This is a genomic window from Dyadobacter luticola (genome assembly GCF_005860805.1).
In the GTDB taxonomy this organism is placed as follows: domain Bacteria; phylum Bacteroidota; class Bacteroidia; order Cytophagales; family Spirosomataceae; genus Dyadobacter; species Dyadobacter luticola.
Genome location: NZ_VCEJ01000005.1, coordinates 692,059 through 749,729, shown reverse-complemented (window position 1 = coordinate 749,729; position 57,671 = coordinate 692,059). Strand labels below are relative to the sequence as shown.

The following is a 57,671-nucleotide window of genomic DNA, read 5'->3' as shown; positions in this document are numbered from 1 at the left end:
GAAATAGTTAGCATAAAATTTAACAATTCCGCTCTCAACTATCTTTGCCTCATATTCTGACAACCACTATGCCAGGCACCTATGATTTCGAGGATCTCGTTTTAAAACTGTCGACACCGTTTTACGTCATTCTCATTGGTCTTGAAATATTTCTTACCTACACGCACCACCATTCCGAATCTTCGACGCGCCGCACCTATTCTTTCCGCGACAGTCTGAATAATGCCATGCTGATGCTGCTCAACGGTGGTATCGATCTGCTTTTCCGCGCTGTGTACGTCGCTGCGCTGATCTGGTTTTACAACCAGGCCCCGGTTGCGCCGATCGCCAATCCGTATATTTACTGGTTCGTGCTTTTTTTGCTGGAAGACCTGGCATTTTACACGCTGCATTATGTGGACCATCATTGCCGGCTTTTCTGGGCAGTGCACGTGACGCATCATTCTTCTGAGCATTTCAATTTGACTACCGGTTTCCGGTCCTCCGTTTTTCAGCCGCTTTACCGGTTTGTTTACTTCATCCCTCTGGCCCTCGCCGGCTTCGACCCTGCGGATATCATTGTAATGTATTCTATCACACAGATTTACGGCATCATTGTCCACACCGAACATATCAACAAGCTGGGCTGGCTCGAATACATTTTTGTGACACCATCGCACCACCGCGTACACCACGCCAGCAACGTGCAGTATCTCGATAAAAACATGGGTATGTGCCTGATTATCTGGGACCGTATTTTCGGCACTTTCCAGGAAGAACTTCCCTCGGTACCCCCGGTTTACGGCCTCACAAAACCGATTGACAATAGTAACATTGTCCACACCGTCTTCCACGAATGGCAGGAAATCGGCAAGGATTTTCGGCAGCCGGTTGATCTAGAAACGAAAGTGAAGTATTTGTTAAAGGCACCGGGCTGGTCGCCGGACGGATCAAGGAAGACGAGTAAGGATTTGCAAAGGGAGGTAGAGGGTTAAGCATACATCAGCTTCCCCTTCGCCCGCGGGATATCCCTTCCTAATTCCTTTGCAGTTTCAATCCATTGATCAATGACAATTTGCGCATTGGCTAGGGCTTCGCTTTGTGTCAGACCGTCAGCCATACACCCGGAAAGCTCCGGTACTTCGACTACAAATCTGGCGTCTTCCTCACTCCAATAAATGATTAGTTCGTATTTGCTATTCATAATTCACAAGCTTGTATTTCAGAACAATTGAGCGTACCTGTTTAACCTGATAGGGCTTTGCTTTGTTGCCATCCGGCTGAATATTTACAATTTCCAAAACATTTTCCATATAAAAAATTCGATGACTGCCGCCTGTCGTCTTTTCCGTAAAGCCCAGTTTCAGTAAGATTAAACGAAGGTCCTCAAAGCTAAAATTGTTATCAGCCGATCCCGACAGTAGTTTTAAAATTAATTTATCAAACTTCCCCATTTTTTCTTTATCAAATCAGACCCCAAAGACCTTCTGCAAATAAACCAAATCAATTTTATGCGCTGCCACCGCATTCATGGTATTGGGCGAAGCTTTTTCGAGACATTGTTCCAAAACCAGATGTGGCTTCACGCTGATATCCTTAAGGTTTTTGGCTAGCCTAACGTAATCAATGTCGCCTTCGCTGAATGTTTCCTGCCAGATTCCGCCTTTTGACTGACGGATATGCAGCTCGACGATTCTTTTGCCGTAAAGTTTTATAATGTCGAAAAGGGCGATTTGGGAATTTCCGGAACCGCGGTATACCCAATGTACGTCCAGGCAAAGCGAGACATTTTTGGGATCGGTGGCGAGGAGCATGTGGTGAAATTCGCGGGCGGCGGCGCGGAGTTCTACATCGTGGGTGTGGTAAGCCAGCGTCATGCCTTTTGACTTTAATGCACTGCCCAGCTTATCCATATTTTGGGCCTGCTCCGAAAGCTCGGCGTCGGATTTATTCAGGTCGCTGCCCCATTTGATCGGGTTGGGATTGGTAACGATGATTTTCGTAGCGGCTGGTTTCAATGCATCCGCAATCGCCAGCACAGATTCGATGGATTTATCAGCCTCGTCAGATTTATGCAGCGAAGTATTCACATACACCGAAGGCATTAATAAATTATATTTTTTAAGATAAGGCAGCAGCTTCGTTACTTCTCCGGCATTGTTGAATGCTGGTTCATAAGCCTTTAAGCCCGTCGAAGCATACTCCGAAAGCGATACATCCGGGTTAGCACCCCAGTCCCGACCCTCCCGCGCAAAAAACGTAATCCAGGAATATTGGTTGCAGGAAACCGGCATCGCGGCGGCCTTACTCTGCGTCCACGCCGGCTCGGCCAGTAGTGCGGCCCCGGCCGAAACGGCGATGGTGTTGAGAAACTGGCGGCGGTTTGTGGACATGACGGGGTCAGATTTAGGTGAATGTTCATCGGATTAAAGATCAAAATACCGGAATATTACCCGGCTTCAATCGCGATGCGTGGTTACCTTTGTGACATTAAAGGATAAATCCCTTTCTCCATGCACCAGACAGTCCAGCTCACATTAGCGCCCGAGATCGCGCTCGATGACGACAATTTTCGTCAGCATATCATCAAAAAATTACGTCTCCGTGACGGAGATATTCCTGTAATTCGTAAAACCCGCCAATCCATCGACGCACGGAGCAGGCAGGTGAAAGTCAATGTTCAGGCAGAAGTTTATGTCAACGAACTGCCGCCTTCACTGATCGGATCCAAAATTACCTACCCGGATGTAAGCAAAAAACCTGGTGCGATCATTATCGGCTGCGGCCCGGCAGGAATGTTCGCGGCACTGAGGCTGATTGAGTTAGGTATAAAGCCCGTGATTTTTGAGCGAGGAAAAGACGTCCGCGCCCGCCGCCGCGACCTGGCTGCGATCAATAAAGAGCATTTAGTGAATCCTGAGTCAAATTATTGCTTTGGCGAAGGCGGCGCGGGTACTTACTCGGATGGAAAATTATATACGCGCTCCAACAAGCGCGGTGACATTCGCCGTGTACTGGAAATTTTCGTGAGCCACGGCGCAAGCGAGCAAATACTCATCGACACGCACCCGCACATTGGTACCAACAAATTGCCGGTAGTGGTTTCTGAAATGCGGGAAAGCATTCTCAAAGCTGGCGGAGAAATTCATTTCGATAGCAAAGTAACCGACCTCATCATTGCCGACGGACAGATAAAAGGCGTAGTTACAAACAATGCGCAGGAACATTTGGGCATCGGCGTCATACTCGCAACCGGACATTCGGCGCGAGATATTTATGAATTGCTACACGCCAAAAACATTCTGATTGAAAGCAAATCCTTTGCGATGGGCGTCCGGATTGAGCATCCGCAAAATACGATTGATAAAATTCAGTATCACTGTGAAACCGATCGCGGCGCCTACTTACCGGCGGCTTCGTATTCTTTGGTGACCCAAACCCGTTACGAGGGTGTCCAGCGGGGCGTTTTTTCATTTTGTATGTGTCCCGGCGGGTTTATTGTTCCGGCTGCTACGGCTTCGGGAGAGGTGGTCGTAAATGGGATGTCGCCATCGCGGCGGGATTCGGCTTATGCTAATTCTGGGATGGTTGTTTCCATTGAAAATGAGGATTTAGAGCCTTACAAAGATTTTGGTCCGATGGCAGGTTTGCAGTTCCAGAAAGAAATGGAGCAAGCCGCCTGCCGCCTCGCCGGATCGACCCAAACTGCACCCGCGCAGCTTGCAACCGATTTTGTAAAAAACAAAATGTCGCGTGAACTGCGCGATACATCCTACCAGCCCGGCCTGCAATCGGTAGACTTGTACGAGGTGCTGCCTCCCAACATTGCATTTCCCTTAAAAGAAGCATTACTCGATTTTGGCAAAAAAATGCGCGGCTACCTCTCCCCCGACGCCCAGCTGATCGGCGTCGAAAGCCGCACCTCCTCCCCGATCCGCATCCCCCGCGAACGCGAAACTTGCGAACATCCCAAAATCAAAGGCCTTTTCCCCTGCGGCGAAGGCGCCGGGTACGCAGGAGGCATCATGTCAGCGGCCATGGATGGCGAAAGGTGCGCGGAGCAGTTGGTTAGGCTACATGCATTTGCTTTGAAACAATAAGTTCTATTAAAATCGGGCAATTGTTATATTTGTAAAATTCCCTTTGGGATTTGCACCATAAATTCACACACTATGCCTGAAATATTCCGAATGTTTGGAATGAAGTTTTTCTTTTACAGCCTTGAACACCCGCCTGTTCACATTCATGTACGAAATGCGGATGGTACCGCGAAATTTGAAATAAATCCGGTTCGTTTAATTGAAAGTCATGGCATGAAAACAAAAGATCTGGTTCTGGCTGAGGCGCTTGTTGAAGAGAATAAAGAATTGATCAGTACGAAGTGGATTGAGTTCCATGGAAAATGATGGGCGATTTTTTCAAATGTTATTATGAAAATCAGAGATGTTTGGTTCGATGAGGCCAATATTTACATTGTGACCGATACAGGCCATACAATAGGAAACCCTCTGGAATGGTTTAAGCGGTTGCAAACAGCTACACCGGATCAGCGGAAAGAGTATGAAATCGGGCCCAATGGCGAAAGTGTGCATTGGGAAGCAATCGACGAAGACCTTAGCCTTGAAAGCTTCTTTGACTTTAAAAGAGAATTACATTACGCGAAGATTTAATAAATGTGCAACTCAAAAGACCCAGTTTGATCTTCAAATTACTCAATGGCCACACTAGAATCTTTCTCCTCTTTTACTGAACAACTTACTAAAAAACTCAAATATCCGCTTCCCGGTGAGACGGCACACCGGATTATGCAGGCTTCTTCCAAGCTTCGCCTGACGTTTAAACCCAATGCGCGTACCCGAAAAAGTGCCGTGCTGGTTTTATTTTATCCCCATAAAAACGAAATCTATTTTCCGCTGATTTTGCGGCCGGCCTATGATGGCGTACATTCCGGGCAGGTGGCGTTTCCGGGTGGCCGGTATGAGCTGACGGATGAAAATCTGGTACGCACCGCACTCCGTGAGGCGCAGGAGGAAATTGGTCTCCGCCTGAATGATGTTAAAATCCTCGGTATCCTCACCGAGCTGTATATACCTGCCAGCAACTTTCATGTTTTGCCCGTGATCGCAGCCATGCCTTACCGGCCTGATTATTATCCCGACCCGCGAGAAGTGGAGGACATTTTCGAGATCAAACTCGAAGAAATTTCAGATGTAAACATTATCGGTTCCAGTGACATTCAAGTGCGTGGCGAACAGGTACATGCGCCGCACTATATGGTACAGGGGTACAAAATCTGGGGCGCGACGGCCATGATGATCAGCGAACTCCTGACCGTTCTGAACGCGCCGGTAGCCGATTCGGAAAACTGAATTTTATCGCTTTAATTGCTATATTAGCAGTTAATTCAAACGCATCTTTCGATCATTTTCGCCCTGCTCCGTTGCTTACGACGGACCAGTTCTTCCGCGAAAGCCCGTGAGACAGACGCCTTATTTTTACTGAATACTTAAACCCTGGTTCCTCCTGCATTTATGGACGAAAACGGAGCTGCGCCTGAAGCAGAAGATAGCGGATTGCATGAAAAATTGCCCATTTCGGGCTTATACGAAAACTGGTTTCTTGATTATGCTTCTTATGTAATTCTGGAACGTGCTGTTCCCGCTATTGAAGACGGTTTCAAGCCGGTGCAGCGGCGTATCATGCACGCGCTCAACGAGATGGACGACGGGCGCTTCAACAAAGTAGCTAATGTCGTGGGGTCGTCCATGCAATATCACCCGCACGGGGATGCTTCGATTTACGACGCGATCGTCAACATTGGACAGAAAGAATTGCTTTTTGATACCCAGGGCAACTGGGGGGATATCCGTACCGGCGACAGTGCGGCGGCTGCGCGTTATATCGAGGTAAGATTATCCCGGTTTTCCAGGGAAATTGCTTTTAATGATGATACCACCGAGTGGCAGCTTTCGTACGATGGCCGCAAGCGTGAGCCGGTAACATTGCCGGTGAAGTTCCCGCTGCTGCTGTCATTGGGCGTAGAAGGTATTGCGGTGGGCTTGTCTACCAAGATTTTACCGCACAACTTTTGCGAGCTGATCGAAAGCTCCATCAACATTCTTCAAGGGAAACCCGTCACGTTATATCCCGATTTTCTCACTGGCGGACATGTCGATGTTTCCAATTATAGCGATGGACAGCGCGGAGGCAAGGTGCGGGTGCGGGCCAAGATCGAGGAAGAAGACAAAAAGATGCTGGTTATCAGGGATATTCCTTTTGGAACTACCACCACATCTTTGATGGAATCCATCGTGAAGGCCAATGATGTGGGCAAGATTAAGGTGAAAAAAGTGGTAGATAATACGGCTGCCGAGGTGGAAATCCAGGTTCATCTGGCGCCGGGGGTTTCTCCCGACATTACGATGGACGCCCTCTATGCATTTACCGAATGTGAGGTTTCCATTTCTCCAAACGCCTGCATCATTATCGCCGATAAGCCTCACTTTGTGGGGGTTACGGAGATTTTGAAATACAATACCCAGCAGACGGTGCATTTACTGAACCGCGAACTGGAAATCAAGAGGCTTGCGCTACTTGAAAAGATTCTTTACGGTTCTCTTGAAAAAATATTCATTGAAAACCGCATTTACCGTGACATTGAGGAATGTGAAACTTTCGAGGCGGTGATCAGGACTATTGATAAAGGACTTGAACCGTATAAGGCGCAGTTTTACAGGGAAATAAATGATGATGACATTGTTGCGCTGACCGAGATCCGGATCAAGCGTATCTCCAAATATGATGGTTTCAAGGCCGACGAGTTGATGCGGAAGTGGCAGGAAGATCTGGCCGAAACCGATGACAATCTGGCCAACATTACCCGATTCGCGATTGATTATTACAAAGATCTTTTAAAAAAATACGGCAAAGGAAGAGAGAGAAGGACTGAAATCCGTGCATTTAACCAGATTGCAGCGAACGTGGTGGCGGCGAACAATCAGAAACTGTACGTTAACCGCGCCGAAGGATTTGTGGGTTATGGTTTGAAAAAAGACGAGTATGTGATGGACTGCTCGGACATTGATGATGTGATTGTTTTTAAAAGTGATGGTAAATGTCTGGTTACCAAGGTTCAGGAAAAGGTTTTTGTTGGAAAGGATATTATTCACGTTTCTGTTTTTCTAAAAAATGATGAGCGTAAGGTGTACAACCTGGTTTACTTGGATGGAAAAACGGGGGTATCCTACATCAAAAGGTGCCAGATCACGGCGGTGACGCGGGACAGGGAATATGACCTCACCCAGGGCACGCCAAAGTCTAAAATAACATATTTTACGGCAAATGATAATGGTGAGGCTGAGATCATTACGGTAAACCTGACGGCTCAAAGCAAAGCAAAAGTCAAACAATTTGATTTCAATTTTGCGGAGCTATTAATAAAAAACCGCAGCGCGATGGGCAACATTCTGACGAAATATCCTGTCAGAAAAATTACACTAAAACAGGCGGGACGCTCAACATTGGGTGGCGTGGATATGTGGTTCGACCCGACGATCGGGCGGCTAAACCGGGACGAGCGGGGCGAATACCTCGGCAATTTTGGCCCGAGCGACAGCATTCTGGTGATTTACAAAGACGGCAGCTATGAGCTGACGAATTTCGATTTAACCAACCATTATGTGCCGAATGAGGTGCTGCTGGTCAAGAAATTCGAGCCTACCTTACCGATCACGGCGGTATATTTCGACGGCGCGCAGAAACAGCATTTTATCAAGCGTTTCAACATTGAGACTTCTTCGCTGGATAAGAAATTCGTATTTATCAGCGACGCTAAAAATAGTAAGCTGGTGTTGGCCAGCACTGACAAGCGCCCCAGACTGGAAATTATTTTCCCGAAAACAGCCCAAAAAGAGCAAACCACAGTAGAGTATATTATCGATGAAATGATCGAAATCCGCGGCTGGCGGGCGATGGGCAGCAAGTTACCGAACGATAAATTCAAAGATATGCACTGGCTGCCGCCACTGCCTGATAACGTGGAAGTTGCCGGCGCAGAAGTTCAGACTGAATCAGTTGTGGACGAGGCAGATACGGACGAGGCTGACATAGAAAACTCGGCAGAGCCGACGCCGGAAACGGAAGTTCCTGAAACAGAAGAGGCTACTGAAACCGATGAACCTGCGCAAACCGACGGAGAAGACGAGGAACAGAAAAATGTTTCAAAATCGAAAAAAGACGGCAAAAAAGGACCTGATTCGAAAAGTCAGCTCGGTCTTTTTGAATGATGGATTGTCAATTAGAAGGCAAGAACCGGTACAGTGGTGAAAAAATTGATCAAAATCATATTGGCCTTACTCTTTGTCTGCATGGTTTTTATCCTGCTTTGCAACCTCTGGGTGGTTTACTGTACGCGCCAATACAACTATTTTTCCATCGGAAGCCTCCCTTCCAATGATGTCGCGCTGGTGCTCGGAACCAGCAGAAATTCAGAAAAAGGTAAGGAAAACCTTTTTTTTAAGTATCGGATGGAAGCTACGGCCCGACTTTTCAAGGAAGGTAAGATCAAATACATTATATTGAGTGGGAACAATGATTCGCAGTATTACAATGAGCCGCTGGACATGCAGCGCGCATTGCTGAACCTGGGGATTCCCGAGAATGTGATGACGCTCGATTACGCGGGTTTCAGGACTTTTGATTCGATTATCCGGTGTAAGGAGGTATTCAACCAGGATAATTTTACGATTATTTCACAGAATTTTCATAACGCAAGAGCATTATATATTGCTCATAATGAGGGAATAGAGGCGATTTCGTTTGCCGCGCAGGATGTTCCCGATGGCTATTCTATCCGGACTTTGATCCGGGAATACCTGGCCCGCCCCAAGGCGGTCCTCGACGTGCATATCCTGCGGCCGGCGGCGGATGTTACTTCCAATAGGGAGATCAGAAAAAATGAGAAAAAGAAATGAGGAAAAATTTATCTGGAAATTGCCGCTCAAAAAATCCGGGGAATCCCTGATAAGACTTTACATATTATTATTTGCATTCATTTGGTCTGTTACGGCCTCTGCACAAACCACTTACATCATTAAAGGGCGCGTTACCGACGCCAGCACCGGCGACCCGATCCCCTTCGCCAACATAGGTATCCCGGCCACCACATTCGGTACCACCACCAACTTCGACGGTTTTTATCAGCTCAGTTTTTCCCCGCCCGCCGATTCTATCCAGGTTACTTACGTCGGTTATGACGGCCGAAGCAAGAAAATTGCACCCGACCAGGCTGAGCAAAACATTGACATTCAGCTTACTCCGGGTACCACTCAGCTCCGGGAAGTGAAAATATTTGCCGGGGAAAATCCAGCCTGGGCTATTCTCCGGAAAATCGTCGCGCGGAAGGATTTGAACAATCCGGAAAACCTGAATGCCTACGAATACGAAAGTTATAACAAGATCCAGATCGACATTGACAACCTTTCGGAGAAGGTCAGAAACCGGAAAGCGATCAAAAAAATGACGCACGTGGTCGATAAATACGATGCGGTGAAAGGTGAGGACGGCGAGACGATCATCCCGATTTTTATTTCTGAATCTGTCTCAAATGTGTATTTCAGGCAGGATCCGAAGAAGAAAAAGGAGGTAATCAACAAAACAAAAATCTCAGGCGTGGGGCTGACCGATGGCAGTTTGGTTTCGCAGGTGATCGGTTCTTCTTTTCAGCAATACAATTTTTATAACAACTGGCTGAACATTCTTTCCAAAGATTTCGCCTCCCCTATCTCTGCGAGCTGGAAGCTTTACTACGATTTCTTCCTGGCCGACAGTGCTTTTAATGGTGTCAATTACGACTATCACATTGATTTTGAGCCAAGACAAAAACAGGATCTGGCCTTCACCGGATCATTCTGGGTGGACGGGACAACTTTTGCGCTGACACAAATCGATGTGAGCGTGGACCGGAAAGCAAACCTGAATTTTATAGAAAAACTAAAAATCCAGCAGTCTTACGAGTTATTTGAAGATGATAAAACCTGGGTACCGCTGAAAACCAGGGTGTTGATCGACGTGGATGAGCCTACGCCACAGACGGCCGGGATGTTGCTCAAATTTTACTCGTCCAACTCGAAATTCAAGCTCAACGCACCTTACGACAACAAGTTTTACGATGCGGCCATCGAGCTTAAAGAGGATTATAAAGATTCCGACTCCACATTCTGGATTAAAAGCCGGCCCGAATCTCTGAGCCCGACCGAGAAACTGACATTTGAACTAATCGATTCTCTGAAAGTCCTGCCCGTGGTGAAGACTTATACGGAAATCCTGAATGTGTTTGTGAACGGTTATAAAAAGATCGATAAGTGGAACATTGACATCGGGCCCTATTTGTATTTGTATGCCAATAATAAGGTCGAGGGAAACCGTTTCCGGCTGGGCTTCAGAACCGATCCGGGTTTTAGCCGGAAATGGATTTTCAGCGGATACGGCGCCTACGGTACCCGCGACCGTGCTTTTAAATACGGCGCCGGCATGGACTACATTATCGACCGGAAACCCTGGACGATTGCGGGCGTTTCGTATTCCAAAGACCTGGAAAGGTTGGGCGTCACGGCGGAGACCATCGGACCGAGCACAATTTTCGGCGCATTTTCCCGGTTTGGCGCATTCCGCAGGCCATATTGGCAGGAAGACATTTCGGCCTATATCAAGCGCGAAGTGGTAAAAGGTTTTACCGGCAGCGTCCAGATCCGTCACCGCACGTTCCGGCCGCTTTTTCCTTTTTCTTACCGCACCATTCCCGAAGCTGGCAACGAGTCGCCGACGAAAAGTGCCTTTGACATTACAGAGATCAACCTGGAAACGCGGCTCGCGAATAAGGAAACATTTTTACAAAATGACAATGAGCGGATCAGTATGGGAAATGGCAATTCGCCTATTTTCACACTGCGTTATACATTGGGTATCAGGAATCTATTCGGCGGGGATTTTAATTATAACAAATTTTCCTTCAACATCCGGCACAGCTTCCGGGCCGGGGTGATCGGCCGCACTTACTACAATCTGACGCTGGGTTACATTCCGTCCACATTACCTTATCCGCTGCTTTACACGCCGCTGGGCAACGAGTCGCTGTTTTATGTGGACAATGCTTATAACTTGATGCGGTACTTCGAATTCATCAGCGATAGGTACATTGCGCTGCGGATGGAGCACAATTTTGAGGGTTTACTGCTCAACCGGATTCCGGCGATTAAGAAATTAAAATTGAGAATGCTGGCTACTGGGCGTGTTTTTTACGGAAGTACCAGCGACGCCAATGTTTCGCTGACGACCACAACGGACGAATCGGGAAATGAAATCCAGACATTCAGCAAACTGAAAGACCGGCCGTACGTGGAGCTGGGTTATGGGATCGACAACATTTTCAAGTCGGGCCGCATTGACTTTATTCACCGGCTTACCTATCTCAAAAACCCGAATGTTACGCCATTTGCGGTGAAGATTTCCTTCTGGTTTAATTTGTAAAATCCGTCAGATCACCCGAAGATCTTTTGCAGCGTAGGTAAGGTGCACTTGCTGACCAATTTCCAGATCGTGGCGGCTACGGTAAAAAGAAATCCGGCCGCTGGCATTCACGCAGCGGATTTCCCAGTGATTTCCATGAAAACGGATCGCCTCGACTTTTCCTTGCCACTTACTTTTTTCTGGGTGCCGGGTAGGTTTTATTTTTTCTGGCCTGATAAAACAGCTTTTCTTCTCCTGCCCTACTTCGATCCAGTTAATATCGCCCGTCAGTTCTGCCACATAACTATCAACTGGCTGATTGTAAATTTCCTGCGGCGTACCCACCTGAATAATTTTTCCATTTCTTAAAACCGCTATCCGGTCGGACCAAGCCAGTGCATCGGCCGATTCGTGGGTGACAAAGATGCAGCTCATTTTTTGCTGCTTGCGAAGTGCTTCTATCGCATCGCCTAGTACGCGGCGGTTGTGGTTGTCGAGGTGGGCGAAAGGTTCGTCGAGTAGTAACACGTCCGGCTGCTCAGCCAATGCTTTTGCGATGGCGGTGCGCTGTTTCTCACCGCCCGAGAGCAGTTTAGCTTTTTGTTTTTTAACATAATGCAGACCGGCCGTTTCCAGCAGTTCAGCTACTTTTTCAAGGCGGTAATCCGCGTCGTAAAACCGCAGCGAGTAGGCAATGTTCTCCTCCACCGTCTGATTTGGAAAAAGCTCATACTCCTGATGTATCAGCCTGATCGCATCGTGGCCCGGCATCAGCTCGCCGCTGACAGGTTTCAATTTTTGCTCTTTAAAAAAAACATCACCTTGATCCGCATCCAGGAAACGTCCCAGAATGCGAAGCAGGGTGCTTTTCCCCGACCCGCTCTCGCCCAGAATACCCAGCCACTCCCCCTCACGAAGCTGTAAATCAACGTCGTGAAGAACGGTATTGGCTCCAAAAGATTTGGATAAGGTACTGACGCGCAGTGTCGTTTTGGGAGATGCCATCAGGATGCCCAGGTAACCTTGTTTTCGATTGGCGTACGTTTGCTGGCAGGCAGCTCTGCGCCATCGTGGTAACCCATGAAAAAGAGCCCAAGACATTTTTGCGCTTCTGGCAAATCCAGAAATGCGCCCAATTCTTTCAATACGCCCGGGCTGCTCCAATACGAGCCGATGCCGTAGGCAGAAGCTGTAAGCCATATATTTTGCACTGCGCAAGCTGTCGCCGCGACTTCCTCCCACTCAGGCAGTTTTTCAGGATGCAGCTCAACATTGATAATGATAACGCAGTTTGATTTCATCACTTTTTCCCCAGCGGCGTCGTAACGGGCCTGGGAAAATGCTTCGGGCGCGGTTTGCGAGCGGTATCTTTCAGAGAAGAAACTGGCCAGTCTTTTCAGGCTTTCACCTTTGAAAACCATGAACCGCCAGGGTTCGGTCATTTTGTGTGTGGGTGCGTAATTGGCGTTTTCCAGGATCTGGCGGATCACCTCGTCCGGGATATCTTTTTGAATGTAGTTCTGCGGGAAAATGCTGCGTCTGTCGCGGATAATACTGTTTATTGCTTCAATCGATTGTTCCATTATTGATCTGTGAATTTGTAAAAAGGCAAAGCTAGCAATCATAACCGAAAATTACCGGCTTCCTGCACGGGTTTGCCGCTAAACCATTATTTTAAGCCCGGCGTTTTCAAAATCAACTAAATTCAGCCGAAATTCTACCATCCCAACCTGACATCTATGCTTGTTACTACAACACCCAACATTGAAGGTAAAAAGATCATCAAGTACATTGGATTGGTCAACGGCGAGGCGATCATCGGCGCAAACATTATCAAAGATTTCCTTTCAACTGTCCGGGATGTGGTAGGAGGCCGCTCGGGCGCTTACGAGCAGGCGCTTCGGGAAGCAAAGGCAATTGCGATCCGCGAAATGATGGATCAGGCCCAGCGGCTGGGCGCCAATGCCGTAATTGGTGTTGATATTGACCTGGAAACCATCGGCAGCAGCAGCTCCATGCTGATGGTCAGTGCAAACGGTACCGCCGTCTGCTACGAATAACACTTACCAAAAGGCACAAAAAAATGGCCTACCGCATTACAGTAGGCCATTCCACGTAAACCCTCCTCTATCAGTGTTCGTCAAAAATGTTATTGGGTTTCTGACAGGGCGTCAGTCCCAAAGCAACAATTTGCTTGACTGAATACTAATAACTAAAATTCTGTGCCAAATTATCAAAGAATGTTCAAGACAACAATTTATATCAAAGTTTTTTCACATTTTTGTAGCAAAATTACTACGTTTCGGCGTATTTCGATGAGAAAGAAGCGGAGCCTAACTACATGAATCATCAATTCTTATCGATTTGGTGTTACGAAAGTCAGCAAATCCGGGAATTCGTTCCCCAATTACCCCCACACATACGGCTTTAAACAGCCTCCCGCGTCATTTCAATGTGTGCTATGTCGTCTTCCGGATACACTTCACTGGATTGAAGAAAACCAAAGGACTCATAAAATCTTTTCAGATAAAGCTGCGCCCCGATCCGGATAGTGCTTTTTCCGTACAGCACTTCCAGTTTTTCAATAGATACATGCAGAAGCTCAATGCCTAGCCCCTGTCCTCTTCCTTTTGTAGAAACGACAATCCTGCCGATAGACGGAAATTCATAGGAAATACCTGGCGGGACAATGCGCGCGTAAGCCAGCAGCTCGCCGTTTTTGTACCCCGACAAATGGTGGCATTTCTGGTCTTTATTATCCGCATCCAGAAAACAGCACCTTTGTTCCAGCACAAAAACCTCCGAGCGCAGGCGCAGCTGCTGATATAATTCTTTGGTAGAAAGTTCTTCAAACGTCTGGAAACGCCATTCTAGTAGCTGTGCCATTTTATAGATGTTACTGGAAAATTAATTTTTGCCTGATTTTGATCGTCTTTTATAAATTTGCGGCACGGTTTGGAAACCGCAAAGCATTAAAACAAAAATCTTAACAACTAACATATAAGTATGGGCAGGGCTTATGAATATAGGAAGGCCAGGATGTTTAAGCGCTGGGATAAAATGGCCAAGACATTTACCAGGATCGGAAAGGACATTGTACTGGCTGTAAAAAGCGGAACGGCTGATCCGAACACCAACTCCCGGCTCCGGGTACTTCTTCAGACAGCCAGGGCTGCGAACATGCCCAAGGATACCATCGAAAGGGCGATCAAAAGGGCTACTTCAAAAGATCAGGAAGATTATAAGGAAATGGTGTACGAAGGCTACGGCCCACACGGCGTGGCTATTTTGGTTGAAAGTACCACCGATAACCCGACCCGCACGGTGGCCAATGTCAGAAGTTATTTCAACAAGCTGGGCGGAAGTCTGGGCACGATGGGTATGCTGGATTTCATTTTTGAAAGGAAATGTATTTTCAAAGTAAAAAATAACGGCAAAGACCTGGAAGAGCTGGAATTTGAACTGATCGACGTAGGCGGCGAAGAAGTTTTTCTCGACGAAGAAGCCAACCTGATCAACATTTACGGCGACTTTGCAGCTTTTGGAAACCTGCAACATTACTTTGAGGAAAACGGATTTGAAATCGTGGAAGCTGATTTTGAGCGCATCCCGAATGATACCAAGACATTAAGTGAAGAGGAAGCCGCGGAAGTTGAAAAGCTGATCGAGAAAATTGAGGACGACGACGATGTACAGCGTGTGTTCCATAATATGGGCTAGAAGATAAAGACGATCTCGTGCTGTTTTTTCATGAAATCGAATTTACTTCCTGCTTCTTTTCCTAACAAAGATGCTCCCACCGGAGATGAAGATGAGACCGCCAAAAGGGTCTCATTTTCTATTTTAAGTGTCCCCAGACTGACTGCGATGAAAAACCAGCCGGCTGTGGTATACAACAAAGAACCCACCGCCACCCGCGACAATGTTTCATTGACATTGATCCTTTCCAGCACTAGCCGCTCCTGCCGGGTTTGCTCAAACTGCCGCGCATGCATATTTCTATCCAGCTGGCCCATCGACCGCGAAGTTTCATACTTATCGCCCATCGAGCTTTTCCCCTGTTCATTGGCCGATTCCTGCGCAGCTTCCATCGCGTCCCAGGAATTGCGCATACGTTCGTCCAAAATGGCTTTAAGCTGACCGATAACAATGTTCTTATCCATAAAAAAAGGGTTACCGAAAGCAACCCTACTAACAAAGTGTAGCGGTAAAATTACGCGCAGATTGGCATTAAACTAAATCTTCGTGATTTTCTTTCTGATCAACTGACCATTACTCAGCCGGACCCGAATCAGATATTCGCCTTCTTTCAGAGAAGAAATCTCAATCTGACTGGCTTTTGATTTCTGCAGAACTTGCTGGCCGCTGAGGTCAAGCAATGTAATTTCTTCGACAGTCGAGCCGTCATCTGTTGTTATTTCCAAATGGTGCTCAGCCGGGTTAGGGTAAACGAAATCATTTGAATTGGTATCACTTCGCAAGGCAATGATCCGCGACGTGGTGGTTTTCCCGTCATAATCGACTTGTTTGAGCCTGTAATAGGTAATCCCTAGGTTTGGAGCTTCATCCATGTAGATATAGTCGACGTTTTCATTACTATCGCCCCTACCTTTCGAAGTCCCAATTGCATCAAAATGAATGGCGTCTGTGCTTTTTTCAATTTCAAAATAGTCATTATTTTCTTCCACGGAAGTTACCCATCGCAACTCCGTCTTTTTATTCTCTATACTTTTCCCATAAAAGCTCACCAGCGTAACCGGCAAAGGCGGGCTGGGCAGAGGGGGCGGTGTGGCCATCAGTGATTTCGCATTTTGCGTAAAGTTTGTTGCCGGATCCAGAATGGCATCGCGCCACAATTCAGCGGCTTTCTGCTGGCCCTGCTCATTGAAATGCAATCCGTCATACCTTCCCGAATTATCGATCAGGTTAAGATTTCCTCCGCGAAAAACATCCGGGACCGTAGCAATCAGCGACTCCTGACCGCTTGTAATCGACTGGTTGATACCATTATTATAGCAATCAAGTGCAATCATCCAGGCGAGCTGCTGATAGTTAGACTCCTGCCTGGTTTTCTCAATCACTTTCAAATTCCGGAATTTAAAACCGTCGCCATCCGTATCCTGGTCATTTACGCCGTGCAGCGAAAGGATCGATCTTAAACCGGTTTGCGGAACATACTTCGATAATGTATTTCTAATGTTCACATAAGGCATTCTAATACTATAATTTATGAATCCGTGATCGAAAGGACGCCCACTTTTTCAACCGTGACCGACGACCCTACCTGCTGGCCGTTTTTCAAGCCCCTCACTTCCAGATCGTAGCGCCCGCCGGAGGCCGAAAGTGAGCCGGAAAACACATTGCCGCTCACTGCCCCGACAATATCCGTCCAGCTGACTGCTACGCCCGGCTCACCCGCCCGGGTTTTCAAGCGCGCCTGGATTTTGCCGATGTTGGATAAATAAGTACCAGTGATGAAAAGCGTAGCATTTCCTGAGGTGTTTCGTTGGTAAACCATCCTGGTGGGCGGAAATTTTATTTCGATCTGGCCAAACAGGGATATTGAAATGAGCATTAAAAATATACAGGTAAAAAACTTGATGTGCATAGCAATCCCTTTAACATTAAATGAATCAATGAGACAAAATCCTGAAAATGAGTTGAGTAGAAAGCAGTCCTGGATAAATTGCCGGTGGCTATGGCGGAAGGACTTGGGCAAAAATAGCAATTGCCGCTGCTAGCAATTCCAGTATTTTCCCATAATGGCCGCAAAAAGGGGGTTGATTTATCCTTCGGTCGTCTGGGGGAAATTAACGGTAGGCTTTGCGGCAAAAACTGGAATTTCTCTGATCCGGTCAGATAAAATCCATCATAGGTTTCCCTTTTGGGGTCTCCTTGTTATCTTTGCCAAACTTTACAGCATATCGGTAATGACAAAACTTTCGGTCCGGCACTTACTTGGAATTAAAAACCTGAACGAGAATGACATTCAAACCATATTAGATACTGCGACCCAATTCAAGGAGGTGATCAACCGCCCGATCAAAAAAGTACCTTCCCTCCGCGACATTACGATTGCCAACGTTTTTTTCGAAAATTCCACCCGTACAAGACTTTCTTTTGAACTTGCCGAAAAACGGCTTTCTGCTGATGTAGTCAACTTTTCCGCATCCGGAAGCTCTGTAAAAAAGGGTGAGACGCTGCTCGATACAGTGAATAACATTCTCGCAATGAAGGTCGACATGATCGTCATGCGCCACAGCAGCCCGGGAGCGCCGCATTATCTTTCCTCACGTATCCCTGCCAATGTTGTGAATGCCGGCGACGGTACCCACGAGCACCCGACACAAGCATTGCTCGACGCATTTTCCATGCGTGAAAAACTGGGCGATCTGGCTGGTAAAAAAATTGCGATCATTGGCGATATCACGCATTCACGCGTAGCATTGTCCAATATTTTTTGTTTGCAAAAACTCGGTGCGGAAGTAATGGTTTGCGGGCCGTCAACCTTGATCCCGAAACATTTGGGTGACCTTGGAGTCAAGATCAGTCATAATGTTAAAGAAGCTTTACAGTGGTGCGAGGTGGCCAATGTGCTCCGCATTCAGCTTGAAAGACAGCAGATTAAATATTTCCCCTCCCTCCGCGAATATTCACTTTACTACGGCATCAACAAGGCCATGCTCGATGAACTGGGTAAAGAAATCGTTTTGATGCACCCCGGCCCGATCAACAGAGGTGTCGAGCTATCTTCCGACGCTGCGGATTCCAATCATTCCATTATTTTGAACCAGGTCGAAAACGGTGTTGCCGTGCGTATGGCCGTGTTATATCTGCTGGCCCAGCAGTAGTTGAATTCGCCGCGGCTCTTCTTTTAATAAATCATTTCAACTATGGCTTACACCGAAGGTATGCTTCGTGAAGATGCATTAAAAGACAAAACCATCATTATTACCGGCGGCGGCACCGGATTGGGCAAATCCATGGCGACCTATTTTCTTAAAATCGGTGCGAATGTGGTGATTTGCAGCCGGCGACTGGAAGTACTGGAAAAAACCGCGGTAGAGCTGGAAGCAGAAACCGGCGGGTCGGTGCTGGCGGTGCAATGTGATGTGAGGAAAACCGATCAGGTTGAAAATGTCATTCAAAAAGCGATTGAGAAATTTGGTCGCGTCGATGGTTTGGTTAACAACTCAGCGGGGAATTTTATCAGTCCTACCGAAAAGTTGTCCTATAAAGCCGTGGATGTCGTCGTCGACATTGTCCTTCGCGGCACCTACTATTTCACGCTCGCTTTGGGCAAATACTGGATCGAAAATAACATTAAAGGTACCGTACTCAACATTTCCACCACCTACGCCTGGACGGGCTCGGGCTGGGTGGTACCCTCGGCGATGGCGAAAGCGGGTGTGCTGGCCATGACCAAATCGCTGGCATTTGAGTGGGCAAAATATGGTATCCGCCTCAACGCAATCGCCCCCGGACCTTTCCCGACCAAAGGTGCCTGGGATAGGCTTTTTCCGAAAGAATTGGCGGAAAAATTTTCTTTCAAAAACCGTATACCGCTGCACCGTGTAGGTAATCACCAGGAATTGGCTAACCTGGCCGCTTATTTAATGTCGGACTTTTCGGCCTACATGACGGGCGAAGTAATTACCCTGGACGGCGGAGAGGTATTGGCTGCGGGGCAGTTCAATTTTTTGAAAGAAGTGTCTGACGATCAGTGGGATGCGATCGAAGAGCAGATCAAAAATGCGAACCGTGACAGTAAGAAGTCAGAATAAAAAATTTCTTAATGTTTTATTGGGTAATTTTGAAGGTTACTTCGTTACTTGAGAAATGAAGAAAACACATTTATGAGATCTGGTTCAAGCTTTTACCTCTATATTCTTGCTGTTTTACTGATCCAAGGCTGCTCGTCTTCCAAACAGTCTATGAAGCAGATTCCCGAAGCCCAGGTACGGCCTTCGGCGCTGCAGCAAGCGCCTCCTACAATTAGTGAGGAGCCTTCGCTGGTGGCGATTCAAAGCAAATACCTTTTAAAAGATACAACGCAGACGAAAGTTTATCTTTACGTAGATGCGTTTAAAGGCAAAAACCCGATTTCAATCACGGATTTTATCAAGACCTACAATGTCAACTACGTTATCTACTCCGACTATGGCACGCGCGAGCGGCTGGGGTACGGTAATGTGAAGCTGGACTCTTCAAATGTTGGGAAAGCGGGCGATAAAATTGTAGTTGCCTACGACATTAAAAGTCCGAACCGGGATTACGGTGTGCTCCTGAGCGAAATCAGCCAGGTAGGGACATTGAAAAAAGTCCTCAACGACTTGACGATCCATTTCAAGAAAATGACGGTGAGCCAGACTTATGGCGTACATACAGCTGCAAGTCCTCAGCCCCTGCAGCGTCACTATATCAATGCAGATGAGGCGTTTACATTGAAAAAAGCCTCGGAAGGAAGCGATCAGCTGCATGTATTTTACTACAATCATGAATTTGAGCCGGCCGGTTCGCCGATGAATGTTGCGCCAAAATCTACCGGAAGCAGGGCTTTGGAAGCTGACAGCACTTTTACCATCAATACGTCCGAAACACTTCACTTCTCGAAGGAAGGTTTATATAACATTTTTGCAGATACTACGCAATCCGAAGGTCTTGGTATTCTGGTTGTTAACGAGCGCTTTCCAAAAGTGACGCGCCCGCAGTTGCTGCTTGGCCCGCTGCTTTATATGAGCACCAATAACGAGATCAACGAAATCAAAAAGGCGGAGGATTATAAAAAAGCCCTTGATAAATACTGGCTGACATTGATGAATGGAAATGCTCCGCTGGCGCAGCAGTCGATCCGCTCATTTTATAGCCGCGTGGAAGAAGCCAATCAGTTGTTTACTACCTATAAAGAAGGTTGGAAAACGGATAAAGGCATGATATACATTGTTCTGGGGCCGCCGGATAAAGTTCAGCGGAGCAAAGACCGTGAAGTCTGGACTTACGATCAGCGCGGAAATGCCCAGAATGTCAATTTTACATTCAATAGAAAAAACAATCAATTTGTGGATGATCATTATGAACTGGTTCGCTATGCCGAATACCAGCCAATCTGGTATCCAGTAGTAGAAGCATGGAGAAACGGAAGTATACGATAAGAAAACCGGCCCCGAGGCCGACCCAGGCCGATATGGTTTTTGGTACACAGTCAGTACTGGAAACCCTTCGTTCGGGCAAGGAAATAGAACGATTATTTATCCAGCGCGAGCTTGGCTTCGCCGAAGTAGAAAAGCTCGCCAAAGAATTGGGCATCCCCTATCAGCGGGTACCGATTGAAAAATTGAACCGCGTCACCCGCAAAAATCACCAGGGGGTAATCGCATTTGTCTCGCCCATCCAATACATGCCGCTGCACAATGTGCTTACGCAGGTTTTTGAAGAAGGCAAAACGCCCCTACTGCTGCTTTTGGACAGAGTTACCGACGTCCGCAACTTCGGCGCCATCGCGAGGACGGCAGAATGTGCTGGTGTGCAGGCACTGATCGTGCCAACAAAAGGTGGTGCACAGATCAATGCTGACGCGATGAAAACTTCGTCAGGCGCGCTCAACTTCCTGCCAGTCTGCCGCGAGCCGAATCTTTACGAAACATTACTATACCTTCGAAACAGCGGCCTGCAAATCGTAGCCTGTACCGAAAAAACCGATAAGTCCCTCTACGACATTGACTTCACCATCCCGACAGTCATCATCATGGGATCAGAAGAAGACGGTATTTCCAAAGAATTCATCCAGCTAGCCGACAGCGGCGCACGTATTCCCCTAAACGGACAAGTTGATTCGCTGAATGTTTCGGTGGCGAGTTCGATTGTGCTGTATGAGGCGGTACGGCAGCGGGTGTAGGCTCTGCGCCAAAAATTTTTATTTTAATAAAGTTTTATTATTTTTGATAAACACCTGAACCGGCATTGGATTGCATCTCCTCTAAGCACGTCAGGTGTTTTTTTGTTCCAGGGTCTCCCAGCGTATCGACTCGGTAATTGAATAGAGATAGTTTTGATTCTGGACTGTCAATTGAACATTAAAATAGGCGGTCTTCCCGCCTATTCTTGTTTCAAAGAAATGATATCCTACTACGTGCTGTCTATTGTGATTTTGTTGTGACGTGAAGCCGACATAAGTTGCATTTAACAATGCTTCTTCTAATCCATCTATCAATAGCAAGATTTTTTCACGATAAGGATCAAAGGGCTGATTAATACATTCCTTAACCCCAGCCATATTGAATCTGATTTCAGCGCCTAACTCTTCCCGATAAATGCCAACATTAGGCAACACCAAATCCTGTTTTACTCTTTCCCTCGCCAAGCGGCGTAAGAGACTTAACTCCATCTGTCATGTTTGGTTTGTTGATGAACATATACAGAGGAAATTGAGTAAGTAGTATTAGTAGGTAAGTTAGAAAATATCGGCGGGAATTATTGTAAAGCTCCTTCCTGCCGGAAACTCTTCAAAATCCAGCCTCCCCCAACCACATCATCGCCTTCATAAAAGACAGCAGCCTGGCCTGGCGCGATGCCGTTTACGCCGTCGTGGAAGCGGGCTACGATTTGATCAGGGCCGGTTTGTTCTATGGTTGCAGGCGTGCCGTCGTGTTTGTAGCGAACTTTGGTGACGGTTTCGAGTGGTTTTTCCAGGGATGCGTATTTCTGGAAATTTAGTTTTCCAACATTCATTCCGTCGCGGAAAAGATCGGGCATATCTCCCAAAACTACTTCATTGGAATCTTTTCTGATTTCAGTCACGAAAACCGGGCGGCCCAGGGCAATGCCGAGACCTTTACGTTGTCCAACTGTGTAGAAAGGATAGCCTTCATGTTTTCCGACCACAGTACCATCGGCATAAACAAAATTGCCGCCGGCAACTTCCGCTTCCAGACCAGGAATACGTCTTTTCAAAAAGCCACGGTAATCATTATCCGGCACGAAGCATATTTCATAACTTTCAGCTTTGTTGACCAGATCTATAAAACCCCTCTCCCGCGCCATCTCGCGGATTTCTGATTTGTGCAAATAACCCAAAGGTAACTTAGTACGCGAGAGACTTTCCTGCGAAACGCCCCATAAAACGTAGCTTTGATCTTTCCAGGCGTCAATACCTTTTGAAACATAGTGCCGACCGTCGTTAAACTGCATATTGGCATAATGTCCGGTGGCGATAAACTCACAATCGAGGCGATCGGCGCGGCGGAGAAGTGCGTCCCATTTAATGTGGGTGTTGCACAAAACGCACGGATTTGGCGTGCGCCCTTCGAGGTATTCTCCGGTAAAATGATCGATCACATAATCGCCAAATTCGGCGCGGATGTCGAGAATATAATGTGGAAAGCCGAGTTCGACGGCAATGTTACGTGCGTCGTTGATGGAGTCGAGGGAGCAGCAGCCGGTTTCCTTTTTTGTGCCACCGCTGCTGGCGTAGTCCCAGGTTTTCATGGTCATTCCGATGACCTCGTAACCTTGTTCATGTAACATGACAGCTGCGAGAGAGCTATCGATGCCGCCACTCATGGCGACCAAAATCCTTCCGTGTTTGCTCATTTTGGTAATCCGACAAAGGTTGAATGCCTTCCGATTGATTGAAGTTGAAATTTTGGAACAGTGCCGAAGCGCCGTTTCGTTCCGCAAAGGTAAAGATTCTCACGCAATCACCTGCCGGATCACATTCTTAATATTCAACTCAATAATCTCCGTCATCGATTCACACTTATAATAATGTGAATCGCGGAAATGTTTGGCCAGGCCCTCGCGGAGCTGGTGGATGTTTTCGACGGTGGAGATTTTGTCCTGCAGGCATACTTCGTGGAGCTCGCGGAGGCGGTGGCGCTCGGCGCGGGCCTGGTACATGATCGAGGATTGTTCTTCCTGTTGATATTGCAAGACTGTTTTGTCAGTTAAGAACTCCATCGCCAGTTCTACGTACGGACGGTTTTCTTTGAAATATTGGGGCATATATACTTTTAAATTACCCTCATAAAACTGCTGGTCGAAGTCGATGGCGCGCAGGCGGAATTGAACATCGTCGAAATCCGGGGTGATCTGCATCACGAAATTGTAAGAACGCATATCGCCCAGCAGCGTGATCGTGCAGCGTTCGTTGAATTTTACGAATTCTTTGGCAATGCGGATCGGGTTGTAATCGGTTTCCCGGAGGCGGGTTTTGGCAAATACATCACCAGGTATCCCCGCAATGTGTTCTTCGATTAATGAATCTCCGTCGACCAGATAATTGACTTGATTGGGTGAAAATATTTCTTCCAGTTCCAGTCCATAAATCCTTGATGAGTCCGCTTTTTTGACATAGAAATAATCGTAAATGTCATTCAAGCGGTTTACGATCTTGATCCTGAACGGATTAGAATTGCCAAATTTGCAATAATCAATACGGTCAATGTACTTATGCTCCACGATACGCAGGTTACCCGACGCTTTTAACATCGCGTACGCTTTTTTCAGACCCGTATGCAGCCGCTCCATTTCATGCGGCGGATACAGCGGACTTTCCCACAAAGTATCCTTCCCATTTTTGTCACTTACGGGAAAAGACTCATAAAAATTGAGCAAATCGTGGTAGCCCACCGGAAGTCGCGCGTCGCGCTGGTAAAACCGCAGGTATTTTCTGAGCTCGGGACTGACCGGATAAATCGGTTTCTTCTTTAAAATTGTAACATCACCCTGTTCCATAAAAGGAAGTTACGCATATTTGGCTATAACTTCCCCGGAATTCCATCATGAAACCATACGGCATTGTAGTTTGTGGCGGCGAAAGCACCCGCATGGGCAAGGATAAAAGTTTGCTCACTTACCACGGCATGCCGCAATACGCGTACGTGGCGCAAATGCTGAAACATTTGTCTGAAAGCGTGGCGATTTCCTGCAATATTTCCCAGTTTCAGTGCGAGGATATTGGTTACCAAAAACTGTATGATTTGTCAGAATACAGTGCTCACGGACCTGTTTCGGCAGTTTTAACAGCATTCAAACATTTCCCTGAGAATGATCTGTTGCTGGTCGGCTGCGATTACCCTCTGCTTGCGGCAAAAGATTTAAGAGATTTTTTGAGCGCTATCGAAAAAGATTCACTTGCCGCCGCCTTTTATAATCAGCATGGAAAATATGAGCCGGTCCTCGCCTGGTATTCCCGCCATGTCCGGCCCGCATTGGAGACATTCTGTCAAAGCGGAGAACATTCACTGCAGTATTTTTTGAATAAGATAAATGCGCAGAAATATTTGCCTGAATCTGAAAATTGCATGACCAGCGTAGATACACCGGAGGAATTTGAAAAGATATGCAGGTTACTATCTCAAAAGCATTAAAAAATGAACGCAAATCCGGTTACCCAACATTTTATCAAGCGCGTGAACGCCACGAATTCCGTAGGTATCGACGACCAACTGGCTGTGGAAGAGCCGCTTGAAATCAGGATTGCATATTACATTGACGGGGGGAAAACGGAAAAGGCCATTTCTGTCACGATGCGTACGCCGGGAAATGATGAAGAACTGGCGGTCGGTTTTTTGTTTACGGAAGGGATAATTCAGCATGCCGCACAGATCGAAAAAGTGACGCTGCCGGTTTTCAGGGAAAATACGGTAGTAGTAACATTAGACTCTTCTTTTGAACCAAAGTTGGGTTCGCTTGAAAGGAATTTTTACACTACTTCCAGCTGTGGGGTCTGTGGAAAAGCGAGTGTGGATGCGATTAAAACGGCTTCGAATTATCTTCATTTTGATAAACCGATCAGCATTGACCGGCATATTTTATTTAAACTGGAAAAACAGATTGCGCAGCGTCAGGACATTTTCGAAACGACCGGCGGGCTCCATGCATCTTCGATTTTTGATCAAAATGGCGATTTTTTGCTGCTGCGCGAGGATGTAGGCCGCCATAATGCATTGGACAAACTGATCGGTGCGACATTGACAGCGGGTTTGGTACCGCTATCCCAACATATATTGCTGCTGAGCGGCCGCGCCAGTTTTGAGCTCATACAAAAAGCATCCATGGCTGGCATTCAAATAGTAGCTGCTATTGGGGCGCCGTCGAGCCTGGCGGTGCAGCTGGCCGAAGAAAGCGGGATCACGCTGATCGGCTTTTTAAAAAAGGACAAATTCAACGTTTACAGCGGTTTTGACCGCATTCAGGAGATATGAAAATAAGGATTTCGGGAAATTCGGTGAGGTTTAGATTGAAAAAGCCCGAGGTAGAAAAGTTGCGGGACGAAGGCATAGTGACGGAAAAAACCTTGTTTCCACAGGGCAGGTTTTCCTATGAAATTAAAAGTGACTCAAATACAGAAAATTTATCTGCCTCTTTTGAAAATTGCCTCATAACCTTATCGGTACCAGCCACATTCATCGCCGACTGGCCGGAAAATAATGTGACAGGCATTGATCATCATATTCAGCTCGACGGCGATCAGAAATTGTATCTATTATTGGAAAAAGACTTCAAATGTCTGGATAATGTGCTTGAAGATCAGTCGGATAACTACGAAAACCCGAAACAAACCTGCTAACCATGGAAGAGCAACCTCAAATTGTACCGGGCTCGGAAAACCCTGAAAAACTTACAGGACTAAAAAAAGGAAACATTAAAAAAGTAGCGGCCGGGGTTCCTGCGGTTGTTTCCAGTTTCGAAAAAACCATCGAAGAGGCCGGCCTCACAAGAGGCATGAAAGCGCTTTTTAACCTCAATAAAAAAGGTGGATTTGACTGTCCTAGCTGTGCCTGGCCCGATCCGGACGACGAGCGCTCCGGCATTGCGGAATATTGTGAAAACGGCGCACGGGCTGTGGCCGAGGAAGCTACGCTGAAAAAGCTGACGCCCGAATTTTTCTCGCAAAACTCCGTGCAAGATTTGGGAAAACTGTCGGATTATGAAATCGGAAGCAAGGGCCGCATCGCGCAACCCATGTTCCTGCCGGCGGGCGGCACACATTATCAGCCAATTAAGTGGAATGCGGCTTTCGCTAAGATCGGTTTGGCGCTCAATGCACTTCCCTCCCCCGATGAAGCGATATTTTATACCTCGGGACGCACGAGCAATGAGGCGGCGTTCCTTTACCAGCTTTTCGTCCGCGAATTTGGCACTAATAACCTGCCCGATTGCAGCAATATGTGCCACGAAAGCAGCGGCGTAGCATTGACGGAATCGGTGGGGATCGGGAAAGGATCGGTAACCTTGGACGATTTTTACAAAGCCGAGGTGATCATGATCCTGGGTCAAAATCCGGGTACCAACCATCCGCGGATGATGACTGCGCTGCAAAAAGCGAAGGCAAATGGCGCGACAATCATTTCTATTAATCCCCTGCCTGAAACCGGTTTGATGGGTTTCAACAATCCGCAGAAGGTTTCCGGCGTCCTCGGCATCAATTCTGCACTGACTGATATTTTTCTTCAGGTGAAAATCAATGGGGATATGGCCCTGCTCAAAGCCATCGAAATCCTGCTTTTAAAAGAGGAACTGAAAAATCCGGGTGCCGTTTTTGACCATGATTTTATTCGTGAAAAAACGGAGGGATATGATGCATTGATCGAGCATATCAAAACTTTTGACGCGGAAGAACTGGCGCAGATCAGCGGCGTGCCTTTTACCAAAATTCAGGAAACGGTGCGGGTCTTGGCAACTAAAAACAAGATCATCACCTGCTGGGCGATGGGCCTGACGCAGCATAAAAATGCGGTAGATACCATCAAGGAAATCGTCAATCTGCTGCTTTTGAAGGGCAGTATCGGCAAGCCTGGCGCGGGTACCTGCCCGGTTCGCGGGCATAGTAATGTGCAGGGCGACCGTACGATGGGCATTTTTGAAAAACCTTCGGACAAATTCCTCGATGACATTGAACGGAATTTCCATTTTGCGCCGCCTAGGAAACACGGATTTGATGTGGTCGAATCTATCAAAGCAATGCACCAGGGCAAAGCGAAAGTGTTTTTTGCGATGGGCGGCAATTTTCTTTCCGCTACGCCAGATACCCAGTTTACGGCAGAAGCATTGACCAAATGTAAGTTAACCGTCCACGTTTCTACAAAACTAAACCGCAGTCACCTGGTACACGGCCAGGAAGCGATCATTCTTCCATGCCTCGGCAGGAGCGATGTGGACATGACCAACCGCGAAGACCAATTTATTTCCTGCGAAAATTCGATGGGCGTAGTGCAGATGTCCCGCGGCGTTTTACCGCCTATTTCCGAACATTTGCTGAGCGAGCCCGAAATTATTTGCAGGCTGGCAAAGGCAACATTGGGCAAACGCAGCCAGATTGACTGGGACAGATACCTGAATTACGACGTGATCCGCGCCGATATTGAGCGCACCATTCCCGGTTTCGAATCTTACAATCAGCGGGTTAGAGAGCCTGGCGGGTTCTATTTACCCAATGGTTCGCGGGAAGGGACTTTTGATACAACTACTAAAAAGGCGCAGTTCAATGTTGCGGAATTGTATAAGCCGGAAATATCAGGCGACGAACTAGTAATGATGACGATCCGCAGCCACGACCAGTTTAATACTACCATTTATGGCCTCAATGATCGCTACCGCGGGATTTACAATGAGCGGCGGGTAATTTTGATGAATGAAAAAGACATTGCAAAACGAAACCTGAAAAATGGCGATCTGGTGGATCTGACCAATCATTTTGATGGGACGGAGCGGGTAGCCCGCGGCTTTGTCATTGTCGAATACCCGATCCCGGAAGGCAGCTCGGCTACCTATTTTCCGGAAACCAATGTGCTGGTGCCGATTAACAGCGTCGCGGAAAAGAGCAATACGCCAACTTCCAAATTTGTGGTCATCCAGGTCCGGCCCCACCAATAATTGCTACTTTTGTTCACTTACTACTTAAACCAGTGAAACAAATTTGCGATGAACATTGCTACGCTCAGAAATTGCAGTCTGGGGTACCTTCTGGCGCCGAATATCGTCTTTGCTTTGGCCTGGTTCCGACCGCATATCAGCATCCCAGTCGTCCTGTGCTTCGCCTGTCTTTTTTACATTCAGTTCAAAAAAGGGCCTGAGGCTGAGGAACATCGGATTAATGTAGCAACCCTCGGGTGGTTACTCGCCGCTGCCGCATTCTGGACATTTTGTACGGGCATGGGTGGTTTGAGCTACCAGATCGCCGATTATTTCGCGCACAATGCCAAATTTCATGATTTGTACAGAAACCCCTGGCCGACTTATTTTGCTGATAAACAGCGATATGCCTGTTATTATTTCGGGTTTTTCCTGATCCCCGCAGGTATTTCAAAATTGGTTGGCCATATTTCCATTCCTGCCCTGCTATTTTGGGCGGTGCTCGGTTACTGGCTTGTACTTCAATGGCTTTTTATTTTATTAAAGAAACATAAGCGTCTGATCTTCTTCTTTTTAATGCTTGGTGGCGTGGGACATTTGGTGAAAGTGACATTTTATCAGATTGCGACAAGTTACTCCTACCACATTGCCACATTCTACCTCGAAATCTGGTCGCTTTTTGACCAGTCTTTGTGGGTTACCAGCCAGGTGATCCCAATTTTGCTGGTGTCCTCGATTTTGGTTTCCGATAGCTTTATCAAAAACCGGGTGCAGGATAGCTTCTTCCCGATTACGCTTTGTTTCATGTGGGCCATTTTTCCTTCGATCGTTTTCGTGCTGCTGTTTTCCATGATTTTTATCAACAAATGTTTTGGAAACTGGAAGGACCTTTTTTCCCTCAAAACCTGCATTCCACTGATTGTGGCCGGGTTAGCTTTTTTACCCATATTCATTTTCCTGCGCTCTTCCGACAGCTTGCCTGTCAACGGATTTATCTGGCAATTTGAGCCGGTGGGTGAGATTTTCGCCGAATACTTTTTTGGCGTGATTGTTGATTTAATCCTGATTTTTATCATTATCAAAAACCTGAAAAACGTCGATAACCTCATTCCGCGGTGGTTTACCTGGTGTGTGATGGGGTTATTCCTGCTGATATCCCTGTACCGGATCGGACATTGGAACGACTGGTTTGTAAGGGGTTACAATCCGCTGCTGGCTATTTTGCTTTTTACAATCGTGCGCTCGCTGCATACCTTATATCAAACCGGCCGCTGGAAAAAGAACCTTTATTATAATGTTGTGGTCGGAATTTTTGCGTTGAGTATGTTGATTCCCGTCGGGCATATTTTCCGGGCTTTGAAAACGAATGTGCTGGTATCCAATGCTTTTCCGGACAAATTCCCCTTTGAGCCGATGCGCATTGATAAATATCCGAACACCTACCAGGCATTGTTCCAAGAAGCGAGCAACCCGAAAGAGGCCGATCAGTATCTGGGCAAAAAAGATTCCTTTTATGCCAGATATCTCGCCCGCGAAAGCAGGTAATGTTAGTAAAAAAGTGCGCTGCCACGTTGTTAACCCTGGGTTAACTTTACTCTCGCAGGGATGTAATATTTTCGCGGCACATTAATCTCAATACATTTCCGAATTCAAGTACATGAAAACACATTCAATTATCATTGCGGTCACGTTCATTTTTCTTGCAGTATCCTCGTCCATGGCCCAAAAACACAATAAAGTAATCGCGCACCGTGGCGCGTGGAAAAATACCGGCGCGACTGAAAATTCAATCGGAGCCCTCGAACATGCGATCAAGCTGGGCTGTTACGGCAGTGAGTTTGACGTGCATATGTCGGCCGATTCAGTATTATATGTTCATCACGATCACGCAATCAAAGGTACCCACATTGAAAAAACAAATTCTGCGGAGCTTTCGCAGATCAAACTGGAAAATGGCGAGGCGCTGCCAACATTGGAAGCTTACCTGAAAGCAGGTGCGAAACAGAAAAAAACCCGTCTGATCCTGGAAATCAAAACTTCGTCGATGGGTAAAGAAAGGTCGATGGCGCTGACTACCAAGTGCGTAGAAATGGTAAAAAAGCTACAAGTGACCAAGATCACCGATTACATTGCTTTTGATTTTGATGTTTGTCTGAAAGTAAAAGAGCTGGATCCGAAAGCGCACGTAGAATATTTGAATGGCGACAAGACGCCTGATGAAATCGCCGCTGCAGGTCTGGATGGCATTGACTATCATTTCAGTATTTTCAAAAGAAAGGAAGAATACATTCAGCAGATGCGTGATAAAAAATTGACCACCAACACCTGGACCGTCAATGATGAAGATACATTGAAATGGTTTTTAGAAAAAAATGTGGATTATATCACGACCAACGAGCCGGAATTGCTGCTAAGCCTTTCCAAGTGAATGCACTAAAATTCAACACAAAAAATGTCAGCTCGGTTGGGCTGACATTTTTTGTTTAGCTGATCTTCGCTTTTTGTAACTGGCCGTTGGTTTCCTGCCAGGCCTGTATCACTTTATTGAGTTGTTTATATTCGATCAAAAATCCGTCGTGGCCGTACAGCGAATCGATTTCCTGAAAAACCGCGTCGGGAATGTGGCGGGCCAGGAATTGTTGCTCGGAAAGTGGAAATAGTAAGTCGGATTTGATGCCAAGCACCAATGTTTTTGCTTTGACCAAACCCAAAGCATGCACAATCCCGCCCCGGTTACGGCCTACATTATGCGAGTCCATGATTTTGGATAAAACCCAATAAGAGTACGCATTGAAACGCTTCACGAACTTATCTCCCTGGTATTGCTGGTAAGAAGATGCACGGAAATCGTCAATCTGATCCGGATTATCCCTGGCCTGGGTAAAATTGTAGGTATCGTAATTCCGGTAAGAAAGCAAGGCGATAGAACGCGCCGCCCGCATCCCCATTTGTCCGGCTTCGGCGTGATCGTCTTTAAATGTTGGGTCCGCCTCGATCGCCATTCTCTGAGATTCATTGAATGCAATTCCCCAGGGAGAATGCAGCGCGTTGGACGCGATCAAAACCAGTTCTTCAAATGCATCAGGAACCTCCACGGCCCATTCCAGCGCCTGCTGGCCGCCCAGCGAGCCGCCAATGCAGATCTTGATTTTCCTGATTGCCAGTTCCTGCCGCAGCAGATCCATCGCCCCCACTACATCACGGACGGTAACCACCGGGAATTCGCGAAAATAGGGTTTTTGTGTCTTTGGATTAACAGATAAAGGACCGGTAGAACCATACGCAGAGCCCAGCACATTGACACAAACAATGAAATGCTTGGCCGGATCGAAATATTTGCCTTCGCCTACAAGCCCGTCCCACCACTCGGCCGCATTGGAATTGCCGGTGAGCGCGTGACACACCCAGACAATGTTGCTTTCGTCTGCATTTCTTTCTCCGTAAGTGGTGTACGATAGCTCAAAACCAGGCAGTTCGCCCCCCATTTCCAGGGAATAGGCGTATGGATACTTGAATGTTTTCTGTTCGGGTTGCATAAGTGCCCTTGCACAATGTTAGATGGTGCGAGATTAAAGCCATTCGGCTTACGGAAATTTCTAACAGTAAGTACTCGCGAATTGATTTTATATCTCCTAAAAATTTTAGGTGGGAATTAGCACCTTTCTCCAATTGGTAGCAGGTTGCCAGAGGTTCATTGAGCCCATTCTCTCGCCTCTTCTTTATAAATCAATCGCATTCGGTGAAGCAATTGACTTGATGGTGCAATATTAAGGGCGGACGCCGGAAAATGCAAATTATCGGTTAAATTCTGTTTTGGAGTGGCATGAGCTGGCCTATCTTTGCTATATTGTTGCTATGCTAATGTTCAGCACCCTTTAATATCAGGTTAATTTGTACGGATTTGTTGCCCCTTCTTATACCTACGGTCAGGCGCATGCTTCGCCGGAAGAATTGTTTGGATCGCTTTTCAAAGATGTCCAGAATAGCCATATTTTTAAGGATTCCAAAACATTTGCCGACGCTATCCCGCTCGAAGACCCGCTCCTGATCATTGAATGTTACCACCGCGAAAAGGACGAGCCGGGTTTTGACATTTCTGCTTTCGTTGAAAAATATTTCAGGCAGCCTACGCACATTGTTTCTCATTTTCAGACGGATATGAGCATGTCACCTGCCGAGCACATTAAGAGGTTATGGAATGTGCTCACCCGCCAGCCGGAGAGCCAGGAACGCGGCGGCTCGCTGATCCCGCTGCCTTTTCCTTATGTGGTACCGGGTGGCCGGTTTCGGGAAATTTATTATTGGGACAGCTATTTTACAATGCTCGGCCTGAAAGAATCCGGACGGGTGGATTTGATCGAAAACATGGTCAGCAACTTTGCTTACCTGATCGATAAATTTGGTTTCATACCTACTGCCAACCGCACATATTACCTCAGCCGCTCGCAGCCACCATTTTTTTCTTTAATGGTGCGGATTTACAGTGAAATGGAGGGGAAGAAAGTTTTGAAAAAATATTTGCCCCAGCTGCAAAAAGAATACGATTACTGGATGGACGCCGGTTCCAGCGAGCCGGAGCCCTTTACTGCTTACCGGAGAATTGTTTACTTACCCGATGGCGCAGTTTTGAACCGCTACTGGGACGATAAGGCAGTTCCGCGGCCTGAATCATACCGCGAAGATGTGGAGCTGGCGACAGCTGCATTCGAAAAATTCGGTACCACACCTGACTTGGTTTACAGACACATACGCGCCGCAGCCGAATCGGGCTGGGATTTCAGCAGCCGCTGGTTTTCCGATGAAACGGATTTTACCTCCATCCACACGACCGACATTATCCCCATCGACCTGAACTGTCTGATGTACCATTTGGAGCAGACATTGGCGGAAGGTTACCTGCTGAGTGATTCGCTGCACATGCACCGGATTTACGATGAAAAAGCCAGAAGCCGGGCCGCCGCGATTGAGACTTATTTTTGGGACGCATCGCGGCATTTTTACATGGATTATGATTTTAAAAAACAGGATTTCACGAAAGCGATTACTTTGGCAGGCACGTTTCCGCTGTTTTTTAAACTGGCTTCCAAGTCCAACTCACATTATGTAAGGGCATATATCCGGCTGAATTTCCTGAAATCGGGCGGGCTGCTGACCACTACCATTAAAACTGGCCAGCAGTGGGACGCGCCAAATGGCTGGGCGCCTTTGCAGTGGATCGCTTATAAGGGTTTGAGAAATTATAACTTCCACCGGACCGCCAATGAACTCTGTGCCGAGTGGCTTGGGCTGATTGAAAAGGAATTCAGACATTCGGGCAAAATGCTTGAAAAATATAACGTTTCGGATACAAACCTGACGGCAGGCGGCGGAGAATATGAGATCCAGGAGGGTTTTGGATGGACAAACGGCATCTATCTGAGAATGAAAAATAAGAGAAAATAGTTACAATTATTTTTATCTCATTCTAATAAATAATATTAAAAATTTACCGACGCAGCTCCCCGAATGGGGAATATTTTTAATACCTTGTAATTACTTAAACGACTAAATCCTTTTCATGAAACTAGCGATATACCAGATTGACGCTTTCACCGATAAACTTTTTGGCGGAAACCCTGCGGCAATTATCCCCCTCGAAACATGGTTACCCGATGATATCATGATCAGCATTGCAGCAGAAAATAATCTTGCTGAAACTGCTTTTTACATACCCAATGAATCCGGTTTTGACATTCGCTGGTTTACCCCTTCGGTGGAGGTTGATCTTTGCGGCCATGCGACGCTCGCGGCAGCTTATGTGATTTTTAATATTCAGAATTACGAAGGAAAAACCATCATTTTTCAATCGAAAAGCGGTGAGCTCCGGGTTGATTGCAAGGAGGACTGGCTGACACTGAATTTCCCCGCCGACAATTACCATGTTGCCGTACCGCCGCCAGCATTGGTTGAAAGCCTCAATACCACCACCTTACTGGAAGTCTACAAAGGAAAAACCGATTATATGGTTGTGGTAGAATCCGAAGAAGTGGTCAGAAACCTTGAATTAGACATTATTATTCTTTCCACCATTCCCGCACGCGGCATTATCGTGACCGCTGCCGGCGATGAAGTGGATTTTGTTTCACGCTTTTTCGCTCCACAATCGGGTATCGACGAAGATCCTGTGACTGGCTCGGCGCATACCACATTGATTCCTTACTGGGCTGAGCGGCTTTCAAAAGAGCAGCTTTCGGCATGTCAGCTGTCAAAAAGAGGCGGATTTTTGAAATGTGAACTAAACGGCGACCGCGTTTTCATCGGAGGCCAGGCGAAACTTTACCTCAAAGGCGAAATCCTGATCGACGACTAAGCGCGGCCGGCTAAGCCTGCCCGGCTAGACCTGATCAACTTTCTTGGCAGCCAATTTATTTCTTTGACCTGCATACAAGCCTCCCACTACGAGGCAGGTACCAGCTATGGTGTAAATCGTAATCGGCTCGGACATGAGCCACCAGGCAAAGAAGAAGCCGAAAAGCGGGCAAAGAAAGAGCCACAAAGAGGCTTTGACGGTATCGATTTTGAGTAAATAGAACCAGCAGATCAATCCTACGATTGACACCGCCAGGCTGAGCCAAAGTACTGAACCCCAAAACATGCCGTCCCAGACGGTGGTTGAAAAATCACTTAAAGTTAATGTAGCGGGTATCAGAAAAATTCCGCCCAGAAAAACCTGCCAGCCATTAATAAGCAGATTCGGCAATTCCCATTTTACCGTAGCATAATAAACGCTGGCGGCCGAGACGGCTACCATGCTAGTCAACAGAAGTGACAATCCTCCCAATGTGGTGTAGCTATCGGCCAGGAGCGGATAAGTTGCCAATCCTACCCCCAACATTCCCAAAACAATCCCTGCCCACTCCTCGGATTTAGGTCGGCGGTGCAGCCACCACGATGACAAAAGCACGATAATGAGCGGATTGGTCGAGACTGCCAGGCTTCCGATTCCGGCGGCGGTGTATTTCATGGCACACACGTAGAGCCCGAGGTACAGCGTTGTATTCAGAAATCCGAACAGGGCGAGCTTCTTAAATTCTGATTTTGTCGGCAAACGGTAAGATGCATCTTTGCCAAAAAGATAGGAAAATGAGAGCAGCAAAATCCCGGCAATAAAGAAGCGGACATTCGCAAGTATCAGAGGAGCAGCCGATTGAACACCAAACTTGGTCGCGACGGAAGCCGACGACCACAAAATTGAAAACAGAATACCAATGCCAATATTTTTCACACGCAGCAACAATTATGTTTCAAAAATACGGCATGCACCTGGGCTTACCCCGCCAGTTTTCATATTTTTGAAAATGGTTAATAAAAAAATTGTGAGATGGCCGCTGATCATTGTGCTCCTTTTGCTGGCCAATTATTCATTTTCACAAAATCAGTGGACCTACGATTTTAATAATGGCCTGAACCCGATCGAGAGCGGCGGGATTGCTTTGCGGCCACTGGGTCAGCCCGGACAGTATGTTAAGGAAAAAATTCCCGGCGCCGATTATCTCACCCGGACGATCTATCAGTTTGAAAATGGCAGCGGGCTGCAGTTCAACAATGAAGAGGCCAAAGGTTTTCTAAACAAATCCTTTACCGTTGAAATTTATTTCAAAATGACCGAACTCGACAGCTGGAAAAGGGTATTGGATTTCAAGAACCGAAAAAGCGATTACGGCAGCTACATCTACGACGGCAAGCTGAATTTCTATGACTACGCGATCAGTGAAAAAGCGCCGGTGCGGGCCAATCAATATGTACATTATGTGTATTCCCGCGATTTTGAGACGAAAATGATCAAGATGTATATCAACGGTCAGTCCAAAGTGGAGTTTAAAGATCCGGGAACAGAAGGTATGCTCGACGCTGACCAGGTGCTGAATTTATTTCAGGACGACTTGATCGCAGGCCACGAATCGAGCGGCGGATCTATCGTTTTAATAAGATTATACGACCGGGTGATGACGCCGGTTTTTGTCAGAAGAAGTTACCAGACAATAGCGAAGCCGCCGAAAGAAACTGCGCAGGAAGAGGAAGAAGAGCCCGTCAAAGAATCGCCCGCGCCTGAAAAAACCGGCAGGAACAAAAATCTGGCGCTGGTAACCGGGCGCGTTTACGATGGGGAAAATCTTAAACCGGTGGATAATGCAGAAGTTTTAGTCCGTAAGTCCGCGAACGATTCCCTGGTGGCACAAACAAAAACGGTGCAGGGCGTTTACACGGTTGAGTTAACCCCGCATGAATCTTACAAAATTTCCGCGCAGGCCGATGGTTTCCAGTCGAAAAGTGTGAATGTGCGTACCAACAACCGTTTTGAGGAAGTTAAATCGCTGATCAGCTTATCGCCGGAAACCTACTCCGCACCGCTTTCGACCATTTATTTTCAGCAAGGTACCGACGTGCTGGAAGATGGCGCAAGCACCCCGCTGGATTCAATCGTCAGCTATTTTCAAAAACGCCCGGAGCTAAAAATCCTGCTCAAAGGACATACTGACAATACGGGCAGCTTCGAAAAAAACCTGGAACTTTCCAACAAAAGGGTAGAGACTGTAAAAAGTTATCTGACGGGCAAAGGGATTTCGGGTGCAAGGATTGATGGAAGCGGCTTTGGTTCTGCTCAGCCGAGCAAGATGAACCAGTCGGAGGTACTTAAAAAATCGAATCGGAGGGTGGAAGTTTGGGCCGAGCCTATAAAAAGATAAAGCCATCTCATGGAGATGGCTTTATACTGACTATTCCTAAACCCTTAACCTTTTCTTTTCTTTAATATTTTGCTAGCACAAGTGCTGAATGTCTCTTTAACTACTTAAAGGAGGAAGATGTTCAATCATACTCCTATTTTTCTGATCTCCGCCTATCCCCTTGAAACAGAGTGAAAATGCGAATTTCTATTATAAAGCAAATATAAAACTATTTCTATTCGCCTTCATGGTTTAGTTCAATTTTTATTTCGCTTAACCATGATGCAAATATCACTATTAATTTTGAAACTACAAATTGAGGCAAATTTTCGAAACGGAATATTCTTTGGAAGAAAATCGTATTTTAAGTCCCAAAATGCCTACAAAATGCTATTTTTGAGACGATAAGTTATTATATATTCCTTAAAAATCAGCTAAATCCAAATTTTATGCTATCTTGAAATATTTATATTTTCTTTAAATAGTACAATCATTGGTTATAATTATTCATTGTCTGCTGTATTCCCAAAGTACAAAACGAAAGTACCATATCCCCTGCCCTGTCTAAAAATACCGGTAGTTCAGACATTTCTTCATTGGAAAATGCTTTCAAAACGTAATCTACTTGCCGCCCCCGCGGAAAATTATTGCCAATTCCGAAGCGCAATCTCGGATAGTCGGAAGTAGCCAGCAGCTCCTCAATATTTTTCAGACCATTATGCCCGCCGTGACTCCCTTTGGGCTTGATCCGCAATGTTCCGTACGGCAATTGCAGCTCATCCACGATCGTGAGCGTGTTTTCGGTCGACACTTTATACTGGTCCATGTAGTATCTGATCGCCTTGCCGCTCAGGTTCATGTAGGTGGTGGGTTTGATAAAATAGATCTGCCGCCCCTTGTGTTTCCACTCGGCCACATAAGCCAGTTTTTCAAAACTAAATTTAAAATCATGCTCCGCAGCCAGCCGGTCGAGCACCATAAAGCCTACATTATGTCTTGTAAAGGCATATTCCGGACCTATATTTCCGAGCCCGGCAATCAAATATTTCATTTGGTAAAAGTTTTTGATTTCGTGTTTGAGCACTTAATTTAGGCTAAAATTCAGGGAAATTTCATGGTAGCCCAAAAACGTTTAATACTTAGCAGCCCACTTTTGGAGATAATGATCAGCCGGCTGTGTCAGCAACTGATTGAGAACCACCAGGATTTTTCGAATACTGTGGTGATGGGCCTGCAGCCGAGAGGGATCTTTTTTGCCGAGCGCATTGTGGCGGAATTGCGCGAACGTACCGGCAAGGACATTTCACTTGGCTACCTGGATGCTACCTTCTACCGGGACGATTTCCGTCGCCGCGAATCCCCGCTTGTACCGAACAAAACCAGCGTTCCTTTCATCATTGAAGGAAAAAAAGTGATCTTAATCGATGACGTATTATCCACCGGCAGGATGGTTCGCGCCGCATTGGATGCGATGACGGCATTTGGCCGCCCGAAAGCCGTGGAATTAATGGTGCTGATCGACCGCCGCTACAACCGCGAGCTGCCCATCGACCCGGATTACGCCGGAATGAAAGTAAGTACGGTGGCGAGCCAGCGGGTACAGGTGGAGTGGAAAGAGCAAGGTTTCGAAACTGACCACATTTGGCTGGTGGATTAGCGCAACTTATCTCGGACGGGAAGCTTCTTCTTTATTAACCGCCTTGCCGATGTCTTCTGTCTTGTAAGTCAGCTTGTTGACATAAAAAACTTCTCGCCCCTGCCCTACCGGCGAACTGCCGATGCGCTGCATGCCGTATGCCAGGAAATACTGACCATACCAGGGCGACAAATAACCGTCTTCATTATTGAGCACCTTTTCTTTATCAGATTTAGGCGCGATCTTGAATTTTTCAGTCTCCACCACTACTTTATCACGGCTGATCACTTCCGTGTGAATGTCACCCTCCTGCGGATAAGCCAGCACAAAATAATCATCTACCGGCGTTACCTGCACCATTTCCTGCAAATCGAAACTTGTTAAATCTTTGATGGTGATGGTGTTATCCCAGATAAACTTTCCGTTTCGGTCGAAAGCACAAACGATCGCGTGGGTATAGCGGTAACCTTCGAGCGCGCGCGACATGTAGGGGCGTGAAAGTCCGCCGGAAATAACGGGATTGGCAGCGCGCTGATTGGGGTAATAAACCTCCGCCACCAGCACAATTTCATTTTCCATCTGGATCAGCTCATGCACCAGCAGCCGGTACCTGAACCTGTTTTCTTTCCCGAGGCTTTTCCTTTTCCCGATTTTTTCCAGCATCCGCTCCCGGCGCTTGGGTTTCATGTAATTAAAGAAATTCTGTAACTCGGAAAACTCAATAAACTGCGGATCCGTGGGCGTATCGTCCTCAATTCGAGTCACATATAACCCCTGCGAATATTGCGTGCAACCGACCGAATAGTTACCAATCAGGTAAGAATCATCCGCATTCAGGGGGACGATCTGGCCGGATATCATGCTATACCGTGGATCGCTCAATGTGGTTTTTTTCAGGAACTTGCCGTCGTAATTATAGGTCTTGATCTCAAACACGCAGTTTTTCTTCCGGTAAGCGTAGGTTATCACATTAATATACCCATCTATTTCATTGATATCTACATTATTAAGCTCTGTATTTTTCTCAAAAAGACCTGGCAGCACGCGGGTAGTATGGTCGAAAAAAGAATGTACGATCACTACCGGCCTCGACCTGTAATATCCGGAAACCAGTGCTTTGCTTCCAATGACTTTGAATTGCTGGACATCGACCCCCGAAAGCAGGTTACCTTTGAAAGTATCGATGGTGCCGTCCTGGTAATTAAGTTGGAGAAATAAAAACTTATCAGTATCAGGCTCCGCGAATAACCAATATCCGATGGATTCACCTTTGTAGGCCATTACCGGAATGTACCGGGTATCCAGCTTGTAAAAATTTCGCCAGACGGCTTTCAGGGTCGTATCATATTTGACGAATTGCCACTGCTCGCCCCGCCCGCTGAAAAATTCATTACCCCGCACTACCGATAAAATCCCCTGCTCTCCCAGGCTAAATACTTCAAACTGCTCGCTGGCCGACGAGTTGGTCGGGATTTCCAGGCGATCCGATTGCTGCAACTGCGCCAGGGCGCTCAGCAGCGGTGCGGATACCAGTAAAGCAGTGAAATAAAGCCGTAACCGATTTATAAAAAGGCTATTCATAACTTCTTCCTCAGGGGTGTAACTCTCTTGAATAATTACCCTAATTTTGCATCAAAAAAGGGCAACATTACTATTAATATTAGAAATAATTTCACTTAAATAAAAACTTCGGGAAACGAATTTCCATTTTCGGAAAACCGCTTCTTGCTTACCTTATCTTTCATGACGATTGAAGACATTTTAAAATCCGATATTCAAAAGGCCATCACCACGCACTTTGATATCAGCCTGGACGACATCCTTTTACAGCCTACCAAAAAAGAATTTGAAGGATTTTACACATTCGTAACTTTTTCTTTGACCAAAGCGACCCGCAAATCCCCAGCCGAAATCGGGCAGACGATCGGGAGTTATCTAGTCGAAAATTCACCGGTGGTCGGCGGGTTCAATGTGGTTCAGGGATTTTTAAATATCAGTCTGAAAGACAGCACCTGGCTCGAACTCTTCAACGACATCTTCTCCGACCAGGCTTTCGGCACATTTGCGGCAAACGGACAGTCGGTCATGGTGGAATTTTCTTCACCCAATACCAATAAACCGCTGCATCTCGGGCATTTGCGAAACAACTTTCTGGGTGATTCTTTGTCCAGGATTTTAAAAGCGAGCGGTTTTGATGTAGTAAAAACCTGCCTCGTAAACGACCGCGGGATCCACATTTGCAAATCAATGTTAGCTTATCGTGAGCTCGGAAATGGCGAAACGCCGGAAACCAGCGGCATGAAGGGCGACCATCTGGCGGGCAAGTATTACGTTATTTTTGACATAGAATATAAAAAACAAATCGCCGCGCTGATCGAGCAGGGAATGTCTGAGGAGGAAGCTGCGAAAAAAGCGCCGTGGATCCTGGAAGCACAGACATTATTGCAGCTTTGGGAAAAAGGCGACGAAGGAACCGTGGCTTTGTGGCAAAAAATGAATGGCTGGGTTTACGCCGGTTTTAGCGAAACGTATCAGAAAATCGGTGTCAGTTTTGACAAAACTTACTACGAATCCAACACGTATCTTTTAGGCAAAGACATTATTGAAGAAGGACTCAATAGTGGTGTCTTTTTTAAGAAACCAGATAATTCGGTTTGGATCAATTTGAGTGAGGAAGGCCTGGATGAAAAACTGGTACTGAGAGGTGATGGAACTTCGGTTTACATTACACAGGATTTGGGTACCACCGAGTTAAAAAATGACGATTTTCATAATGACCGCTATCTCTGGGTAGTTGGTAATGAGCAGGATTATCATTTCAAGGTACTTTTTGCGATCCTAAAACGCCTCGGCCGCACGTACGCCGATGGCTGCTACCACATTAGCTACGGCATGGTGGATCTGCCTTCGGGAAAAATGAAATCGCGCGAGGGTACAGTGGTGGACGCGGACGACCTGGTCGCTCAAATGGTGCAGACTGCGACAGACCGGACGCGGGACTTGGGAAAAATCGATGATTTTGACGGAGACGAAGCCAAATTGCTGTACAACCAATTGGCGATGGGCGCATTAAAATACTATCTCTTGAAGGTTGATCCTAAAAAAAGAATGTTGTTTAACCCAGAGGAGTCGATTGATTTCCAGGGTCATACCGGACCATTTATTCAGTATACTTACGCAAGGATCCGCTCGATCGCCAGAAAAGCAGAACAAGCCGGTATCCTCGCAACCATTCCGGCACCCGAATACGTATTAAAAGGTGCAGAGCGGGAGTTGATTTTTACGTTATCTCAGTATCCTTCGAAGGTCGCTGATGCTGCCCGTGAGTTTGCGCCGTCGCTGATTTCGCAGTATGCATTCGAGTTGGCGAAGGTTTATAACCAGTTTTATGCCGAGGTTTCCATTTTCTCTGATCCTGACCAGGATGCGGTCCGTTTGCGGGTAGCATTATCGGCCGCAGTTGCTGAAACAATTCGCAAGGCTTTGGGGTTATTGGGCATAGAGGTTCCGGAGCGGATGTAGAGAAATATTTCTTTAAAACCTGAAAAGCTTGTATTCAAACCGTTTATTATAAATTCGTTCTAACCAATAACCAAGACTTCTATGAGCTTTTTAAAAACAATTTTAGTTATGGCTACAACAATTGTCAGCAGTTTCATGGCTGACACGAGTGAAATGGCATCCCGCCCCGAAAATGCACCGGCTGCGAAACAGTCTTTGTATGATTTTAAAGTAAAATCGCTGGTAGGCGGCAAGACGGTCGACCTGAGCAAGTACAAAGGCAAAAAGGTAGTGATCCTGAATGTGGCTTCGAAATGCGGCTTCACCAAACAGTATGCCGACTGGGAAAAATTCTATAAAGACCACGGTGACAAAGTAGTGGTTTTGGGTTTCCCTGCTAACAATTTCAAGGAGCAAGAGCCAGGCAGCAACGAAGAGATCGCGCAGTTCTGCTCTGCCACTTATGGCGTGACTTTTCCGATGTTCGAAAAAGTTTCTGTTTTGGGCGAAGATCAGGCTCCGATTTACAAATGGCTGTCTACCAAAGATTTGAATGGCTGGAATGACAAAGTTCCAACCTGGAATTTCTGCAAATATGTAATCAACGAAAAAGGCGAACTGACTAATTTCTTCGCTTCAAAAGTATTACCAACCGACGCTGAATTTACGCAAGCAGTTGGTATTTAAGTAACATTACAGCAGCCGGAAGTTTCGCTTTCGGCTGCTTTTCCTCCTTTGTTTTTTAACAATTAATCTGACACACTTTTTATGAAAGACATTACAGAAGCGAAAAGATACCTCTCCAACGCAAAGGAAATTTTACGTGAAAAAGCCGTAAAAGAAAATGGCTTTTACCAGGACCGCAAGTATGTAAAAATGGCCGGGCATACAGCTTATGCTGGTGTGTTGGTCGCATTAGATGCAGTTTTGGGCGACAAGAAAAAGGGCCGCAAAAGCGTAGATTGGTACAAAGAAGAATTATCGCAAAGAGACAAGAAAATTCTATACACATTCCTCGCGGCTTACGACGTGCTGCATCTTTCGATGAGCTATGACGGAAACCTGAGTGCTAACATTTCCAAAGAAGGTCTGCACCTTGCCGAACAAATCATTAACTGGGCTGAGCAAAGAGCAGCAGCCTGACATTTATCACATTACGATTTTCAATGAATCCCTGGATTGAAGCTGCGCGTCCCAGAACACTGCCCCTCTCTCTTTCATGTATTTTAATGGGCTGTTTTCTGGCCGCGGGTCAGGGAGCATTCAGCTGGCCGGTCGCATTGCTCAGTGTACTGACTACCATCATTTTACAAGTACTTTCCAATTTCGCCAATGACTACGGCGATGCAGTGAATGGCAAGGATACCGAATTACGCCAAGGCCCGAAACGGGCGGTACATTCGGGTGAAATATCATCCTCAGCCATGTTGAAGGCGATTATTGTTTTCTCAATCCTCGCGTTAATTTCAGGAATATCATTACTTATTGTCGCCCTGCGCGATGCACCCGCCAATGCTTTCTGGGTGTTCCTGGGGATTGGTGTTGCTTGTATAATTGCAGCGCTCACCTATACCGCAGGCAAACGTCCATACGGCTACGTCGGATTGGGAGATTTATCTGTGTTGATCTTTTTCGGCTGGGTCGGCGTGCTGGGAAGTAATTATTTACATACCCATATTTGGGACTGGGGACTTTTGTTACCTGCTTCAAGCTGCGGACTTTTTGCGGTTGGCGTACTCAACATCAACAATATCAGGGACATAGAATCTGACAAAGCCACCGGCAAGAATTCAATTCCCGTCAGACTGGGCCGTGAAAAAGCGATCCGGTACCACTGGATGATCCTGATCACCGGGATGTTATGCGTGTTGATCTATACGATCCTGCATTTTTCACATTATACCAGCCTGCTGTTTTTATTGAGCTTTCCACTTTTCATTAAAAACGGCCTGGCTATCACAAGACTCACAAATGCCAGTGAATTAGATCCTTATCTCAAACAAATGGCTTTATCAACGCTTTTGTTTGTGATTCTTTTCGGCATCGGGATCGTTTTGTAAATCTTACTTTACATACGGCTTAATCTGAGCGCCCAGCAAACTATACCCTTTGGCATTCGGGTGCAGACCGTCAGAAAAGAGCGACTCGTCGATTTTCCCGTCTTTTTGAAGAAACACTTGTCCGGGATCGATATATCCAACATTCTTCTCCCCGCAAATCAGCGCCAGCCGCTCATTTAATTTGGCAACCCGCGGTTCTTGCTGCCTGCGTGGGTAAATACCCATCATATTAATCCTGGCATTTGGTTGCCGAAACTTCAATGCGTCGATCAGCATTTTCCAGCCTTCCACAACTTCATCATCCGAGCTAAGCCCCAGGTTGTTGGTGCCAATGTTGATGAAAATATTTTTGGCTGAGAAACCGTCTAACTCACCGTGATAGACACGCCAGAGCACATTCTCAATCCGATCCCAGCCAAAGCCCAGGTTTCGCGCATTCTTTCCGAAAGTCGTTTCCCACGAATCCGCGCCGGCTGCCCTGCTTGCCTTCGGGTTACCTCCCCAATAATGCGTAATTGAATTTCCAATAACAATGGTCTGCGGCGCCGATTTGGCATTTAAATCCAATATTTCCTTGTGGCGCGCCTCCCAATCGTAACCGTGCAGCTCCCGAAGCTGGGTAATGGGTCTTGTAGTTGCTAATGTTCCCTGGTTTTCGTGCAGAATGTCGCGCAAATGTTTCTCGTAACCCTCCGCATAATCCATCATGCCAATGTCATTGGGGTGCGTCCCATCCACCGTTCCCTCGATATCCAGACCGAAATCTTCGCGCGGGATCAGATATAAATTGTTTATTCCCTCCGCTTTCAACTGCCTGAATGCCAGCCCCAATGTTTCATTCGCCTCTTCATAAAAATGCTTTCGCTGCGGGTTCACGCCATCATCGGTATACCCCGCGTGCGACGCAAGTACAATCGGCGTTTCAGGATGCTTGCCTCGCAATGTTTTTACGGTAGCCAAAATCCGGTCTTTGATTATGTCACTGGTCAGACCCAGTTTCGATTCCGGCTGAATGATCAGGTTTGGCAAACAATCCAGCACAAAAACCTTCGCATCGATTTCGGAAACAATATCTACGACTTCCTTTTCTAACCTGCCATTTCCCGAAAAACCCAGGTTAATGAGCGGCCGGTCCATTTTCCTGCTTAATATCGCCGTCCAAGCCATGCCCGGACGAGATGCGCACCCACCCTGAGCAATGGAAGTGCCATAAATCACAATCGGCTTGTCTGGCCGCACAGGCAGCGGCGTAAACTCCGTACGGTCCGGCGTCCCAATTTCCAGCCATTTTACACTATTATAAAGCGGCAAAAACAACCGGTACTCGCGCCCATGGGTGTGGTATTTGTCATTCGGTTCAAGACCTTTAAAATCATAAGTAATGGTATCTCCAAAAGCATATTTCCCTGCACACCAGCGTGTTTCACCGTCACTTGCTATTGAATACAAATCCACACCGCTCACGCCCGTCGTCGGCATGTGAGGCAGCGCATGCTTGCCGCCGACGGTATACCTGATCTTGATTTGAGAAGAATTAGCCCGGAAACGGATCATCAAACCCGCAGATTGGTTTGACAATTTCCAAACTTCATCCCGTACCTGCTTCTCCGCACGCGCCGGCAGCCGATCGTAAGGGTTTTTAACTTCCTTCGTCCAAGCTTGTCCTTCAATAACCGGGAATGTGGCCGACTGCGGGTTCCACCATTTCAGGTTTTCATTTTGTGCAAAAGCAGGCAGGGAAAGGCAGGCAATAATGCCGAGGGATAGGAAAAATCTGGATTTCATAGACATAAAAAGTGGACGCTCTGTATGTCTACAAAGCGTCCACCCGGATGTTTCTTATCTACTAAAACCGATTATTTGACGAGCACGCCGTCCGCGACAAAGGTGAGTTCCTGTTTCGGCTCCGTGATTTTTGCAATTTCTTCCTTGCTTTGGCCGGCATCTTTCGCATAATGCTGCAAATGTTCCACCGGGATCATCTTTTTCTGCGCTTCCCCTTCAAAAACCACTGTTTTCCCGGCGATGTCTTTTGGTACAAAAAACGCGTAATCCTTGAAAACCACCCGCATTGTTTCACCATTATCCAGTTTCACGGTCATCCAGCAGCCCTTCACCTGGCACACATCTTCAACCGTCGCGCTCACTTTTGCCTGCATTTCCGATTTTTCGCCCATTTTGGCAGGCAGCGCATTCGCTTCTATCGCCTTTTTATCATTGATTTCTTTTCCGAAATGATTCGCATCCTGGGCTCTTGCCGTGAAAGCAGCCACGATGATGAGCACGAGTAAAGTCAGCTTTTTCATAGATGTTAATGTGTTTATAGTTAAAATAAAAATGTGATTTCAAAGATAACGCTTGTGTTGCTCATGTAAAATTCCCCGCCTAGTGCAACACCTCTACCCACCCTCTGCAGTGGTTACCCTGCGGAGTATCAACCACATAGAAGTAAGTACCATTTTCAATGTTCTTACCCCAGTCATTTTTATAATCCGCATTTTTAAAAATCGATTTTCCCCACCTGTTAAAAACTTCCAGCGACGAAGGGGAAACCGGCACAACGAAAAAGTCATTTTTCCCGTCATCATTCGGCGTGATTACATTGGTTAATGTAAATGGCGGCGAGGCGACTACTTTTTTAGAAACCGATAACGCGCAACCCGCAGCATTATAGGCAGTTAATGTTACCGTATACTCTCCCGGTTTGTCATAAACATACTCATTAATCTCCGGCTCAGTGATTTTTCCGCCGACGCCCAGATTCCACTCATAACGCTGCGCATTCGTCGTTTGATTAGACATAGAATAGCTAAATGGTTCATTACAAGCCCCGCCCGAAGTTTTTATATCAAATTTTGGCTCGTAAGAATTATCTACTTTCACGGTAATTTCCCGCAGCGGCCGGCAACCATCGGCATAAATTCCTTCAATGGTATAAGTCGTGGTCTGCGTCGGCCTGACGGTTACGGATTTGGCGATCGTCTCCTGCAAACCATTCGTCGCCAGCCATTTATATTGCGTAGCATTGCCTGAAACAGACAACGTTACTGACGCTCCCTGGCACACTTCCGTATCCGGCATATCCACAAAATCCGTTTTTTTCTGCACAGCGATTTTCACTTTTTGAGTCACCTTGCAGCCACTTGCATTCGCGATTTCGACCGAATATTCCATCGTTTCTTTCACAATCGCAGTCGGATTGGAAATGTTAGTGTTGCTCAAACCCGCCGCGGGAGACCATTTATATTGCGTCCCGCCAGAAGCGAGCAGACTTATGGTTGAATTTTCACAAACCGTCGTGTCCGGAGTAACCTTCGTGGTCAGCGTTTCAACGACAATTTTCTTTTCTACCACGTCAATGCGCTTGCAGCTGAGGCGGTTATAGGCTTTTAATGTGACGGTATATTCTCCGGGTTTGCTAAATGTGTAGGTCGCCTGATCTTCCTCGCGGGAAATCGTGGCGCCACTCACTTCCCAGATATAATCAATTCCACCTTCGCTGGTATTTACAAATGATAAGGAAAGTGGCGCGCAGCCGCTGAAAACGTCTTTTTTAGTGCCGGAATACACATCGAAATTTGCCTTTAACCGATCAATATCGATCTTGAAAGCCGCATTATTACAATTATCGCTGTTATTGGTTTTCGACCAGGCCTGCGGGGTCGTGGGAAAATAGCTGCCTCCGCAGGCGCAGGTGGCGTGGTAAATTGTGCCATTTTTATCAAACCGGCTCGTGCCTCCGTCCACGTGATCGCCCTGTGCTCCACCGTTCCTACTGTCGCTGCCGAAGTAGGTGGCGTACAAAAGCGACTTCGCGCCTTGTTCCAGAATCGCAATGTAAAAGTTATTACCATTCGTGGTTGGCTTCATGGCATCCTCCGTCACTTTCATCCCTAATGTGCTGCTTGCCTGGTTGTTATCTGTGCCGCTATTGACATTTCCTCCCCAGCCTGCCATGTAAATGTTGCCACATTCGCTGACCAAAAATGCCGTGGGAGAAATGTCGGGTGTACCACGACCCGAGCCGATGACTGTTGAGAAAATGCTTTTGGATAATGTTGGGTCGAGCGCGTGGATGAACTGCCCGCTTTTGGCATTCTGGTAAACGCCCTGGCTGACCGGGTAAGTGCCCGTCGTGAGGCCGTAAACATACACATTGCCGCCAGGATCGGTGTCTACCAGATATCCGGTATCCTGTTTATCGGTTCCTAAATATGTGACAGCCACCAATTTATCCGCCGAAAATTTAGCCAGGAAAGCATCTTCGGTACCTTTCAAATGTTGCTGATAGGATGCAGTAGTAGTTGGCAAAAGGAGCCCGCTGGTGGTGACGCCTACCACATAAATGTCACCATTCGACATTGATTTTAAAGAATAGGCCGCCTCCTCTTTTTCACCGCCAAAATAGGTACTCCAAAGCAAGTTATTCAGCCCGGCATCCAGCTTGCTGATAATCCCGTCCTGGTTTCCGCCGATCCTTTCCTGCACATAGTTTTTAACCGGAAAGTTGCCAGAGTTCGTCGAGGATACAATGAGTACATTATCAGACTGGTCGACCACAATCTCACCTCTTAAGGCATCGCCGTAATTTCGGATCGTGAAAGCCCGGGTGTTGCTTACGCCATCATTTCCATCGCCGCCGAGGTAAGTCGAACCGGTCAGCTGCTTGCCGTCGGAACTGAGTTTTGAAATAAAAATATCACCACCATTTGCCAGGTCAAGACCGGAGATGGGCACAGTCCGGGTACCACCGCCAAATGCTGGCTGAAATGCATTTGATCTGGTCGGAAAATTCTTAGAGGAAGTTGTCCCCAGAATCAGCAACTCCTTTTTCGAGTTAACAATAAGACTTGCAGGAATATCCGTATTGTTCCCGCCCAGGAATGTAGCGTAAAGCAGCTTGCTTCCATCGGGCGTGAATTTCATGATGGAAACATCCACCAAGCCCTCAAATTTTGTCTGGAACGCGCCGACCGTCGCCGGAAAATTGGTACCGAAAATCGTCCCTCCCGAGTACAGGTTACCCTCGGAATCATACGTCGCCGTGTGCCCCCAATTATCGGCGAAAGCGCCTGAGTATGTGGAGAAAATCAACTCGGGATCGATGGTCAAGACTGCGTTTTTGTTGTAACCTTTTGGCAAAGTAAACCGGGCGACATTGTCGGCTTGCAGCTCAAAAGGCGACGCAATTTCCACCACGCGGCCATTTACATTCTGAAAAGAATATGGCTCAGCTTCCTTGAATGAGTTAATCGAAGTTTTAATGACCAGCTGTCCGGTTTCATTCAGCGAAACTTTTTCCGCCCCTGAATATTTCAAACTGATCTGTGACGGATCTGCCTGTGGCTTGACGATGAATTCATATTTTAACTGAGCCTGGTGGAGATAAATGCGGAGGTCGATGCCCTGATACAGGTTTTCATATAAAACTTCCTCAAAACCGTTCGCTCCATCGCCCCAATTGGCCTCTTTTCCACCTAAAAAATAATTGAAATAAGTCTCAATCGGCTTTTTCGGCGTGTGTTTTACAGCAGAAACGGCATTTTGAAACTGCACCTCAACCCCATGCGCCGCAATGCTGACTGCCTCCGTATTTTCTTTTGCTGCCGATGAAGTCGACGCGTGATTGGCGTGCTGAGCCGAGACCTTTTTGGCATCATACATGACATATACCAGCGACTTGCTTTTTAAAAACAAAAACCCTCCCGGAATTTCTGCGCGATAAAGCACATCCTTGTCCCACTGACCCTTGTTTTCAATAAAATACATCCCGCCAGCCAGGGATTGGGAAGCGGTAAGAAGCAAAAAAATGAAGTAAATGGAATGTAAAGTTCTCCGCATTGGCCAGCCCCCTGTTTTTTATTTGAACGCAGAAACCGATATGATATTTTCACAAAACTCGTATTCCTGTTTCACATTCGAACCCAGCAAAACAAGCTGATTTTGAGTGTATTTTGCCACATTATCCAGGTACCATCCGATGCCTTGCGCATCCAGATTGGTAGTGGGCTCATCCAGAAAAATAACGGGCACATCGGACATAAATGCCAGGCCCAGCTTCACCCGCTGCTTCATCCCCGACGAAAAATGGCGGACTGTTTTGTGTTTGGCGTGCGCCAGCTGGATAAAATCCTCGAAATCCGAAAAAGACATCCGGCTTTTGAAAGGCTTGAACCGCGTGTGGAATTCGGTGAGCTCCCGCAAGGTAAACTCCTCTATCAGTTCAAGATAAGGAGCGGCGATGACCAGATGTTTGTACCAATGATCCTCCTCGATTTTCTTGTCGCCGGTTTGATAGGTGATTTTGCCCTCGGAAACCGGCGTAATACCCGTCAGCAGTTGCAGCAAGGTCGATTTCCCGCTGCCATTTGGCCCGACGAATGTATAACTTTCGCCAGCATTCAGCTCAAAACTGGCGTTACGGACAATCCACTCCCGCACAAATTTCTTCCCGATATTTTCAGCTGAGATTCGCACTTGGTAATTTTTAAAATCAAATTTCGGACTGTATTAATCCTTGCTACCCTTTTTTTCCTTCTCCTCAATGGTCAGTTTCACAAGTTCAATACGGGTATCCTGCACCGAAACCACCTGAAAAGAATAAGGAGGAATGCTGACAGTTTCATTCACATCGGGCAAGTCTCCATAGTACTGAATCAGCATGCCGGCAAGCGTATCGTAATCACCCTCAGGCAGTTCCCAGCCATATTTTTCATTCAGATAGTCTAGCTCATGGCGGGCGCTCAGCATATAACTGTCGTCGTCGAGCTGCCTTTCCGTCCAGTCTTCCGTCGAATCGTATTCGTCCTGGATCTCCCCAAATATCTGCTCTACCACATCTTCGACACTCACCAGCCCGGAAGTGCCGCCGAATTCATCTACTACCAGCGCAATGCTCCTTCTTTCTTCCAGAAACCGCAACATTAAATCCCTGGCGTGCATGGCTTCTGGTACGATCAGGATCGGCGTGATAATGTTGCTGATTTCTTTGGGTTTTTTAAAAAGGGATAATGCGTGACAGTAACCCAACACCTCGTCCGCAGATTCGCGCTGCACAATGATCTTGGAATGTCCGCTGGTCAGAAAAGCGGTTCGTAAATCTTCAATGGTCGCATTCACATTCACAGATGAAATTTCCGTCCGCGGGATCATACAATCTCTGATACGTAAATCTTTGAAATCAAGCGCATTGATAAACATTTTTTCTTCAATGCTATGGTCATCGAAATCTGGATCGTCGGCGGAGCTGATATCGTCGCGGAGGGAAGCGGTCAGGATATTTTCTTTTACAAACGGCTCGATTACCCAGTATAGCGGCGTCATGATCCACTCGCCAAATCGTACCGGAAAAGCCTTTAAATCAAGCAAATGCGGAAAACTTCTTCCCAATTTCACCCAGCCTCCGTAAGAAATCATCCAAATTGCTACGACACCGAGAAAGAGTCCGACAACAACCAATGTTTCTTCAAAACCGGAAGTAAGCGAAAGCACCGGGTAAATGGTCACGACGGCCATAAAACAGCCGAGCGCCACCGCGAGTAACCGCATCATTCTGAGCACTCTGCGCCAGTAAAGTGTCTGCGTCACGACTTCCGTTTTTTCGTGGCGGAGCGAGTAGCGGTCGATCGAAAAATCCATGAGCACAGACCTGACCGCCCCGAAATACCCGGCGAGCATGAAAAACACTATCGTCAGACCGAAAGCCATATTATTTCTTTGGTTTTTTAGTTGCTATCTGCCGGGTCGGAGCCACTTCTTTCTGCTGTTTCGCGCCCGCTGACATCGATGCTTTGAGTCTTACAAATTGGAAAATCAGGAGGCAAACAATGCTGACCAGCAGGAGCCAGTAACTTTCAAGTAAACCCGCCCGGCGAAATTCGAGTGCCCATACTGCGAAAAATCCCAGTGTGAGCGCCAGCAGTATCGTCCTCATAAGTTTGGAATTCATTAATGAAGTATTGTAATAAAAATCAGCAGATTCGGGTCCGCTTTTTCAATGATTTTCAAAGATACGCAGATTGCGCCAAAACGGTCATAATACAATAAATCTTCGTTGAAACACATAATAACCCTTACTTATCTCCTTCATTTTCTCCAAAATACCTAACTTGCGGCCTTTGCCCTGCAATTCATTTTCAATGTCGGAATTGCCTAATTATTTCTTGAAAAAATCTTCTTAATTACTATGAGCGAAACCACAAAACGCTTTGCCCCCGGAGTTGTTACCGGTGATGGTGTTAGCGAAATTTTCCGCCATGCCAACGAAAACAACTACGCCCTTCCGGCAGTTAACGTGGTGGGAACCAATTCAGTAAATGCGGTATTGGAAACTGCGAAAGCAGTAAACAGCCCGGTGATCATCCAGTTTTCAAACGGCGGTGCTATATTTTACGCAGGAAAAAGCCTATCGAATACCAACCAGCAGGCTGCGATAGCCGGTGGTATCTCGGGTGCGATGCACGTGCACCAGATGGCGGCACTTTATGGTGTTCCTGTCATTTTGCATACCGATCACTGCGCCAAAAAATTGCTTCCCTGGATCGACGGTCTTTTGGAAGCTGGCGAAAGATATTTCGATCAGCATGGCATTCCACTTTACAGCTCCCACATGCTGGATTTGTCGGAGGAGCCGATTGAGGAGAACATTGAAATTTCTTCCAAGTATTTCGAGCGTATGGCCAAGATTGGTATGACGCTGGAAATTGAGCTGGGTGTAACCGGCGGTGAAGAAGATGGCGTGGATAACAGCGATGTAGATAGTTCAAAACTGTATACCCAGCCGGAAGAAGTAGCTTATGCTTACGAAGAACTGCTGAAAATCTCTCCAAATTTTACGATCGCAGCTGCTTTCGGTAATGTTCATGGGGTGTATAAGCCAGGTAATGTGAAATTGGAGCCGAAAATCCTTCGTAATTCACAAAACTACATCCAGGAAAAATTCGGAACCGGCGAATTGCCCGTAAACTTCGTATTCCACGGAGGATCAGGCTCTTCCCGCGAAGAAATCCGCGAAGCGATCGAGTACGGCGCGATCAAAATGAACATTGATACGGATATGCAATGGTCGACCTGGGAAGGTATCCTGAAATACTACAAAGAAAAAGAAGGCTATCTGCAAGCCCAGCTAGGCAACCCGGAAGGCCCTGATGCACCAAACAAAAAATACTACGATCCCCGCGTCTGGCTCCGCAAAGGCGAGGAAACGATGATTCAAAGACTGAAACTTGCGTTTGAGGATTTGAACTGCATCAACCAGCTGGGGTAATTGTTTGATTGGATATTTTTAGAATGAGAGAAGCAACCTGAGAGGGTTGCTTTTTTTGTTTGGCTCAAACCGTCACTTCTCCCATCATCCGCTCCCGATGTTTCATCCCCCACGCCCTCAAAACCTCGATCACCACCTTTAAAGAATGCCCGTAGTCGGTTAGGGAGTATTCCACTACGACCGGAATGGAGTCATACACCTTGCGTTTCACGAGTTCGTTGCATTCCAGGTCGCGGAGTTCTTTGGAGAGCATTTTGTCGGTGATGCCGGGGACTTCGCGGGCTATTTGGGAAAAACGTTTGTTGCCGAACATTAAGGAGACGATGATCGGCAGCTTCCACTTACCATTTAAAACTTCCAAAGCATCGCGGACCGGCAGGATGCTTTTTGTGCATTCGCCCAGCGTGTGGCCATTCATCGTTTTTTCGGTGTCCTTCATGATTCTCTGAACTTGTTTAGCTACCCTTTTGTATAGTACTAACAAATGTATAGCATATTTATTTAAGTTTGCATAAGAATTTAATAAAGTGATATTGAAACTACATTACCACAAAAATTTTAAAGTATAAAATCATGAAAGTAGAGATATGGAGTGATGTGATGTGCCCTTTTTGCTATATCGGGAAAAGGCGGTTTGAAACAGCATTGGCACAATTTCGTAATAAAGACCAGGTCCAGGTAGAGTGGAAAAGTTTCCAGCTGAACCCGCAGATGAAGACGGAACCGGGCAAAACCATCAACGAATACCTGGCGGAAGTAAAAGGCTGGACGGTGGATTATGCCCAGCAAATGAATGATCATGTGACCAGTATGGCCGCAGACGCTGGTTTGGAATACAATATGGACCAGGCGGTTGTTGCCAACTCATTTGATGCGCACCGTTTTGTACAGTTTGCCAAAACAAAAGGCCTGGGCGACGCGGCGGAAGAACAACTTTTCAAAGCGTATTTCACGGATGGTAAAAATACGGCCGACATTGAAACATTGGTTTCCCTGGGAGCAGAAATCGGTCTGGACGCAGAGGAGTTGAGAGCGGTACTGGACGGCACGAAATACAGTGATGAGGTCCGCAAAGACATTCATGAGGCGCAGCAGGTGGGCGCGCGAGGTGTTCCGTTTTTTGTTTTGGACAGAAAATATGCGGTTTCGGGTGCGCAACATTCTGAGACATTTTTGAATGCTTTGGAACAATCTTTCGGCGAGTGGGAAAAAGCCAATCCCAAACCGTTAGTTGCTTTTGCTGAGGGTGCTGCGTGCACTACCGACGGGGAATGTGACTAACAAAAGCGCTGGTACGGTTATATAAGTAGTGAATTGGGTATTTTCGCCCGATTTCTACTTATAGCTTTTAAACCGTACGCTGATGCGCATTGCAGTGCTCCTGCTCATTTTATTGTCATTTAAAACGGCTTCCGAGGCAGGAGGCATCAAAGGGCGCATCACCACAAAAACGGGTGATGCGCTTCCCTATGCGGGTATTGCAGTGAGCGGCACCAGTAATGGTACCATGGCCAATGCCGACGGCGACTACCTTTTCAGCCTCGCACCGGGCACTTATGAGATCGTTTTTCAATACCTGGGTTTCAAAAGTGAAACCAAATCGGTTACGGTTGCAGATGGTTTTGTTGAGGTCAATGTTACGCTTGAGGAACAGGCGCTGAGCCTGCAGGAAGCCACGATTGGTACCGGAAAAGAAGATCCTGCGTATACCATCATGCGCCGGGCGATCGCCAAAGCGCGTTTTCATCAGTTGCAAATACGAGGTTATACGGCAAAAGTTTATTCAAGAAGTACTGCGCTGCCAACCAAAATCCCTTATCTGCTGGAAAGAAGGTTGAAGAAAGAAGGTATCCAGGAGGGGAAGGCTGTTCTAAATGAAAGTGTGGCCGAAATCAAATACCGCCGCCCCGGACATTATTCTCAGCGCATCGTTTCTACGCGTAACAGTCTGGATAACAGCATCCCCTCTCCCAATGATTACATTCTGGCGAGTTTATACAGCCCCGAAATTGCGGGTACCATTTCGCCGCTTTCCCCCAAGTCATTTGCCTACTACCGCTTTGAATATGAAGGATATTTCCTGGACCAGGGGCGAACTGTAAATAAAATAAAGGTCATTCCGAAGGCTTACGGGGAAGGTGTTTTCAAAGGAAGTCTTTTCATTCTGGAAGATTACTGGTCGATTCACAGTTACGATTTACAAACTACAACGCAGGGATTGAACATTTCTGCCAAGCAGATTTTTAGTCCTGTACAGAATGTGTGGGTACCTGTCAACCAACAATTTAGATTAACCGGAAGCTATCTCGGATTTGCGGGAGAATTCAAGTATTTGGTATCTCTTAGTTATGAAAAACTGGATGTTGATCCGGGTTTGAAAGAAGATATCGTCATTAAAGATCATAAAAAAGAAGAAGTGGCCGATGCCGGGAAGCGAAAAAAGGATCTTGAAAATCTGATCAAAAACCAGAAGGAATTTTCAACCAAAAACTTCCGGAAACTGACGAAACAGTACGAAAAGGATCAGAAAAAAGAGAATAAGAATTACGAGACTAGCGACCGGCTGGTGCGGGAAGATTCGATCATCATTGATCCGATGGCGAATAAACGGGATACGGCTTACTGGGATGCGCTCCGCCCGATCCCACTTACCAAATCGGAAGTATCGGGTTATGTTTTGCAGGACAGCATTCAGGTTGTCAAAGATTCTTCCAGGACGAAATCACGGCCTGACTCGCTGTATTTCAAGGCGAGACATTTGGCAACCGGGAATACCTACACACTCGGAAACCGCCGCACATTTTATTTCAAAAGCCCTCTACTTTCGATCAGTTACAATACTGTTGAAGGTAATGCAATCAATTTTCTGACGGAGTGGCAAAAGCGGTGGGGTAAGTCCAGTTATTGGAGCATTAAGCCGCTGGTGCGCTATTCTTTTGGCCGGAAAAGGGTTTACGGGCAACTGGAAACGATAGTCGGAAACAATAAATGGAACCTGGCGCTTTCCGGGGGCGAAATGGCCAGCCAGATCAACAACAATAACCCGATACAGCCGCTGGCAAACAGCATGGGCGCCCGGTTTTTCGACCGGAATTTTATGAAAGTCTACCAGAAACAATTCGGGCGGGCAGATTTTACATTACGGAACATTGCGGATATCCTCACCCTTAATGCGGCTGTAGAATTTGAACACCGGAAAGAATTGTTCAACCAGTCGAGCGCGCGGCCCATTTTCTTCTGGAATGATTACAGCTATACGCCCAACCGGCCAATTAATAAAGAACTTGAAAATACCGGCTTCCCGATTCATAACGCAACTATTCTGGATTTGACAGCCACATTGCGTCCGTGGCGGAGGTACCTGATCCGGAATGGTGAAAAACGGTATCTGAGAAGTCGCGGGCCGGCATTTAGTGCCAATTACAAGCGCGGCGTCGGTGTTTTGGGCGATGTAGATTATTCCATATTGCAGGCGACGATTCGGCAAAATATGGATTTAGGACCCAGGAGCGGGCTGGAATATCTGGTAAATGGGGGTAGCTTTTTGAGCAAAAAACACATGTATTTCCCTGATTACCGGCACTTTATGGGAAATGAGTTTTTCTTTCAGTACACCTACCCGCCCGATCAGTTCCGGATGTTGCCTTACTACCGGTATAGTACCAATGCCTGGTTTTTCCAGACGCACGTCACCTGGTCTTCGCAAAATTTCCTGCTGACGCGGGTGCAGGCTTTGCGGGTAACCGGACTCTCGGAAACATTACAGCTGCATTACCTCAGGGTGCCGACGATCCACAACTATTCGGAGCTGGTATACGGCATTGATAACATTTACCGGGTGCTGCGCCTGGAAGCGGTGGCCCAGTTTCACGGCAGTCATTTTGTGAAAATGGGATGGCGTTTCGGAACGTCCATCCCATTTGGAAGATAATTATTTGCTTGGCTCGGCCTTGAATCGCGGCAGTTCTTTTGTCTGCGTCGGATACACATTGTTATCCTCATTCATATCCGCCATTCTTTCACTCGGATCGATGACAATGTAGCGGATCTCGGCAAGGCTGCGCTTGATCGTGAACGAATACTCGGGGAATGTCCAGCCCCAGTCCGGAAGCAATGTGGTTTTGGTATAAAGTCTTTCCGTTTTTTCGCCCCGCATGATTTCCAGC

Annotated in this window: 54 protein-coding genes, 1 pseudogene and 1 riboswitch (1 of these 56 running past the window's edge); of the genes and pseudogenes, 31 read left to right on the top strand and 24 right to left on the bottom strand. The window is 46.8% G+C overall.

The features are described 5' to 3' along the window. The first annotated feature begins 68 nt into the window (after nucleotides 1-68). Nucleotides 69-974, top strand: a complete 906-nt coding sequence (locus FEN17_RS22265) for a sterol desaturase family protein (protein WP_138367582.1) — start codon at nucleotides 69-71, stop codon at nucleotides 972-974. Here FEN17_RS22265 and FEN17_RS22260 read toward each other — a convergent pair. From FEN17_RS22260 to FEN17_RS22250, 3 genes are read right to left on the bottom strand one after another with little or no spacing between them, the layout of a single operon-like run. Then, complete coding sequence (locus tag FEN17_RS22260; protein ID WP_138367581.1) at nucleotides 971-1,183, bottom strand: type II toxin-antitoxin system HicB family antitoxin; 213 nt, start codon at nucleotides 1,181-1,183, stop codon at nucleotides 971-973. The genes FEN17_RS22265 and FEN17_RS22260 overlap by 4 nt on opposite strands. After that, nucleotides 1,176-1,433 (bottom strand): type II toxin-antitoxin system HicA family toxin, encoded by a 258-nt coding sequence (locus FEN17_RS22255; protein WP_138367580.1) that lies wholly within the window; start codon nucleotides 1,431-1,433, stop codon nucleotides 1,176-1,178. The genes FEN17_RS22260 and FEN17_RS22255 overlap by 8 nt, the downstream gene beginning before the upstream one ends. Before the next feature lie 15 nt (nucleotides 1,434-1,448). After that, a complete protein-coding gene (locus FEN17_RS22250) occupies nucleotides 1,449-2,372 on the bottom strand; it encodes a sugar phosphate isomerase/epimerase family protein (RefSeq protein WP_138367579.1) in 924 nt (307 codons plus the stop codon). Nucleotides 2,373-2,492: 120 nt separating this feature from the next. Here FEN17_RS22250 and FEN17_RS22245 point away from each other — a divergent pair, with 120 nt between their 5' ends. The 7 genes from FEN17_RS22245 (at nucleotide 2,493) to FEN17_RS22215 (ending at nucleotide 11,505) form a co-directional block, all read left to right on the top strand. Further along, on the top strand, nucleotides 2,493-4,079 hold the full coding sequence (locus FEN17_RS22245; RefSeq protein WP_138367578.1) for an NAD(P)/FAD-dependent oxidoreductase: 1,587 nt from the start codon (nucleotides 2,493-2,495) through the stop codon (nucleotides 4,077-4,079). A gap of 72 nt (nucleotides 4,080-4,151) precedes the next feature. Further along, on the top strand, nucleotides 4,152-4,385 hold the full coding sequence (locus FEN17_RS22240) for a DUF4160 domain-containing protein (protein ID WP_171037978.1): 234 nt from the start codon (nucleotides 4,152-4,154) through the stop codon (nucleotides 4,383-4,385). Nucleotides 4,386-4,409: 24 nt separating this feature from the next. Beyond that, nucleotides 4,410-4,649, top strand: a complete 240-nt coding sequence (locus FEN17_RS22235; RefSeq protein WP_138367577.1) for a DUF2442 domain-containing protein — start codon at nucleotides 4,410-4,412, stop codon at nucleotides 4,647-4,649. A gap of 45 nt (nucleotides 4,650-4,694) precedes the next feature. Then, nucleotides 4,695-5,348 carry an NUDIX hydrolase gene (locus FEN17_RS22230; protein ID WP_138367576.1) on the top strand — a complete coding sequence of 218 codons (654 nt, stop codon included), beginning with the start codon at nucleotides 4,695-4,697 and terminating at the stop codon, nucleotides 5,346-5,348. Between the two features lie 162 nt (nucleotides 5,349-5,510). Continuing rightward, on the top strand, nucleotides 5,511-8,264 hold the full coding sequence (locus tag FEN17_RS22225) for a DNA gyrase/topoisomerase IV subunit A (protein WP_138367575.1): 2,754 nt from the start codon (nucleotides 5,511-5,513) through the stop codon (nucleotides 8,262-8,264). Between the two features lie 36 nt (nucleotides 8,265-8,300). Then, nucleotides 8,301-8,951, top strand: coding sequence for a SanA/YdcF family protein (locus FEN17_RS22220; RefSeq protein WP_310589779.1), 651 nt, complete (start codon nucleotides 8,301-8,303; stop codon nucleotides 8,949-8,951). Further along, a complete protein-coding gene (locus tag FEN17_RS22215) occupies nucleotides 8,935-11,505 on the top strand; it encodes a DUF5686 and carboxypeptidase-like regulatory domain-containing protein (RefSeq protein ID WP_138367574.1) in 2,571 nt (856 codons plus the stop codon). The genes FEN17_RS22220 and FEN17_RS22215 overlap by 17 nt, the downstream gene beginning before the upstream one ends. 6 nt (nucleotides 11,506-11,511) lie before the next feature. On the opposite strand, the gene FEN17_RS22210 is transcribed toward FEN17_RS22215, so the two are convergent. Further along, entirely contained in the window at nucleotides 11,512-12,585 is a 1,074-nt protein-coding gene (locus tag FEN17_RS22210) for an ABC transporter ATP-binding protein (RefSeq protein WP_229208949.1), read from the bottom strand. Next, nucleotides 12,489-13,067, bottom strand: coding sequence for a nitroreductase family protein (locus FEN17_RS22205; protein ID WP_138367573.1), 579 nt, complete (start codon nucleotides 13,065-13,067; stop codon nucleotides 12,489-12,491). The genes FEN17_RS22210 and FEN17_RS22205 overlap by 97 nt, the downstream gene beginning before the upstream one ends. A 156-nt stretch (nucleotides 13,068-13,223) precedes the next feature. On the opposite strand from FEN17_RS22205, the pseudogene FEN17_RS22200 reads away from it, so the two are divergent. Next, nucleotides 13,224-13,541, top strand: a pseudogene (locus FEN17_RS22200) (heavy metal-binding domain-containing protein); the annotation flags it as partial. 370 nt (nucleotides 13,542-13,911) lie between these two features. Here FEN17_RS22200 and FEN17_RS22195 read toward each other — a convergent pair. Beyond that, nucleotides 13,912-14,370, bottom strand: a complete 459-nt coding sequence (locus FEN17_RS22195) for a GNAT family N-acetyltransferase (protein ID WP_138367571.1) — start codon at nucleotides 14,368-14,370, stop codon at nucleotides 13,912-13,914. Nucleotides 14,371-14,490: 120 nt separating this feature from the next. Here FEN17_RS22195 and FEN17_RS22190 point away from each other — a divergent pair, with 120 nt between their 5' ends. After that, nucleotides 14,491-15,204 (top strand): YebC/PmpR family DNA-binding transcriptional regulator, encoded by a 714-nt coding sequence (locus tag FEN17_RS22190; RefSeq protein ID WP_138367570.1) that lies wholly within the window; start codon nucleotides 14,491-14,493, stop codon nucleotides 15,202-15,204. Here FEN17_RS22190 and FEN17_RS27335 read toward each other — a convergent pair. The 3 genes from FEN17_RS27335 to FEN17_RS27725 all read right to left on the bottom strand — a co-directional run bounded on the left by FEN17_RS27335 (nucleotide 15,201) and on the right by FEN17_RS27725 (nucleotide 17,059). After that, the gene (locus tag FEN17_RS27335; protein ID WP_171037977.1) at nucleotides 15,201-15,647 is read right to left on the bottom strand and encodes a transcription elongation factor; all 447 of its coding nucleotides are present in this window, start codon (nucleotides 15,645-15,647) and stop codon (nucleotides 15,201-15,203) included. The two genes, FEN17_RS22190 and FEN17_RS27335, sit on opposite strands and share 4 nt — an antisense overlap. Before the next feature lie 72 nt (nucleotides 15,648-15,719). After that, complete coding sequence (locus FEN17_RS22180) at nucleotides 15,720-16,688, bottom strand: T9SS type A sorting domain-containing protein (RefSeq protein ID WP_229208948.1); 969 nt, start codon at nucleotides 16,686-16,688, stop codon at nucleotides 15,720-15,722. A gap of 23 nt (nucleotides 16,689-16,711) precedes the next feature. Continuing rightward, nucleotides 16,712-17,059, bottom strand: coding sequence for a hypothetical protein (locus FEN17_RS27725; RefSeq protein WP_229208947.1), 348 nt, complete (start codon nucleotides 17,057-17,059; stop codon nucleotides 16,712-16,714). A gap of 355 nt (nucleotides 17,060-17,414) precedes the next feature. Between FEN17_RS27725 and FEN17_RS22175 the strand changes: the two genes are divergently transcribed. The 4 genes from FEN17_RS22175 (at nucleotide 17,415) to rlmB (ending at nucleotide 21,379) form a co-directional block, all read left to right on the top strand. Then, a complete protein-coding gene (locus FEN17_RS22175; RefSeq protein ID WP_138367569.1) occupies nucleotides 17,415-18,335 on the top strand; it encodes an aspartate carbamoyltransferase catalytic subunit in 921 nt (306 codons plus the stop codon). A gap of 42 nt (nucleotides 18,336-18,377) precedes the next feature. Continuing rightward, complete coding sequence (locus FEN17_RS22170) at nucleotides 18,378-19,268, top strand: SDR family oxidoreductase (protein ID WP_138367568.1); 891 nt, start codon at nucleotides 18,378-18,380, stop codon at nucleotides 19,266-19,268. A gap of 150 nt (nucleotides 19,269-19,418) precedes the next feature. Continuing rightward, a complete protein-coding gene (locus FEN17_RS22165; protein WP_138367908.1) occupies nucleotides 19,419-20,636 on the top strand; it encodes a GWxTD domain-containing protein in 1,218 nt (405 codons plus the stop codon). Further along, complete coding sequence (rlmB, locus tag FEN17_RS22160) at nucleotides 20,612-21,379, top strand: 23S rRNA (guanosine(2251)-2'-O)-methyltransferase RlmB (RefSeq protein ID WP_138367567.1); 768 nt, start codon at nucleotides 20,612-20,614, stop codon at nucleotides 21,377-21,379. Before FEN17_RS22165 ends, rlmB begins: the two co-directional genes overlap by 25 nt. 90 nt (nucleotides 21,380-21,469) lie before the next feature. Here rlmB and FEN17_RS22155 read toward each other — a convergent pair whose 3' ends face one another. The 3 genes from FEN17_RS22155 to FEN17_RS22145 all read right to left on the bottom strand — a co-directional run bounded on the left by FEN17_RS22155 (nucleotide 21,470) and on the right by FEN17_RS22145 (nucleotide 24,216). After that, nucleotides 21,470-21,868, bottom strand: coding sequence for an LPD3 domain-containing protein (locus tag FEN17_RS22155; RefSeq protein WP_138367566.1), 399 nt, complete (start codon nucleotides 21,866-21,868; stop codon nucleotides 21,470-21,472). Between the two features lie 86 nt (nucleotides 21,869-21,954). Further along, entirely contained in the window at nucleotides 21,955-23,073 is a 1,119-nt protein-coding gene (gene mnmA / locus FEN17_RS22150; protein ID WP_138367565.1) for a tRNA 2-thiouridine(34) synthase MnmA, read from the bottom strand. Nucleotides 23,074-23,172: 99 nt separating this feature from the next. After that, nucleotides 23,173-24,216: a hypothetical protein gene (locus FEN17_RS22145; RefSeq protein WP_138367564.1), complete on the bottom strand. Its 1,044-nt coding sequence runs from the start codon at nucleotides 24,214-24,216 to the stop codon at nucleotides 23,173-23,175. Between the two features lie 47 nt (nucleotides 24,217-24,263). Here FEN17_RS22145 and mobA point away from each other — a divergent pair, with 47 nt between their 5' ends. The 6 genes from mobA (at nucleotide 24,264) to FEN17_RS22115 (ending at nucleotide 30,766) form a co-directional block, all read left to right on the top strand. After that, a complete protein-coding gene (gene mobA / locus FEN17_RS22140) occupies nucleotides 24,264-24,851 on the top strand; it encodes a molybdenum cofactor guanylyltransferase (protein WP_138367563.1) in 588 nt (195 codons plus the stop codon). Nucleotides 24,852-24,854: 3 nt separating this feature from the next. Further along, nucleotides 24,855-25,688, top strand: a complete 834-nt coding sequence (fdhD, locus tag FEN17_RS22135; RefSeq protein WP_138367562.1) for a formate dehydrogenase accessory sulfurtransferase FdhD — start codon at nucleotides 24,855-24,857, stop codon at nucleotides 25,686-25,688. After that, complete coding sequence (locus FEN17_RS22130) at nucleotides 25,685-26,053, top strand: DUF7009 family protein (RefSeq protein ID WP_138367561.1); 369 nt, start codon at nucleotides 25,685-25,687, stop codon at nucleotides 26,051-26,053. Before fdhD ends, FEN17_RS22130 begins: the two co-directional genes overlap by 4 nt. Nucleotides 26,054-26,055: 2 nt before the next feature. Beyond that, nucleotides 26,056-28,359 (top strand): FdhF/YdeP family oxidoreductase, encoded by a 2,304-nt coding sequence (locus tag FEN17_RS22125; protein ID WP_138367560.1) that lies wholly within the window; start codon nucleotides 26,056-26,058, stop codon nucleotides 28,357-28,359. Between the two features lie 48 nt (nucleotides 28,360-28,407). Further along, a complete protein-coding gene (locus FEN17_RS22120) occupies nucleotides 28,408-29,883 on the top strand; it encodes a hypothetical protein (protein ID WP_138367559.1) in 1,476 nt (491 codons plus the stop codon). Nucleotides 29,884-29,995: 112 nt separating this feature from the next. After that, on the top strand, nucleotides 29,996-30,766 hold the full coding sequence (locus FEN17_RS22115; protein WP_138367558.1) for a glycerophosphodiester phosphodiesterase: 771 nt from the start codon (nucleotides 29,996-29,998) through the stop codon (nucleotides 30,764-30,766). 55 nt (nucleotides 30,767-30,821) lie between these two features. Here FEN17_RS22115 and FEN17_RS22110 read toward each other — a convergent pair whose 3' ends face one another. Further along, nucleotides 30,822-31,874 (bottom strand): homoserine O-acetyltransferase family protein, encoded by a 1,053-nt coding sequence (locus FEN17_RS22110; RefSeq protein WP_138367557.1) that lies wholly within the window; start codon nucleotides 31,872-31,874, stop codon nucleotides 30,822-30,824. Nucleotides 31,875-31,958: 84 nt separating this feature from the next. Further along, nucleotides 31,959-32,066: riboswitch (SAM riboswitch) on the bottom strand. 163 nt (nucleotides 32,067-32,229) lie between these two features. Here FEN17_RS22110 and treA point away from each other — a divergent pair. Both treA and FEN17_RS22100 read left to right on the top strand, forming a co-directional pair. Further along, a complete protein-coding gene (treA, locus tag FEN17_RS22105; RefSeq protein WP_138367556.1) occupies nucleotides 32,230-33,780 on the top strand; it encodes an alpha,alpha-trehalase TreA in 1,551 nt (516 codons plus the stop codon). A 115-nt stretch (nucleotides 33,781-33,895) separates the two neighbouring features. Further along, nucleotides 33,896-34,687 (top strand): PhzF family protein, encoded by a 792-nt coding sequence (locus FEN17_RS22100; RefSeq protein ID WP_138367555.1) that lies wholly within the window; start codon nucleotides 33,896-33,898, stop codon nucleotides 34,685-34,687. Nucleotides 34,688-34,711: 24 nt separating this feature from the next. On the opposite strand, the gene FEN17_RS22095 is transcribed toward FEN17_RS22100, so the two are convergent. Beyond that, complete coding sequence (locus tag FEN17_RS22095) at nucleotides 34,712-35,602, bottom strand: DMT family transporter (protein ID WP_138367554.1); 891 nt, start codon at nucleotides 35,600-35,602, stop codon at nucleotides 34,712-34,714. A 73-nt stretch (nucleotides 35,603-35,675) separates the two neighbouring features. Between FEN17_RS22095 and FEN17_RS22090 the strand changes: the two genes are divergently transcribed. Continuing rightward, complete coding sequence (locus FEN17_RS22090; RefSeq protein WP_138367553.1) at nucleotides 35,676-37,064, top strand: OmpA family protein; 1,389 nt, start codon at nucleotides 35,676-35,678, stop codon at nucleotides 37,062-37,064. 469 nt (nucleotides 37,065-37,533) lie between these two features. Here the strand turns inward: FEN17_RS22090 and pth are convergent, their stop codons facing one another. Then, nucleotides 37,534-38,094, bottom strand: coding sequence for an aminoacyl-tRNA hydrolase (gene pth, locus FEN17_RS22085; RefSeq protein ID WP_138367552.1), 561 nt, complete (start codon nucleotides 38,092-38,094; stop codon nucleotides 37,534-37,536). 63 nt (nucleotides 38,095-38,157) lie between these two features. Between pth and pyrR the strand changes: the two genes are divergently transcribed. Beyond that, nucleotides 38,158-38,700: a bifunctional pyr operon transcriptional regulator/uracil phosphoribosyltransferase PyrR gene (gene pyrR, locus FEN17_RS22080; RefSeq protein ID WP_138367551.1), complete on the top strand. Its 543-nt coding sequence runs from the start codon at nucleotides 38,158-38,160 to the stop codon at nucleotides 38,698-38,700. A gap of 6 nt (nucleotides 38,701-38,706) precedes the next feature. Here the strand turns inward: pyrR and FEN17_RS22075 are convergent, their stop codons facing one another. Further along, nucleotides 38,707-40,260, bottom strand: coding sequence for a hypothetical protein (locus FEN17_RS22075; protein ID WP_138367550.1), 1,554 nt, complete (start codon nucleotides 40,258-40,260; stop codon nucleotides 38,707-38,709). Nucleotides 40,261-40,422: 162 nt separating this feature from the next. Between FEN17_RS22075 and argS the strand changes: the two genes are divergently transcribed. The 4 genes from argS (at nucleotide 40,423) to FEN17_RS22055 (ending at nucleotide 44,240) form a co-directional block, all read left to right on the top strand. Further along, the gene (argS, locus tag FEN17_RS22070) at nucleotides 40,423-42,201 is read left to right on the top strand and encodes an arginine--tRNA ligase (protein ID WP_138367549.1); all 1,779 of its coding nucleotides are present in this window, start codon (nucleotides 40,423-40,425) and stop codon (nucleotides 42,199-42,201) included. A 108-nt stretch (nucleotides 42,202-42,309) separates the two neighbouring features. Next, the gene (locus FEN17_RS22065; protein WP_138367548.1) at nucleotides 42,310-42,867 is read left to right on the top strand and encodes a glutathione peroxidase; all 558 of its coding nucleotides are present in this window, start codon (nucleotides 42,310-42,312) and stop codon (nucleotides 42,865-42,867) included. 81 nt (nucleotides 42,868-42,948) lie between these two features. Next, nucleotides 42,949-43,323 (top strand): DUF5618 family protein, encoded by a 375-nt coding sequence (locus tag FEN17_RS22060; protein ID WP_138367547.1) that lies wholly within the window; start codon nucleotides 42,949-42,951, stop codon nucleotides 43,321-43,323. Nucleotides 43,324-43,346: 23 nt separating this feature from the next. Beyond that, nucleotides 43,347-44,240 (top strand): 1,4-dihydroxy-2-naphthoate polyprenyltransferase, encoded by an 894-nt coding sequence (locus tag FEN17_RS22055; protein WP_138367546.1) that lies wholly within the window; start codon nucleotides 43,347-43,349, stop codon nucleotides 44,238-44,240. Nucleotides 44,241-44,243: 3 nt separating this feature from the next. Here the strand turns inward: FEN17_RS22055 and FEN17_RS22050 are convergent, their stop codons facing one another. The 6 genes from FEN17_RS22050 to FEN17_RS22025 form a co-directional block, all read right to left on the bottom strand. Continuing rightward, nucleotides 44,244-46,025: an SGNH/GDSL hydrolase family protein gene (locus FEN17_RS22050; RefSeq protein WP_138367545.1), complete on the bottom strand. Its 1,782-nt coding sequence runs from the start codon at nucleotides 46,023-46,025 to the stop codon at nucleotides 44,244-44,246. 71 nt (nucleotides 46,026-46,096) lie between these two features. Continuing rightward, a complete protein-coding gene (locus tag FEN17_RS22045; protein WP_138367544.1) occupies nucleotides 46,097-46,546 on the bottom strand; it encodes a DUF4920 domain-containing protein in 450 nt (149 codons plus the stop codon). A gap of 79 nt (nucleotides 46,547-46,625) precedes the next feature. Then, nucleotides 46,626-50,081, bottom strand: a complete 3,456-nt coding sequence (locus FEN17_RS22040) for a DUF7948 domain-containing protein (protein WP_138367543.1) — start codon at nucleotides 50,079-50,081, stop codon at nucleotides 46,626-46,628. Between the two features lie 18 nt (nucleotides 50,082-50,099). Continuing rightward, a complete protein-coding gene (locus FEN17_RS22035; protein ID WP_138367542.1) occupies nucleotides 50,100-50,717 on the bottom strand; it encodes an ABC transporter ATP-binding protein in 618 nt (205 codons plus the stop codon). 33 nt (nucleotides 50,718-50,750) lie between these two features. Next, nucleotides 50,751-51,947: a hemolysin family protein gene (locus FEN17_RS22030; RefSeq protein ID WP_138367541.1), complete on the bottom strand. Its 1,197-nt coding sequence runs from the start codon at nucleotides 51,945-51,947 to the stop codon at nucleotides 50,751-50,753. Between the two features lies 1 nt (nucleotide 51,948). Beyond that, the gene (locus tag FEN17_RS22025; protein ID WP_138367540.1) at nucleotides 51,949-52,173 is read right to left on the bottom strand and encodes a hypothetical protein; all 225 of its coding nucleotides are present in this window, start codon (nucleotides 52,171-52,173) and stop codon (nucleotides 51,949-51,951) included. Nucleotides 52,174-52,425: 252 nt separating this feature from the next. On the opposite strand from FEN17_RS22025, the gene fbaA reads away from it, so the two are divergent. Next, a complete protein-coding gene (fbaA, locus tag FEN17_RS22020; protein ID WP_138367539.1) occupies nucleotides 52,426-53,505 on the top strand; it encodes a class II fructose-bisphosphate aldolase in 1,080 nt (359 codons plus the stop codon). Nucleotides 53,506-53,569: 64 nt separating this feature from the next. Here the strand turns inward: fbaA and FEN17_RS22015 are convergent, their stop codons facing one another. Continuing rightward, nucleotides 53,570-53,944, bottom strand: coding sequence for a winged helix-turn-helix transcriptional regulator (locus FEN17_RS22015; protein ID WP_229208944.1), 375 nt, complete (start codon nucleotides 53,942-53,944; stop codon nucleotides 53,570-53,572). A gap of 134 nt (nucleotides 53,945-54,078) precedes the next feature. Here FEN17_RS22015 and FEN17_RS22010 point away from each other — a divergent pair, with 134 nt between their 5' ends. Then, nucleotides 54,079-54,786: a DsbA family oxidoreductase gene (locus FEN17_RS22010; RefSeq protein WP_138367538.1), complete on the top strand. Its 708-nt coding sequence runs from the start codon at nucleotides 54,079-54,081 to the stop codon at nucleotides 54,784-54,786. A gap of 82 nt (nucleotides 54,787-54,868) precedes the next feature. Further along, on the top strand, nucleotides 54,869-57,436 hold the full coding sequence (locus tag FEN17_RS22005; protein ID WP_138367537.1) for a DUF5686 and carboxypeptidase regulatory-like domain-containing protein: 2,568 nt from the start codon (nucleotides 54,869-54,871) through the stop codon (nucleotides 57,434-57,436). Here FEN17_RS22005 and FEN17_RS22000 read toward each other — a convergent pair whose 3' ends face one another. After that, nucleotides 57,437-57,671, bottom strand: the final stretch of a protein-coding gene (locus FEN17_RS22000) for a M1 family metallopeptidase (RefSeq protein ID WP_138367536.1). 1,622 nt of this gene lie beyond the right edge of the window; only the last 235 of its 1,857 coding nucleotides appear in the window; its start codon lies off the right edge, out of view — the gene reads right to left on this strand; its stop codon occupies nucleotides 57,437-57,439.

Coding starts and splice junctions, on each gene's coding strand:
- FEN17_RS22265 (WP_138367582.1), top strand. CDS start 69: ATGCCAGGCACCTATGATTTCGAGGATCTCGTTTTAAAACTGTCGACA.
- FEN17_RS22260 (WP_138367581.1), bottom strand. CDS start 1,183: ATGAATAGCAAATACGAACTAATCATTTATTGGAGTGAGGAAGACGCC.
- FEN17_RS22255 (WP_138367580.1), bottom strand. CDS start 1,433: ATGGGGAAGTTTGATAAATTAATTTTAAAACTACTGTCGGGATCGGCT.
- FEN17_RS22250 (WP_138367579.1), bottom strand. CDS start 2,372: ATGTCCACAAACCGCCGCCAGTTTCTCAACACCATCGCCGTTTCGGCC.
- FEN17_RS22245 (WP_138367578.1), top strand. CDS start 2,493: ATGCACCAGACAGTCCAGCTCACATTAGCGCCCGAGATCGCGCTCGAT.
- FEN17_RS22240 (WP_171037978.1), top strand. CDS start 4,152: ATGCCTGAAATATTCCGAATGTTTGGAATGAAGTTTTTCTTTTACAGC.
- FEN17_RS22235 (WP_138367577.1), top strand. CDS start 4,410: ATGAAAATCAGAGATGTTTGGTTCGATGAGGCCAATATTTACATTGTG.
- FEN17_RS22230 (WP_138367576.1), top strand. CDS start 4,695: ATGGCCACACTAGAATCTTTCTCCTCTTTTACTGAACAACTTACTAAA.
- FEN17_RS22225 (WP_138367575.1), top strand. CDS start 5,511: ATGGACGAAAACGGAGCTGCGCCTGAAGCAGAAGATAGCGGATTGCAT.
- FEN17_RS22215 (WP_138367574.1), top strand. CDS start 8,935: ATGAGAAAAAGAAATGAGGAAAAATTTATCTGGAAATTGCCGCTCAAA.
- FEN17_RS22210 (WP_229208949.1), bottom strand. CDS start 12,585: ATGTCTTGGGCTCTTTTTCATGGGTTACCACGATGGCGCAGAGCTGCC.
- FEN17_RS22205 (WP_138367573.1), bottom strand. CDS start 13,067: ATGGAACAATCGATTGAAGCAATAAACAGTATTATCCGCGACAGACGC.
- FEN17_RS22195 (WP_138367571.1), bottom strand. CDS start 14,370: ATGGCACAGCTACTAGAATGGCGTTTCCAGACGTTTGAAGAACTTTCT.
- FEN17_RS22190 (WP_138367570.1), top strand. CDS start 14,491: ATGGGCAGGGCTTATGAATATAGGAAGGCCAGGATGTTTAAGCGCTGG.
- FEN17_RS27335 (WP_171037977.1), bottom strand. CDS start 15,647: ATGGATAAGAACATTGTTATCGGTCAGCTTAAAGCCATTTTGGACGAA.
- FEN17_RS27725 (WP_229208947.1), bottom strand. CDS start 17,059: ATGCTCATTTCAATATCCCTGTTTGGCCAGATCGAAATAAAATTTCCG.
- FEN17_RS22175 (WP_138367569.1), top strand. CDS start 17,415: ATGACAAAACTTTCGGTCCGGCACTTACTTGGAATTAAAAACCTGAAC.
- FEN17_RS22170 (WP_138367568.1), top strand. CDS start 18,378: ATGGCTTACACCGAAGGTATGCTTCGTGAAGATGCATTAAAAGACAAA.
- FEN17_RS22165 (WP_138367908.1), top strand. CDS start 19,419: ATGAAGCAGATTCCCGAAGCCCAGGTACGGCCTTCGGCGCTGCAGCAA.
- rlmB (WP_138367567.1), top strand. CDS start 20,612: ATGGAGAAACGGAAGTATACGATAAGAAAACCGGCCCCGAGGCCGACC.
- FEN17_RS22155 (WP_138367566.1), bottom strand. CDS start 21,868: ATGGAGTTAAGTCTCTTACGCCGCTTGGCGAGGGAAAGAGTAAAACAG.
- mnmA (WP_138367565.1), bottom strand. CDS start 23,073: ATGAGCAAACACGGAAGGATTTTGGTCGCCATGAGTGGCGGCATCGAT.
- FEN17_RS22145 (WP_138367564.1), bottom strand. CDS start 24,216: ATGGAACAGGGTGATGTTACAATTTTAAAGAAGAAACCGATTTATCCG.
- mobA (WP_138367563.1), top strand. CDS start 24,264: ATGAAACCATACGGCATTGTAGTTTGTGGCGGCGAAAGCACCCGCATG.
- fdhD (WP_138367562.1), top strand. CDS start 24,855: ATGAACGCAAATCCGGTTACCCAACATTTTATCAAGCGCGTGAACGCC.
- FEN17_RS22130 (WP_138367561.1), top strand. CDS start 25,685: ATGAAAATAAGGATTTCGGGAAATTCGGTGAGGTTTAGATTGAAAAAG.
- FEN17_RS22125 (WP_138367560.1), top strand. CDS start 26,056: ATGGAAGAGCAACCTCAAATTGTACCGGGCTCGGAAAACCCTGAAAAA.
- FEN17_RS22120 (WP_138367559.1), top strand. CDS start 28,408: ATGAACATTGCTACGCTCAGAAATTGCAGTCTGGGGTACCTTCTGGCG.
- FEN17_RS22115 (WP_138367558.1), top strand. CDS start 29,996: ATGAAAACACATTCAATTATCATTGCGGTCACGTTCATTTTTCTTGCA.
- FEN17_RS22110 (WP_138367557.1), bottom strand. CDS start 31,874: ATGCAACCCGAACAGAAAACATTCAAGTATCCATACGCCTATTCCCTG.
- FEN17_RS22100 (WP_138367555.1), top strand. CDS start 33,896: ATGAAACTAGCGATATACCAGATTGACGCTTTCACCGATAAACTTTTT.
- FEN17_RS22090 (WP_138367553.1), top strand. CDS start 35,676: ATGGTTAATAAAAAAATTGTGAGATGGCCGCTGATCATTGTGCTCCTT.
- pth (WP_138367552.1), bottom strand. CDS start 38,094: ATGAAATATTTGATTGCCGGGCTCGGAAATATAGGTCCGGAATATGCC.
- pyrR (WP_138367551.1), top strand. CDS start 38,158: ATGGTAGCCCAAAAACGTTTAATACTTAGCAGCCCACTTTTGGAGATA.
- FEN17_RS22075 (WP_138367550.1), bottom strand. CDS start 40,260: ATGAATAGCCTTTTTATAAATCGGTTACGGCTTTATTTCACTGCTTTA.
- argS (WP_138367549.1), top strand. CDS start 40,423: ATGACGATTGAAGACATTTTAAAATCCGATATTCAAAAGGCCATCACC.
- FEN17_RS22065 (WP_138367548.1), top strand. CDS start 42,310: ATGGCTACAACAATTGTCAGCAGTTTCATGGCTGACACGAGTGAAATG.
- FEN17_RS22060 (WP_138367547.1), top strand. CDS start 42,949: ATGAAAGACATTACAGAAGCGAAAAGATACCTCTCCAACGCAAAGGAA.
- FEN17_RS22055 (WP_138367546.1), top strand. CDS start 43,347: ATGAATCCCTGGATTGAAGCTGCGCGTCCCAGAACACTGCCCCTCTCT.
- FEN17_RS22050 (WP_138367545.1), bottom strand. CDS start 46,025: ATGAAATCCAGATTTTTCCTATCCCTCGGCATTATTGCCTGCCTTTCC.
- FEN17_RS22045 (WP_138367544.1), bottom strand. CDS start 46,546: ATGAAAAAGCTGACTTTACTCGTGCTCATCATCGTGGCTGCTTTCACG.
- FEN17_RS22040 (WP_138367543.1), bottom strand. CDS start 50,081: ATGCGGAGAACTTTACATTCCATTTACTTCATTTTTTTGCTTCTTACC.
- FEN17_RS22030 (WP_138367541.1), bottom strand. CDS start 51,947: ATGGCTTTCGGTCTGACGATAGTGTTTTTCATGCTCGCCGGGTATTTC.
- FEN17_RS22025 (WP_138367540.1), bottom strand. CDS start 52,173: ATGAGGACGATACTGCTGGCGCTCACACTGGGATTTTTCGCAGTATGG.
- fbaA (WP_138367539.1), top strand. CDS start 52,426: ATGAGCGAAACCACAAAACGCTTTGCCCCCGGAGTTGTTACCGGTGAT.
- FEN17_RS22015 (WP_229208944.1), bottom strand. CDS start 53,944: ATGAAGGACACCGAAAAAACGATGAATGGCCACACGCTGGGCGAATGC.
- FEN17_RS22010 (WP_138367538.1), top strand. CDS start 54,079: ATGAAAGTAGAGATATGGAGTGATGTGATGTGCCCTTTTTGCTATATC.
- FEN17_RS22005 (WP_138367537.1), top strand. CDS start 54,869: ATGCGCATTGCAGTGCTCCTGCTCATTTTATTGTCATTTAAAACGGCT.